The 57,671-nt window shown below is 62.1% G+C and carries 45 protein-coding genes and 2 pseudogenes (1 of these 47 running past the window's edge); 27 read left to right on the forward strand and 20 right to left on the reverse strand.

What is annotated here, in order from left to right:
- Positions 1-288 precede the first annotated feature (288 nt).
- Both ASE80_RS30875 and ASE80_RS23655 read left to right on the forward strand, forming a co-directional pair.
- On the forward strand, positions 289-450 hold the full coding sequence (locus tag ASE80_RS30875) for a cold-shock protein (protein WP_111452873.1): 162 nt from the start codon (positions 289-291) through the stop codon (positions 448-450).
- 392 nt (positions 451-842) lie between these two features.
- Positions 843-1,046: a cold-shock protein gene (locus ASE80_RS23655; protein ID WP_056861058.1), complete on the forward strand. Its 204-nt coding sequence runs from the start codon at positions 843-845 to the stop codon at positions 1,044-1,046.
- A gap of 134 nt (positions 1,047-1,180) precedes the next feature.
- Here the strand turns inward: ASE80_RS23655 and ASE80_RS23660 are convergent, their stop codons facing one another.
- A complete protein-coding gene (locus tag ASE80_RS23660) occupies positions 1,181-1,435 on the reverse strand; it encodes a DUF6124 family protein (protein WP_056861059.1) in 255 nt (84 codons plus the stop codon).
- Between the two features lie 486 nt (positions 1,436-1,921).
- Here ASE80_RS23660 and flhA point away from each other — a divergent pair, with 486 nt between their 5' ends.
- The 15 genes from flhA to ASE80_RS31040 all read left to right on the forward strand — a co-directional run bounded on the left by flhA (position 1,922) and on the right by ASE80_RS31040 (position 16,733).
- Positions 1,922-4,036, forward strand: a complete 2,115-nt coding sequence (gene flhA, locus ASE80_RS23665; protein ID WP_056861060.1) for a flagellar biosynthesis protein FlhA — start codon at positions 1,922-1,924, stop codon at positions 4,034-4,036.
- Positions 4,037-4,047: 11 nt separating this feature from the next.
- Positions 4,048-5,364, forward strand: coding sequence for a flagellar biosynthesis protein FlhF (gene flhF, locus ASE80_RS23670; RefSeq protein ID WP_056861061.1), 1,317 nt, complete (start codon positions 4,048-4,050; stop codon positions 5,362-5,364).
- Between the two features lie 105 nt (positions 5,365-5,469).
- On the forward strand, positions 5,470-6,303 hold the full coding sequence (fleN, locus tag ASE80_RS23675) for a flagellar synthesis regulator FleN (RefSeq protein WP_003192912.1): 834 nt from the start codon (positions 5,470-5,472) through the stop codon (positions 6,301-6,303).
- The gene (gene fliA / locus ASE80_RS23680) at positions 6,300-7,040 is read left to right on the forward strand and encodes an RNA polymerase sigma factor FliA (protein WP_016973417.1); all 741 of its coding nucleotides are present in this window, start codon (positions 6,300-6,302) and stop codon (positions 7,038-7,040) included. The genes fleN and fliA overlap by 4 nt, the downstream gene beginning before the upstream one ends.
- A 168-nt stretch (positions 7,041-7,208) precedes the next feature.
- On the forward strand, positions 7,209-7,583 hold the full coding sequence (locus ASE80_RS23685) for a chemotaxis response regulator CheY (RefSeq protein ID WP_003192908.1): 375 nt from the start codon (positions 7,209-7,211) through the stop codon (positions 7,581-7,583).
- Positions 7,584-7,601: 18 nt separating this feature from the next.
- Positions 7,602-8,390 (forward strand): protein phosphatase CheZ, encoded by a 789-nt coding sequence (locus ASE80_RS23690; protein ID WP_056861062.1) that lies wholly within the window; start codon positions 7,602-7,604, stop codon positions 8,388-8,390.
- A gap of 11 nt (positions 8,391-8,401) precedes the next feature.
- Positions 8,402-10,639 (forward strand): chemotaxis protein CheA, encoded by a 2,238-nt coding sequence (locus tag ASE80_RS23695; protein ID WP_056861063.1) that lies wholly within the window; start codon positions 8,402-8,404, stop codon positions 10,637-10,639.
- A 48-nt stretch (positions 10,640-10,687) separates the two neighbouring features.
- On the forward strand, positions 10,688-11,809 hold the full coding sequence (locus ASE80_RS23700) for a protein-glutamate methylesterase/protein-glutamine glutaminase (protein ID WP_056861064.1): 1,122 nt from the start codon (positions 10,688-10,690) through the stop codon (positions 11,807-11,809).
- Positions 11,809-12,549: a flagellar motor protein gene (locus ASE80_RS23705; protein ID WP_005790033.1), complete on the forward strand. Its 741-nt coding sequence runs from the start codon at positions 11,809-11,811 to the stop codon at positions 12,547-12,549. The genes ASE80_RS23700 and ASE80_RS23705 overlap by 1 nt, the downstream gene beginning before the upstream one ends.
- A 16-nt stretch (positions 12,550-12,565) precedes the next feature.
- Positions 12,566-13,453, forward strand: a complete 888-nt coding sequence (gene motD / locus ASE80_RS23710) for a flagellar motor protein MotD (protein ID WP_056861065.1) — start codon at positions 12,566-12,568, stop codon at positions 13,451-13,453.
- A gap of 51 nt (positions 13,454-13,504) precedes the next feature.
- Positions 13,505-14,293, forward strand: a complete 789-nt coding sequence (locus tag ASE80_RS23715) for a ParA family protein (protein WP_056861066.1) — start codon at positions 13,505-13,507, stop codon at positions 14,291-14,293.
- Entirely contained in the window at positions 14,293-15,108 is an 816-nt protein-coding gene (locus ASE80_RS23720) for a CheW domain-containing protein (RefSeq protein ID WP_056861067.1), read from the forward strand. Before ASE80_RS23715 ends, ASE80_RS23720 begins: the two co-directional genes overlap by 1 nt.
- A gap of 62 nt (positions 15,109-15,170) precedes the next feature.
- Entirely contained in the window at positions 15,171-15,653 is a 483-nt protein-coding gene (locus ASE80_RS23725; protein ID WP_056861068.1) for a chemotaxis protein CheW, read from the forward strand.
- Positions 15,654-16,046, forward strand: coding sequence for a DUF2802 domain-containing protein (locus ASE80_RS23730; protein WP_056861069.1), 393 nt, complete (start codon positions 15,654-15,656; stop codon positions 16,044-16,046).
- A gap of 543 nt (positions 16,047-16,589) precedes the next feature.
- Positions 16,590-16,733, forward strand: coding sequence for a hypothetical protein (locus tag ASE80_RS31040; protein ID WP_177336538.1), 144 nt, complete (start codon positions 16,590-16,592; stop codon positions 16,731-16,733).
- A 360-nt stretch (positions 16,734-17,093) separates the two neighbouring features.
- Here ASE80_RS31040 and ASE80_RS23735 read toward each other — a convergent pair whose 3' ends face one another.
- Together ASE80_RS23735 and soxC are read right to left on the reverse strand one after the other, a co-directional pair.
- Positions 17,094-17,678 carry a c-type cytochrome gene (locus ASE80_RS23735; RefSeq protein WP_056861070.1) on the reverse strand — a complete coding sequence of 195 codons (585 nt, stop codon included), beginning with the start codon at positions 17,676-17,678 and terminating at the stop codon, positions 17,094-17,096.
- On the reverse strand, positions 17,665-18,957 hold the full coding sequence (soxC, locus tag ASE80_RS23740; RefSeq protein WP_056861071.1) for a sulfite dehydrogenase: 1,293 nt from the start codon (positions 18,955-18,957) through the stop codon (positions 17,665-17,667). The genes ASE80_RS23735 and soxC overlap by 14 nt, the downstream gene beginning before the upstream one ends.
- A gap of 198 nt (positions 18,958-19,155) precedes the next feature.
- Between soxC and yegS the strand changes: the two genes are divergently transcribed.
- On the forward strand, positions 19,156-20,076 hold the full coding sequence (gene yegS, locus ASE80_RS23745) for a lipid kinase YegS (protein WP_056861072.1): 921 nt from the start codon (positions 19,156-19,158) through the stop codon (positions 20,074-20,076).
- Here yegS and ASE80_RS23750 read toward each other — a convergent pair.
- From ASE80_RS23750 to ASE80_RS23760, 3 genes are all read right to left on the reverse strand, one after another.
- On the reverse strand, positions 20,035-20,694 hold the full coding sequence (locus ASE80_RS23750) for a response regulator transcription factor (RefSeq protein WP_056861073.1): 660 nt from the start codon (positions 20,692-20,694) through the stop codon (positions 20,035-20,037). The genes yegS and ASE80_RS23750 overlap by 42 nt on opposite strands.
- Positions 20,691-21,584 (reverse strand): sensor histidine kinase, encoded by an 894-nt coding sequence (locus ASE80_RS23755; RefSeq protein ID WP_056861074.1) that lies wholly within the window; start codon positions 21,582-21,584, stop codon positions 20,691-20,693. The genes ASE80_RS23750 and ASE80_RS23755 overlap by 4 nt, the downstream gene beginning before the upstream one ends.
- Before the next feature lie 378 nt (positions 21,585-21,962).
- Positions 21,963-22,412 carry a hypothetical protein gene (locus ASE80_RS23760; protein WP_177336539.1) on the reverse strand — a complete coding sequence of 150 codons (450 nt, stop codon included), beginning with the start codon at positions 22,410-22,412 and terminating at the stop codon, positions 21,963-21,965.
- Positions 22,413-22,947: 535 nt separating this feature from the next.
- Here ASE80_RS23760 and ASE80_RS23765 point away from each other — a divergent pair.
- Both ASE80_RS23765 and ASE80_RS23770 read left to right on the forward strand, forming a co-directional pair.
- Positions 22,948-23,883 (forward strand): chemotaxis protein CheV, encoded by a 936-nt coding sequence (locus ASE80_RS23765; RefSeq protein ID WP_056861075.1) that lies wholly within the window; start codon positions 22,948-22,950, stop codon positions 23,881-23,883.
- A gap of 296 nt (positions 23,884-24,179) precedes the next feature.
- Positions 24,180-24,986: an MOSC domain-containing protein gene (locus tag ASE80_RS23770; RefSeq protein WP_056861076.1), complete on the forward strand. Its 807-nt coding sequence runs from the start codon at positions 24,180-24,182 to the stop codon at positions 24,984-24,986.
- A 49-nt stretch (positions 24,987-25,035) separates the two neighbouring features.
- Here ASE80_RS23770 and ppnP read toward each other — a convergent pair whose 3' ends face one another.
- The 8 genes from ppnP to ASE80_RS23810 form a co-directional block, all read right to left on the reverse strand.
- Entirely contained in the window at positions 25,036-25,320 is a 285-nt protein-coding gene (ppnP, locus tag ASE80_RS23775; protein ID WP_027603886.1) for a pyrimidine/purine nucleoside phosphorylase, read from the reverse strand.
- 63 nt (positions 25,321-25,383) lie between these two features.
- Positions 25,384-25,926 (reverse strand): exonuclease domain-containing protein, encoded by a 543-nt coding sequence (locus ASE80_RS23780; RefSeq protein WP_017134973.1) that lies wholly within the window; start codon positions 25,924-25,926, stop codon positions 25,384-25,386.
- Between the two features lie 74 nt (positions 25,927-26,000).
- Positions 26,001-27,917, reverse strand: coding sequence for an acetyl/propionyl/methylcrotonyl-CoA carboxylase subunit alpha (locus ASE80_RS23785; protein ID WP_056861077.1), 1,917 nt, complete (start codon positions 27,915-27,917; stop codon positions 26,001-26,003).
- Positions 27,918-28,033: 116 nt separating this feature from the next.
- Entirely contained in the window at positions 28,034-28,795 is a 762-nt protein-coding gene (locus ASE80_RS23790; protein WP_056861078.1) for an enoyl-CoA hydratase/isomerase family protein, read from the reverse strand.
- A complete protein-coding gene (atuD, locus tag ASE80_RS23795) occupies positions 28,792-29,949 on the reverse strand; it encodes a citronellyl-CoA dehydrogenase (protein WP_056861079.1) in 1,158 nt (385 codons plus the stop codon). Before atuD ends, ASE80_RS23790 begins: the two co-directional genes overlap by 4 nt.
- Before the next feature lie 65 nt (positions 29,950-30,014).
- Positions 30,015-31,628, reverse strand: coding sequence for a geranyl-CoA carboxylase subunit beta (atuC, locus tag ASE80_RS23800; protein ID WP_056861080.1), 1,614 nt, complete (start codon positions 31,626-31,628; stop codon positions 30,015-30,017).
- Between the two features lie 3 nt (positions 31,629-31,631).
- Complete coding sequence (locus ASE80_RS23805; protein WP_056861081.1) at positions 31,632-32,504, reverse strand: SDR family oxidoreductase; 873 nt, start codon at positions 32,502-32,504, stop codon at positions 31,632-31,634.
- A gap of 12 nt (positions 32,505-32,516) precedes the next feature.
- On the reverse strand, positions 32,517-34,295 hold the full coding sequence (locus ASE80_RS23810) for an acyclic terpene utilization AtuA family protein (protein ID WP_056861082.1): 1,779 nt from the start codon (positions 34,293-34,295) through the stop codon (positions 32,517-32,519).
- Positions 34,296-34,448: 153 nt separating this feature from the next.
- On the opposite strand from ASE80_RS23810, the gene ASE80_RS23815 reads away from it, so the two are divergent.
- Both ASE80_RS23815 and ASE80_RS23820 read left to right on the forward strand, forming a co-directional pair.
- A complete protein-coding gene (locus tag ASE80_RS23815) occupies positions 34,449-35,072 on the forward strand; it encodes a TetR/AcrR family transcriptional regulator (protein ID WP_056861083.1) in 624 nt (207 codons plus the stop codon).
- 93 nt (positions 35,073-35,165) lie between these two features.
- A complete protein-coding gene (locus ASE80_RS23820) occupies positions 35,166-35,954 on the forward strand; it encodes a substrate-binding periplasmic protein (protein WP_056861084.1) in 789 nt (262 codons plus the stop codon).
- A gap of 242 nt (positions 35,955-36,196) precedes the next feature.
- Here the strand turns inward: ASE80_RS23820 and ASE80_RS23825 are convergent, their stop codons facing one another.
- Positions 36,197-36,748, reverse strand: coding sequence for an RNA polymerase factor sigma-70 (locus ASE80_RS23825; RefSeq protein WP_005789991.1), 552 nt, complete (start codon positions 36,746-36,748; stop codon positions 36,197-36,199).
- A 300-nt stretch (positions 36,749-37,048) separates the two neighbouring features.
- Between ASE80_RS23825 and ASE80_RS23830 the strand changes: the two genes are divergently transcribed.
- Together ASE80_RS23830 and ASE80_RS23835 are read left to right on the forward strand one after the other, a co-directional pair.
- A complete protein-coding gene (locus ASE80_RS23830; RefSeq protein WP_056861085.1) occupies positions 37,049-37,801 on the forward strand; it encodes a thioesterase II family protein in 753 nt (250 codons plus the stop codon).
- Positions 37,802-37,852: 51 nt separating this feature from the next.
- Positions 37,853-50,743 (forward strand): non-ribosomal peptide synthetase, encoded by a 12,891-nt coding sequence (locus ASE80_RS23835; protein ID WP_056861086.1) that lies wholly within the window; start codon positions 37,853-37,855, stop codon positions 50,741-50,743.
- Positions 50,744-50,860: 117 nt separating this feature from the next.
- Here the strand turns inward: ASE80_RS23835 and ASE80_RS31205 are convergent.
- The 5 genes and pseudogenes from ASE80_RS31205 to dsbD all read right to left on the reverse strand — a co-directional run.
- Positions 50,861-50,974 (reverse strand): annotated as a pseudogene (locus ASE80_RS31205) (thiol:disulfide interchange protein DsbG); the annotation flags it as partial.
- Positions 50,975-51,093: 119 nt separating this feature from the next.
- Positions 51,094-51,201, reverse strand: a pseudogene (locus tag ASE80_RS30895) (thiol:disulfide interchange protein DsbG); the annotation flags it as partial.
- 197 nt (positions 51,202-51,398) lie between these two features.
- Positions 51,399-52,169, reverse strand: a complete 771-nt coding sequence (gene dsbG / locus ASE80_RS23840; RefSeq protein ID WP_056861087.1) for a thiol:disulfide interchange protein DsbG — start codon at positions 52,167-52,169, stop codon at positions 51,399-51,401.
- Positions 52,145-52,996 carry a TlpA disulfide reductase family protein gene (locus ASE80_RS23845; RefSeq protein ID WP_056861088.1) on the reverse strand — a complete coding sequence of 284 codons (852 nt, stop codon included), beginning with the start codon at positions 52,994-52,996 and terminating at the stop codon, positions 52,145-52,147. The genes dsbG and ASE80_RS23845 overlap by 25 nt, the downstream gene beginning before the upstream one ends.
- Positions 52,996-54,723 (reverse strand): protein-disulfide reductase DsbD, encoded by a 1,728-nt coding sequence (dsbD, locus tag ASE80_RS23850; RefSeq protein WP_056861089.1) that lies wholly within the window; start codon positions 54,721-54,723, stop codon positions 52,996-52,998. Before dsbD ends, ASE80_RS23845 begins: the two co-directional genes overlap by 1 nt.
- A gap of 163 nt (positions 54,724-54,886) precedes the next feature.
- Here dsbD and ASE80_RS23855 point away from each other — a divergent pair, with 163 nt between their 5' ends.
- From ASE80_RS23855 to ASE80_RS23865, 3 genes are all read left to right on the forward strand, one after another.
- Positions 54,887-55,567 carry a response regulator gene (locus ASE80_RS23855; RefSeq protein ID WP_017134987.1) on the forward strand — a complete coding sequence of 227 codons (681 nt, stop codon included), beginning with the start codon at positions 54,887-54,889 and terminating at the stop codon, positions 55,565-55,567.
- Positions 55,567-56,889, forward strand: a complete 1,323-nt coding sequence (locus ASE80_RS23860) for an ATP-binding protein (RefSeq protein WP_056861090.1) — start codon at positions 55,567-55,569, stop codon at positions 56,887-56,889. Before ASE80_RS23855 ends, ASE80_RS23860 begins: the two co-directional genes overlap by 1 nt.
- Positions 56,890-57,012: 123 nt before the next feature.
- Positions 57,013-57,671, forward strand: the 5' portion of a protein-coding gene (locus tag ASE80_RS23865; protein WP_056861091.1) for an N-acetylmuramoyl-L-alanine amidase. The gene runs 112 nt beyond the window's last position; the window shows 659 of its 771 coding nt (coding positions 1-659); it begins with the start codon at positions 57,013-57,015; its stop codon lies off the right edge, out of view.

Genomic DNA, 57,671 nt, shown 5'->3' on the forward strand with positions numbered 1-57,671 from the left:
TCGCCTGCATGCGGTCGCCTGCATGCGGATACTACTGATCAGACTAAATGCCATGCTGCGAGACGGTACAGAATGGCGCTGACGGACGGTAGGTTAAGACAGTTGCTCCCACCTTTAAGCACATCCCTGTGGGAGCCGGGCTTGCCCGCGATGACGGCATAACCGCCAGCGCCTGCCATCGGTCTAAGTGCTGCCTTACCTGTCAACTTTGACAGTATCCATCGCACCGCCTTCACTGTTTGATAGAGCGACGAGCCGCGCCTTCATGCGCGGCTCGGGAGAGCGGTGATGAACAGGGCTACGGTCAGGTGGTTTGACGCGGTCAAGGGCATTGGTTTTGTTGCCCGCGACCGCGAAGGCAATGCGGTACCCGTTCAGGCAACGGGCAATCCCGCCAGCGAAATCGATACGCCGCCCAAGGCGCGAAAACCCCGCAAGCGAAAAAAATAACCCTCTGGCTGCTCAGCCAAAAATCCTTACCACTGGTCGTTAATCCCCGTCTACCTGTCAACTCTGACAGTAGCCAGTTCTGCGTTCCCGCGGTTTTATGGTGCCAAGCACTGTGCGCAAGTAGTAACGAGATGCAGGGGAAGGGTGATGGAAGCGGTAACGGGGACGATCAAGGTTTATAACCGCAATACCCGTGAAGGGCTGATTGCGTTGGATGGCGATGATGAGCTGGTGTGTTTGGACCACTTGAGTTCGGCGTATACCCGATGGCGAGAAGGCCAGCGGGTACAGTTCGCCAGGATTCACCGGCCAAAGGGTGTGTTTGCGTTTCGTATCAGGCTTATCTAGGGAGCCTGGTGCGGATTTTTGAATGGGATGTCAGGAGAACGGCAATGGCAACGGGTACAGTGAAGTGGTTTAACGCGGAGAAGGGTTTTGGGTTTATCACCCAGGATGGTGGCGGACCTGATCTTTTTGTTCATTTTTCTGCGATTAAAGGTGATGGGTTCAAGACGCTTGAAGAAAACCAAAAGGTGGAGTTCGAGATAGGGCAGGGAGCAAAAGGACCTCAGGCTACGGAAGTGCGACCCGCGTGACGGCTCATTGATCGTTCCCACGCTCCCGCGTGGTAATGCCTCCCGTGACGCTCTGCGTCACCGTTGCGCAGGGCCTAAGTCGGGACGCGGAGCGTCCCAGGCTGCATTCCCACGCAGAGCGTGGGAACGATCACTCAAGCAGGTTCTGTCGCTGGTGACGGCGCTCTGTCATCCAGCAGTCGCTCAGCCAGCAATCGGCCGACCTCAAGCAGCTGCGCAATACCCAGCGCACCTTCTCGCTGTGTTCCCTCCAGGTCAAAGGCGAAATCGCAGGTCAGGGCGTGGGCGGATGCCAGGTTTTCGGTGAGGTTGACCAGCAGGTCTTCGGTGCTGATGCCGTCGATAAGGGTGAGGATCACGCTGGGGGCGTTTTGCGCGGGTTTGGGCATGGTGGCGCTCCGTAAAAAGAAAAAAGGGGCTCCTTGATATTGCGGGCCGCGACACCCGACCACTGCATTTGCAGCGGTGTACGCAGACTAGGGAGCTCGGTTCTTAGGGGCAACCCGAAAACCTTGTCGGAAATTTCCTCAGTAACAACAGGTACACACCCGTCCAACTGTGGGAGCTGGCTTGCCTGCGATGGCTGACTCATGGCTGGCCCTTCAGTGCCCTGAAGATCGTTCCCACGCTCCCGCGTGGGAATGCCTCCCGTGACGCTCTGCGTCACCGTTGCGCAGGGCTCAAGTCGGGACGCGGAGCGTCCCAGGCTGCATTCCCACGCGGGAGCGTGGGAACGATCATCGGTCACCACTCGACGATCGTCGCCCTGAAACCAAAGTTGGAAGGCTTCTTGCAATACCGCCTCCAGGACGCTCTCCAGCGTCAAAACTTTGCTTCAAGGAACACGAGGAATACCGGTGGTAGATCGCTCTCAAATGCTCAACACGGCCCGTGGCACCCTGACTGATTTGTCGCGGGGCAACCTGGGTGTGCCGTTGTTGTTGCTGGTGATGCTGGCAATGATGATGTTGCCGATGCCGCCGTTCCTGCTCGATGTGTTTTTTACCTTCAACATTGCGCTGTCGGTGGTGGTGCTGCTGGTCTGCGTGTATGCCCTGCGGCCGCTGGATTTCGCGGTATTCCCGACTATTTTGCTGATTGCGACCCTGCTGCGCCTGGCGCTCAACGTGGCGTCTACGCGGGTGGTGATGCTCCACGGTCAGGACGGCCACGCCGCCGCCGGTAAGGTGATCCAGGCCTTCGGTGAGGTGGTGATCGGCGGTAACTACGTGGTCGGTATCGTGGTGTTCGCGATCCTGATGATCATCAACTTCGTGGTGGTGACCAAGGGCGCCGGGCGGATTTCCGAGGTGAGCGCGCGGTTTACCCTCGACGCCATGCCCGGCAAGCAAATGGCGATCGATGCCGACCTCAACGCCGGCCTGATCGACCAGAACCAAGCCAAATCCCGCCGCTTGGAAGTCGCCCAGGAAGCCGAATTTTATGGCTCCATGGACGGCGCGAGTAAATTCGTGCGCGGTGACGCCATCGCCGGCCTGCTGATTCTGTTTATCAACCTGATCGGCGGCATGGCGGTCGGCATCTTCCAGCACGGCATGACCTTCGGTGATGCGGGCAAGGTGTACGCCTTGCTGACCATCGGTGACGGTTTAGTGGCGCAATTGCCATCACTGTTGTTATCCACAGCAGCAGCCATCATGGTTACCCGTGCTTCGGGCTCCGAAGACATGGGCAAGCAGATCAGCCGCCAGATGTTCGCCTCGCCCAAGGCGCTGGCCGTGGCCGCCGGCATCATGGCGATCATGGGCATCGTGCCGGGCATGCCGCACGTGTCGTTCCTGAGCATGGCGGCCATGGCCGCCGGGGGTGCCTACCTGTTCTGGCGCAAGCAAAATGCGGTCAAGGTCCAGGCCCAGCAGGAAATCGCCCGCCAGCAAGACTTGCTGCCATCGCCGGCCCGCGCCCAGGAAACCAAGGAGTTGGGCTGGGATGACGTGACCCCGATCGACATGATCGGCCTGGAAGTCGGCTACCGCCTGATTCCGCTGGTGGACCGCAACCAGGGTGGCCAACTGCTCGCGCGGATCAAGGGTGTGCGCAAGAAGCTGTCCCAGGACCTGGGTTTCTTGATGCCCACCGTACACATCCGCGACAACCTCGATTTGGCCCCCAGCGCCTACCGCCTGACCCTGATGGGCGTGATCCTGGCCGAAGCCGAGATCTACCCGGACCGTGAGTTGGCGATCAACCCCGGCCAGGTGTTCGGCACGCTCAACGGCATTACCGCCAAAGATCCGGCTTTTGGCCTGGAGGCGGTATGGATCGAAGTCAGCCAGCGCAGCCAGGCTCAATCGCTGGGTTACACCGTGGTGGACGCCAGCACCGTGGTCGCCACCCACCTCAACCAGATCCTGTACAAGCACTCCCACGAGTTGATCGGCCACGAGGAAGTCCAGCAATTGATGGGGTTGCTGGCCAAAGCCTCGCCAAAACTGGCCGAAGAACTGGTGCCCGGCGTGTTGTCGCTATCGCAGTTGCTCAAGGTGCTGCAAGCCTTGCTCGCCGAACAGGTGCCGGTGCGCGACATTCGCAGCATTGCCGAGGCCATCGCCAACAATGCCGCCAAGAGTCAAGATACTGCCGCTTTGGTGGCTGCGGTGCGTGTCGGGTTGTCCCGCGCCATCGTGCAAAGCATTGTAGGCATTGAGTCTGAGCTGCCTGTGATCACCTTGGAACCAAGGTTGGAACAAATATTGCTCAATAGTATTCAGAAGGCCGGACTTGGCCAGGAAGAGGGCGTTCTGCTGGAGCCAAGCATGGCTGAGAAACTGCAGCGTTCGTTGATCGAAGCCGCCCAGCGTCAGGAAATGGCGGGCCACCCGGTGATTCTGCTGGTGGCAGGCCCGGTTCGAGCGATGTTGTCGCGGTTTGGTCGCCTGGCAGTTCCGAATTTGCACGTTTTGGCTTATCAGGAAATTCCTGACAATAAGCAAGTGACTATCGTCGCGACAGTAGGGCCCAACGGCTGAGGTAGTGGGTTATGCAAGTTAAGCGTTTTTTCGCCGCCGATATGCGTCAGGCCATGAAACTGGTACGTGATGAGCTGGGCGCCGATGCCGCGATTATTGGAAACCGTCGCATTGCCGGCGGTGTCGAGCTGACGGCTGCCCTGGATTACACCCCATCGGCGCTGGCGCCGCGCGTGCCGAACATGGAACTCGAAGACGAGTTGCGCAAGACCGCTTCGCGCATTGTTTCGGCCCAGGCTGAATTGAGCATGCGTGGCGACAGCGATGCCAGCACCAATCGCCAATTGTTCGCCGGCTTGCCGCTGACCGCCGCCGAGCCGTTGGTAGAACCGACCTTCAAAGAACCGCCACGCCCTGCAGCGCCAGCCCCGGCCGCCGCTGTCGACCAGCGCGCGCTCGACTCGATGCGTTTTGAACTCAATGGCCTGCGTGAGCTGCTCGAAGTGCAGCTGGGCTCGTTGGCGTGGACGCAGCTGCAAGGCAGCAAACCGCAACAGGCCAACCTGTGGCGCCGCCTGCAACGCATCGGCCTGTCCGGCCCGTTGTCGCGCGATTTGCTCGCACTGACGGCTGAAGTCGAAGAACCACGCCAAGCCTGGCGCATGTTGCTGGCGCACTTGGCGCGCATGATCGTCACCCCGGAAATCGAACCGCTGGAAGAGGGCGGTGTGATTGCCATGGTCGGCCCCGCCGGCATGGGCAAGACCACCACCCTGGCCAAGCTGGCCGCCCGTTATGTGCTCAAGTACGGCGCGCAGAACATCGCGCTGGTGAGCATGGACAGCTACCGCATCGGCGCCCAGGAGCAGCTCAAGACCCTGGGCCGCATCCTCAATGTGACAGTGACCCACGTCGACCCGGGCCAGTCCCTGGCCAATGCGCTCGACCCGCTGCTGCGCAAGCGCGTGGTGTTGATCGACACGGCCGGCCTGCAAGCCAGCGACCCGGCACTGCGCATGCAGCTCGAAAGCCTGGCCGGGCGTGGCATCAAGTCGAAAAATTACCTGGTGCTTGCAACCACCAGCCAGAAACAGGTTCTTACCGCTGCGTACCACAGTTACAAACGCTGCGGCCTGGCCGGTTGCATCCTCACCAAGCTCGACGAAACGGCGAGCCTGGGCGAGGTGTTGAGCCTGGCGATCAGTCATGAGTTACCGGTTGCTTACCTGACCGACGGGCCGCGGATCCCGGATGATTTACATCTGCCGCGCCGTCATCAGTTGGTCAGCCGTGCTGTCAGCGTGCAAATGCAAGAAGAGCCTAGCGAGGAAGCGATGGCCGACATGTTCGCCGACCTTTACCACAACCCGGCTAAGCGGGTGGGGTGAGGCAGGATGAACACCGTGAAATGTATCTACATCGATGGTCTGCAAGCGATTCACGCGGCCAAGCCATGTAGCCTGCGTCTAAGCAAGACAAGGTAAAGAAATAAAATGGGCAGCATGCATCCCGTACAGGTGATCGCGGTGACCGGCGGCAAAGGTGGCGTCGGGAAAACTAACGTGTCAGTGAATTTGTCCCTGGCCCTGGCAGAGCTTGGCCGTCGCGTCATGCTGCTGGATGCTGACCTGGGCCTGGCGAATGTGGACGTTCTGCTGGGGCTGACACCCAAACACACCCTTGCCGATGTGATCGAAGGCCGTTGTGAGCTGCGCGATGTGCTGCTGCAGGGCCCCGGTGGCATTCGCATCGTGCCGGCCGCCTCAGGCACCCAGAGCATGGTGCACCTGAGCCCGGCGCAGCATGCCGGCCTGATCCAGGCGTTCAGCGACATCGGCGACAACCTCGACGTGCTGGTGATCGACACCGCCGCCGGCATCGGCGAGTCGGTGGTCAGCTTCGTGCGCGCAGCCCAGGAAGTGCTGCTGGTGGTGTGCGACGAACCCACCTCCATCACCGACGCCTATGCCCTGATCAAACTGCTGAACCGTGACTACGGCATGAACCGCTTCCGTGTGCTGGCCAACATGGCCCAAAGCCCGCAGGAAGGGCGGAATCTGTTCGCCAAGTTGACCAAGGTCACGGATCGCTTTCTCGATGTCGCCTTACAATACGTGGGCGCAGTTCCCTATGACGAGTGTGTGCGCAAGGCTGTGCAAAAGCAGCGTGCAGTCTATGAAGCGTTCCCTCGTTCGAAGTGCGCACTGGCGTTCAAGGCTATTGCCCAGAAGGTCGATACTTGGCCGTTGCCTGCCAACCCTCGGGGGCATCTGGAGTTTTTCGTCGAGCGATTGGTGCATCAGACGAGCGCGGGACCTGTGCTATGACATCCAGCGGCTACAACCTTTACAAAAAGTCGGCACGTGACAGCCAGGGCGAACTGATCGAGCGCTATGCGCCCTTGGTCAAGCGCATTGCCTATCACTTGCTGGCACGCCTGCCTGCCAGTGTGCAGGTTGAGGACTTGATCCAGGCCGGCATGATCGGCCTGCTTGAAGTGTCGACCAAATACGACGCGAGCAAGGGCGCAAGTTTCGAGACGTATGCGGGTATCCGCATTCGAGGGGCGATGCTCGATGAAGTGCGTAAAGGGGATTGGGCGCCGCGTTCGGTACACCGCAATACGCGCATGGTCAGTGACGCAATTCGCGCAATTGAAGCAAAAACCGGTCGTGACGCTAAAGATCACGAAGTTGCGGCCGAACTCCAATTGAGTCTCGACGATTACTACGGGATTTTGAACGATACCTTGGGCAGCCGCCTGTTCAGTTTCGACGACCTTTTGCAGGACGGCGAACACGAAGGGCTGCACGAGGACGGCGCGAGTGCACATCTCGAACCGTCGCGCGACCTGGAAGACGAACGTTTCCAGGGCGCGTTGGCGGAGGCGATTGCCAATTTGCCGGAGCGTGAGCGACTGGTGTTGGCGCTGTACTACGACGAAGAGCTGAACCTCAAGGAAATCGGTGAGGTCCTGGGGGTCAGCGAATCGCGTGTCAGCCAGCTGCATAGCCAGTGCGCAGCCCGCTTGCGGGGGCGATTGGGAGAGTGGCGCGCGCGCTGACAGGCAGTGTGGGGACACTGCAGACGCAACCGCGAAGGCTTCACGCTTTCGCGGGTTCGTGCCGTGGTGCCCTGGGCAGTCCTTTTTGTGTAACGCCTGTTGATTGAAATGGCGCGTCCAGGTGCTGGGCGCGTTTAAGACTGCTTGGAGGTCGAATTGGACAAGAACATGAAAATCCTCATCGTTGATGACTTCTCAACGATGCGGCGGATCATAAAAAACCTGTTGCGTGACCTTGGGTTCACCAACACGGTCGAGGCGGATGACGGCCTGACGGCGATTCCGATCCTCAACAGCGGGAGCATCGACTTTCTGGTAACCGACTGGAACATGCCGGGCATGACCGGCATCGACTTGCTGCGTCACGTGCGCGCCGATGAAAAACTGCGCAGCTTGCCTGTGTTGATGGTGACCGCCGAAGCCAAGCGTGAACAGATCATCGAAGCCGCCCAGGCCGGGGTTAACGGTTACGTGGTCAAGCCATTCACGGCGTTGGCCTTGAAAGAGAAGATCGAAAAAATCTTCGAACGCATCCACGGCTGATATCACCACGGGGGAGCTATGGAGCATAAAGAAACGTCACAGGGCGATTTTGAATCGACCCTGAAAAAGCATGCTCACCAGTTGGTCGACAGCCTTGAAAAAGGCCAGTTCGGCGACGCGGTGCAGTTGATCCATGAGCTTAACCAGACCCGTGACCGCGGCCTGTATCAGGAAGTGGGCAAGCTCACACGCGAGCTGCACAGTGCAATCGTCAATTTTCAGATTGACCCGCACATGCCCCAGGCCGAAGAAATCTCGCAGATCACTGACGCCACCGAACGCCTGTCCTATGTGGTCAGGCTGACCGAGGCCGCGGCCAACCGCACCATGGACCTGGTGGAAAACGCCACGCCGTTGGTCAATGGCATGACCACCGAAGCACAAGCGCTCAGCGTTGACTGGGGCCGCTTCATGCGCCGCGAAGTGGGGGCTGAGGAGTTTCGTGAGTTGGCGCGTCGGGTCGAGGCTTTTCTGTCGCGCAGCGAACAGGAAAACCGCACGGTGGCCAGCAACCTCAATGACATTCTGCTGGCCCAGGATTACCAGGACCTCACAGGTCAGGTGATCAAGCGCGTGACCCAACTGGTCACCGAAGTGGAAAGCAACCTGCTCAAATTGGTGCTCATGGCCGGCCAGGTCGACCGTTTTGCCGGCATCGAACATGACCGCGCAGCGATCCTCTCGGAAAAAGATCCACAAAAACATCTCGCCAAGGGTGAAGGTCCGCAGATTCATGCCGATAAACGTGAAGACGTCGTATCCGGTCAAGATGACGTAGACGATTTGCTGTCCAGTTTAGGCTTCTAAGGAGCACCCACATGAGCTTCGGCGCCGATGAAGAAATCCTTCAGGATTTCCTTGTAGAGGCCGGCGAAATTTTAGAGCAACTGTCCGAACAACTGGTCGAGCTGGAAAGCCGACCGGATGATGCGAACCTGCTCAATGCAATTTTTCGCGGTTTTCACACTGTAAAAGGGGGCGCCGGCTTCCTCCAGCTCCATGAGCTGGTGGAGTGCTGTCACATCGCCGAGAACGTGTTCGATATCCTGCGCAAGGGTGAGCGTCACGTCGACTCGGAACTGATGGACGTGATTCTCGAAGCATTGGATGCGGTTAACGGCATGTTCAGCGAGGTGCGCGAACGTGCGCCGATCACGGCCGCCACGCCGGAACTGCTGGCTGCGCTGGCACGCCTGGCCGAACCTGCTGATACCGCAGTTGCGCCGGTAGCCGCGCCTGAGCCTGTGGTTGAAGCCGAGCCGGATGTGACCGACAGCGAGTTCGAACAGCTGCTCAACTCCCTGAGCGCGGTGAAGGCCGAAGCTGAAGCACCGCAAGCGCCGACTGCGCCGACTGCGCCGACTGCGCCTGCCGTGCCGACCAGCGAAGACATTACCGACGCAGAATTCGAATCGCTGCTCGACCAGTTGCACGGTAAAGGCCAGTTCGCGCCGGACGCTGTGGCACCTGCCGCAGAATCGGCAGCGCCTGCCGCGCCTGCAAGCACCGACATTACCGACGACGAATTCGAAGCGCTGCTCGACCAACTGCATGGCAAGGGCACGTTTGCCGCCGAAGCCTTGCCGGAAGTCGCCGCCATCGCGGCCGCACCTGCGGCCAGTGCCGCGCCTGCCAGCGTTGAGCCTGCCGCTGATGGCCTGATCTCCGATCACGAATTCGAAGCGCTGCTGGACGAGTTGCACGGCAAGGGCAAGTTCTCCGAAGTGGCCCCGGCCGCCGCGGCGACGGCCACGCCGGTAGCCGCCAAGCCTGAGCCTGCCAAAGCTGCCGCGCCAGTGGCTGCCAAGCCTGCACCGGCACCGGCACCGGCTGCCGCACCTGCGCGTGCCGCAGCGGCGCCGGTGGCGGAAAAACCTGCCAGTGAAGCCGAAACCACCGTGCGGGTTGATACCGCGCGCCTGGACGACATCATGAACATGGTCGGCGAACTGGTGCTGGTGCGTAACCGCCTGGTGCGCCTGGGCTTGAACAGCGGCGACGAAGCCATGCAAAAGGCCGTGTCGAACCTCGACGTGGTCACCGCAGACTTGCAGACCGCCGTAATGAAAACGCGCATGCAGCCGATCAAGAAAGTCTTTGGCCGCTTCCCGCGTCTGGTTCGCGACCTGGCGCGCCAGCTCAAGAAAGAAATCAACCTGGAACTGGTGGGTGAAGAAACCGACCTCGACAAAAACCTTGTCGAGGCCCTGGCCGACCCGCTGGTCCACTTGGTGCGCAACGCCGTCGACCACGGTGTGGAAACCCCGGAAGAGCGCGAAGCCTCGGGCAAGTCGCGCAACGGCAAGGTGATTCTGGCGGCCGAACAGGAAGGCGACCATATCCTGCTGTCGATCACCGATGACGGCAAAGGCATGGACCCGGCGATTCTGCGCAATATCGCGGTCAAGCGCGGGGTGATGGACAAGGACGCCGCCGACCGCCTGACCGACACCGAGTGCTACAACCTGATCTTCGCCCCGGGCTTCTCGACCAAGACCGAGATTTCCGACGTGTCCGGCCGTGGCGTGGGCATGGACGTGGTGAAGACCAAGATCAGCCAGCTCAACGGCTCGATCAACATTTACTCGACCAAGGGCCAGGGCTCCAAGATCGTGATCAAGGTGCCGTTGACCTTGGCGATCATGCCCACCCTGATGGTGATGCTGGGCAACCAGGCGTTCGCTTTCCCGTTGGTCAACGTCAACGAGATCTTCCACCTCGACCTGTCGCGCACCAACGTGGTGGACGGCCAGGAAGTGGTGATCGTGCGCGACAAGGCGTTGCCGCTGTTCTACCTCAAGCGCTGGCTGGTGGCTTCGGCCAAGCATGAAGAGCAGCGCGAGGGCCATGTGGTGATTCTGTCCGTGGGCACCCAGCGTATCGGCTTTGTGGTCGATCAACTGGTGGGCCAGGAAGAAGTGGTCATCAAGCCTTTGGGCAAAATGCTGCAGGGAACCCCGGGCATGTCGGGTGCGACCATCACCGGTGACGGTCGGATCGCGCTGATTCTTGATGTTCCGAGCATGCTCAAGCGTTACGCCGCTCGGCGTATTTGATTCTGGTGGGGCAGGGCGGTAGTGCCCGCCCCGCCTAACGGAGTGTTTATGGCAGTCAAGGTCCTGGTGGTGGACGATTCGGGTTTCTTCCGCCGCCGCGTCTCGGAAATTCTTTCCGCCGATCCAACCATCCAGGTGGTCGGCACGGCCACCAACGGTAAAGAGGCGATTGATCAAGCCATTGCGTTGAAACCGGACGTGATCACCATGGACTACGAGATGCCGATGATGGATGGCATCACCGCAGTCCGACACATCATGCAGCGCTGCCCGACCCCGGTGTTGATGTTCTCCTCGCTGACCCACGAAGGCGCCCGGGTGACCCTGGATGCGCTGGACGCGGGTGCGGTGGACTTTCTGCCGAAGAATTTCGAAGACATTTCGCGCAACCCCGACAAGGTCAAGCAGATGCTGTGCGAGAAGGTGCACAGCATTTCGCGCAGCAACCGTCGCAGCCTGTTCAGTGCACCGGCGCCCGCGCCGGTAGCCGCGTCGACGCCGACCACCTCGACGTTTGCTCGCCCGGCACCGGCACCGATCGCCCGGCCTGCGGTGGCGCCAGTGCGTGCCCCGGCAGCGAGCGCGCATTCGCCTGCGCCCAAGCGCAAAGCCTACAAGCTGGTCGCCATTGGTACGTCTACCGGCGGCCCGGTGGCCTTGCAGCGGGTGCTGACCCAACTGCCGGCCAACTTCCCGGCGCCGATTGTGTTGATCCAGCACATGCCCGCCGCCTTTACCAAGGCCTTCGCCGAGCGCCTGGACAAGCTGTGCCGCATCAGCGTCAAGGAAGCCGAGGATGGCGACATCCTGCGTCCTGGCCTGGCGTTGCTGGCACCGGGCGGTAAGCAGATGATGGTCGACGGCCGTGGCGCGATCAAAATCCTGCCGGGCGACGAGCGCCTGAACTACAAGCCGTGTGTGGATATCACCTTCGGTTCGGCGGCCAAGTCCTACGGCGACAAAGTTCTGGCGGTGGTCCTCACCGGCATGGGCGCCGACGGCCGTGAAGGCGCACGCCTGCTTAAGCAGGGCGGCAGCGCGATCTGGGCCCAGGACGAAGCCAGCTGCGTGATCTATGGCATGCCCATGGCCATCGTCAAGGCGGACCTGGCTGACGCGGTTTATAGCCTGGACGACATCGGCAAACATCTGGTGGAGGCCTGCCTCTGATGGATGTCTTGAGCCTGATTGGCATCACCATGGCGTTTGTCGCGATTATCGGCGGCAACTACCTGGAAGGCGGCCACCTCGGCGCCTTGGCCAATGGCCCGGCGGCGTTGATCGTGATTGGCGGCACCGTGGGCGCGGCGCTGTTGCAGTCGCCGCTGAGTTCCTTCAAGCGCGCCATGCAGATTCTGGTGTGGATCATCTTCCCGCCACGCGTGGACTTGCCGGGCGGCATTGACCGTGTCGTCAACTGGAGCCTCACCGCGCGCAAGGAAGGCCTGCTGGGCCTGGAAGGCGTGGCCGATGCCGAGCCCGACAGCTATGCGCGCAAAGGCCTGCAACTGCTGGTTGATGGCGCCGAACCCGAGGCGATTCGCAGCATTCTGGAAGTGGATTTCTACACCCAGGAAAGCCGCGATATCAACGCCGCCAAAGTCTTTGAAAGCATGGGCGGCTATGCGCCGACCATCGGCATCATCGGTGCGGTGATGGGCCTTATCCACGTGATGGGCAACCTGGCCGACCCGTCGCAGCTGGGCAGCGGCATTGCCGTGGCCTTTGTCGCGACCATCTACGGCGTGGCGAGTGCCAACCTGGTGTTGTTGCCGGTGGCCAGCAAGCTCAAGTCGATCGCCATGCGCCAGTCGCGTTACCGCGAAATGCTGTTGGAAGGCATTTTGTCGATTGCCGAGGGTGAGAACCCGCGCTCCATCGAATTGAAGCTCCAGGGCTTCATGGATTGATGGGAGGGAGTCGATTGTGAGCCGTCGCCGCCGCGAGCCTGAAGAGCACGTCAACCATGAACGCTGGCTGGTGTCCTACGCCGACTTCATCACCTTGCTGTTCGCGTTTTTTGTGGTGATGTACTCCATCTCGTCGATCAACGAAGGCAAGTACAAGATTATTTCCCAGGCGCTGGTGGGCGTATTCAACGACACCGACCGCTCGCTCAAGCCGATCCCGATTGGCGAGGAGCGGCCCAAGACCGTGACGCCGGCCAAGCCGCTGGTCAATGACAGCGACGAAACCGCCGCCGGCATCGGTGGCACCAGCGACCCGCTCAAAAGCATCGCCGATGACATCAGCGCAGCGTTTGGCGACTTGATCAAATCCAACCAGATGACCGTGCGCGGCAACGAGTTGTGGGTGGAGATCGAGCTTAATTCCAGCCTGCTGTTCGCCAGCGCCGATGCGTTGCCGAGCGACCAGGCGTTTACCATCATCGACAAGGTGGCGGCGATTCTCAAACCGTTTGAGAACCCGATCCACGTCGAAGGCTTTACCGACAACTTCCCGATCAGCACCGCGCAGTACCCGACCAATTGGGAGCTGTCCTCGGCACGGGCCTCAAGCATCGTGCGCATGCTCGCGATGCAGGGCATTAACCCTGGGCGCCTGGCGTCGGTGGGCTACGGGGAGTTCCAGCCGGTGGCCAATAACGCCACCGCCGAAGGCCGCGCGCGCAACCGCCGGGTGGTGCTGGTGGTGTCACGTAATCTGGATGTACGCCGCAGCCTGACCGGCACCGGTACTGCCAATGCAACACCAGATGCGGCCTTGAAGCGGGCTGGCACACAAACTGCACCGCCAACCGTTAAGCCGCCGGTTCGTCAGAGCGCCGTCAATTCTCCGTCGCCGGCTCAATAATGTTATGTAATGTCTCGGTCGCGCCTTAGCCTACCGGGAGGAACCAACTGAATGAGAGTCTGGGCAGTTGCCAATCAAAAGGGTGGAGTCGGCAAGACCACCACGTCCATCGCCCTGGCCGGCTTGCTGGCCGAGGCGGGCAAGCGTGTGGTCGTGGTCGACCTGGACCCGCACGGCTCGATGACCAGTTATTTCGGCTATGACCCGGATGCGCTGGAGCACAGCTGCTACGACCTGTTCCTGCACAAGGGCAGCGTACCGGCAGATTTGCCGGGGCAATTGCTGCTGCCTACCAGCAACGAGAGCATCTCGCTGTTGCCGTCGAGCACCGCGCTGGCGACCCTTGAGCGCCAATCGCCAGGGCAAAGCGGCCTGGGCCTGGTGATCGCCAAGACCCTGGCGCAACTGTGGCAGGACTTCGACTACGCAATTATCGACAGCCCGCCGTTGCTGGGTGTGCTGATGGTCAACGCCTTGGCGGCCAGCCAGCAGCTGGTGATCCCGGTGCAGACCGAACACCTGGCGGTCAAAGGCCTGGAGCGCATGGTCAGCACCCTGGCGATGATCAACCGTTCACGCAAACAGCCGCTGCCGTACAGCATCGTGCCCACCCTGTTTGACCGCCGTACCCAAGCGTCGCTGGGCACCTTGCGGGTGTTGCGCGATGCGTACCCGGAAACCATCTGGAACGGCTACATTCCGGTGGACACGCGGCTGCGTGACGCCAGCCGAGCCGGGCTCACACCGTCGCAGTTCGACGGCAAGAGCCGTGGCGTACTGGCCTACCGTGCGTTGCTCAAGCATTTGCTGTCCCAGCAACTTGTGGCGCAGGTGGCGTGATGAACCGTCCCGTTGAGCTTAAGACCCGGCCGCAACTGGCACTGGAATCCTACCTGGACGCCTTGTTGCAGGAAGCGACGGCCGAGGAATTGCCGGAACCGATTCTGGTACTTGAACCTGCCGTCATTGAACCTGCTGCGCTTGAACCTGCTGCCCTTGAATCCGAAAGCACCCTGGATGAATTCCAACTGGCGGTGCTGGAAGAGCAGGCGCGTGATGCCCACGTGGTGGTGCCGATTGTGCCTGTGCCCGTGGTGGTTGCGCCTGTGGTGGTTGAACCGGTGGTGGAAGTGCACCTGCCGCCGAGCATCACGCCGCCGCCGGTCACGGGTGATGGTCGCCCGGCGTGGGCGGCCGAGCCGTTCGAGTGCCTGCTGTTCGACGTCGCCGGGTTGACCCTGGCGGTGCCGCTGGTGTGCCTGGGGTCGATTTACTCGCTGGAAGGCCAGGAGTTGACGCCGCTGTTCGGGCAACCGGAGTGGTTCCTCGGCATCCTGCCCAGCCAGGCCGGCAACCTCAAGGTGCTGGACACAGCGCGCTGGGTGATGCCCGACCGCTACCGCGATGACTTTCGCCAGGGCTTGCAATACGTGATCTCGGTGCAGGGCTACGAATGGGGGCTGGCGGTGCATCAAGTCAGCCGCTCGTTGCGCCTGGACCCGAATGAAATCAAGTGGCGCAGCCAACGGGGCCAACGGCCCTGGCTGGCAGGCACCGTGATTGAACATATGTGCGCATTGCTCGACGTCGCCGAACTGGCCGAGTTGATCGCCAGTGGTGCGGTCAAGACCATGCCACAGAACAAACGCAGTTGATTGAACAATAAGGGCCGTGCGGTTGCGCGGTCGAAGAAGCACACACTGAAGGGGTCAGGGGTATGAACAAGTCAGCGTCCGCACAAGGTTTGGATGATCCGATCCTGCAATGGGTTACCTTCAAACTGGACAATGAAACCTACGGCATTAACGTGATGCGCGTGCAGGAAGTGCTGCGCTACACCGAGATCGCTCCGGTGCCGGGTGCGCCGAGCTACGTGCTGGGCATTATCAACTTGCGCGGCAACGTGGTGACGGTGATCGACACCCGCCAGCGTTTTGGCCTGGTGCCGACCGAGGTCAACGACAACACGCGTATCGTGATCATCGAAGCCGACAAGCAAGTGGTCGGGATCATGGTCGACAGCGTGGCTGAAGTGGTTTACCTGCGTCAGTCGGAAGTCGAGACCGCGCCGAACGTGGGCAATGAAGAATCGGCCAAGTTTATCCAGGGCGTGTGCAACAAGAACGGCGAACTGCTGATTCTGGTTGAGCTGGACAAGATGATGAGCGAAGAAGAATGGTCGGATCTGGAGAACATCTGATTGTTTCTTGATGCGGTGGTGATTGTCCTGGCCCTGCTGTGGGCCGGGACCTTGGCATTCCTGCTGCGCTATATGCGCCAGCAACGGGAGTTGGCTGTGCAACAGGCCGAGCGCGATGCGGTGCGTGACCGGCGGATTCTGGATCTGGTCAAGCGTGTGGATCACTTCCAGCAGACGGCGGTGAAGGTTGGGGATGAGGTGCATGAACTGCGCGCGATTCTTGGGCCATTGCCGGATAAGTTGGCGCAGATTGAGCAGCGTGATCCTTCAAGCCTGTCGTTTGCCCAGGCGGCTAAATTGGTCGGCATGGGCGCGACGGTGGATGAACTGACGCAGTCGTGTGGGTTGACCCAGGCTGAGGCGCAGTTGATGAGCAAGTTGCACAAGGGCTGATTGGCCTGATCCATTGAGACATCTCTGTCCAAATGTGGGAGCTGGCTTGCCTGCGATGGCGGTTTGTCGGTGTACATATCCGTTGCTGCGGTAACGGCGGCTTAGGGTTCCGCCCTGACGGCGGGTCACTTTTGTAAAGACACAAAAGTAACCAAAAAGTCTTCGCCCCACCACTTGGCACCTCGCTAATGCTCGGTGTGCCCTCACTCCGGCTTGAATCCGTGGGCCGCCGCGATGGGCCATCCTTGGCCCAGCGCGGCTAACCCGGCGTCCTGCCGGGTTACCCACGGATTCAAGCCTGCGTTCGGCCATCGTGGTTCACGGGGCGACTCTCAGATCAAAAACAGATCAAGATCAAAAGCAGAGCACGGCGGCCTGAAAGCCGACCTGAGTGGTTAGATCAAAAGCGAAAAGCGGATTTGCATACACCTGGGATCTGCTTTTCTGTGGGAGCTGGCTTGCCTGCGATGCAGACACCTCGGTACATCAGGCACACAGAGTTGATGCCATCGCAGGCAAGCCAGCTCCCACCTTTGACCGAGTATGGCTCTGCTGTTGCTATTGCTGTTGCTGTTGCTGTTGCTGTTGCTGTTGCTGTTGCTGTTGCTGTTGCTGTTGCTGTTGCTGTTGCTGTTGCTGTTGCTGTTGCTATTGCTGTTGCTCTGGCTCTTACATCCTTTTCGATGACGAAGTCAGCGGTCTTTTGATCTGCGCTTTTGATCTTGATCTGAAATCGCCCCGTCAAACACGATGGCCGGAATCTGACAGTGATTTGGGGGGTAAACCGGCAGGGATGCCGGTTTAGCCGCGCTGGGCCAAGGATGGCCCATCGCGGCGGCCCCCCAAATCACTGTCGGATTGCGGGCATGCCGAGCCACAGCGAGGCACCGAGTGTTGGGGCGAAGACCTTTTGCTTACTTTTGGCTGGGCCGGCATTCCGGTCTTTCCAAAAGTGAGCCGCCGTCAGGGCGGAACCCTAAGCCGCCGTTACCGCAGCAACGGATATGCACACCACTCAACCTGCACAGTACCAAGCCCGAAAGCACATCAACGTGCTTTCGGGCTACCAAGACAATCCTTATAGCAAGGCTCCACACGCACATCCGGCCTGTCGTCGACGTAGAACCCATCGCGATTGGGCATCTTCAGATGAGTGAGGGCAGCAGCATCCACCGTGGCGTTCGCTTCCACTATCTGGTTTTTGTTGAGGATATAACCCACCACGGCGTACACCTGATCATTGCTCAACGACTGTGGTTGCTGAAAGGGCATGGTGCGCCTGACATAGTCGAACAGGGTGGTTGCGTAGGGCCAGTAACTGCCGACGGTTTTTACCGGTTTGGGCGTGGGCAGCGAGCCGGCACCGCCGACCAAGGCCGGGCCTGTGCCGCCTTCGAGGTGCGCGCCGTGGCAGCCAAGGCAGGCGGTTTGATAGACCTTTTCGCCTTCCATGACCGTGCCTTGCCCGGCGGGCAGGTTCTTGCCGTCGGGGGCGACGTCGATGCTCCAGCGGGCGATGTAGTGCTCTGTCACCGGCTGCCCCAAGCCGGGTTTCGGAGCCGTCGATGCGCACGAAACCGCGCCCATGCTCAGTAGCCCCACTGCCATGGCGGTAAGGTTATGCACGGCCATTGGTCACCTCCCCATTGGCATTGATGCGCCAGGGCTGGATGGCATTGTTGTGGTAGAACGAAAAGTCCCCGCGCACGGCTTTCAGCTGTTCCAGGCTGGGTTGCACGTAGCCGGTCTCGTCGATGGCGCGGCTCATGATGAGCATTGCTTTGCCCTGCCATTCGAAGGGCGCGCGAAATACCGTGAGGCATTTGTTCAGCACCGGCGCCTGCAGCGTGGCCGCATACCAGTTGTTCCCGCCGTCGACGGACACGTCCACGCGGGTGATTTTGCCGTTGCCGCTCCAGGCGATTCCGCGTATTTCATGCGGGCCTTTGCGGGTGAGTGTCTGGGTGCCGGACGGTGCCGTGATGAGTGATTTGCACTCCATCACGAAGGAGAACTTCCTCGCGCGCCCATCCGGCATCAAGTCGGTGTATTTGGCCGTTTCCTCACGGCTGTACGCCGGGGCATCGGTGACATGCAGGCGGCGCAGCCACTTGATATGGGTATTGCCTTCGTAACCCGGCACGATAAGGCGCAGGGGGTAACCCTGTTCGGGGCGCAGCCTTTCGCCGTTCTGGCTGTAGGCCACCAACACGTCATCCAGGCATTTGTCGAGTGGCAGGCTGCGGGTCATGGCCGCGCCATCGGCACCCTCTGCCACAACCCATTTCGCCTCTGGCTTGAGGCCGGCCGCGTGCAGCAAGGTTTTCAGCGGCACGCCGACCCATTCGGCGCAACTGACCAGGCCTGCGACTTCAGCGGCGGTTTTGCCCCAGGGCGGCAGGAATGAAGGGTTGCCCGAGCATTCGATGAAGTGGATACGCGAGACGGCGGGAAACTGGCGCAGCTCATCGAGGGTGAACAGCAGGGCAGTGTCAGTCAGCCCATGAATCACCAGGAAGTGCCTGGCCGGGTCAATCGCGGGCACACCGGCGTGATGGCGTTCAAAAAACAGCCCGTTGGGCGTGATGATGCCGTCCAGTTCCTGCAGGGGCGACGTGCTGTAGGCCGACATGCGTTCGGTAAGCCCGGGGTAAAGAGTACGCATCGCACCTGTCTCAAACCCGGACGGCGTGCCGTAGGGCACCCCGGTAGGGCCGCCCAGGGTTTTTGTCCAGGCCGGCACTTCCAGTTGGGCATCGGTTGAAGTGGGCGATTGTGCCGCGCGTGCCAGCGGCCCAAACGTAGCCCCGAGTGCGGCGCTGCCCACCAGCAGGCCGGTTTTACCGAGAAAGTCCCGACGGGCCAAAGGGGCGGTAATTGCAGGTTTATTGTCTGTTGAGTCGTCCTTCATTCCGGCTCTCCTGAGCAAAAATTTTGGCGACTCACCAGCGCTTCACGCTGCACCCTGGGTTTTAATGTAGTCGGGTTTTAATCACAGGCGCAGAAATTGGCGTAACCGGCGGCAAATTAATTTTCAAGCGAATGACTTTTTTCTCCTCGGCAAAGGTCCACATCCTTCAGGAACCCTTGAACCCAGGAGAATGACCCCATGACCACCCCCAAAGCACTGTTGATCCTGCACGGCAAGCAAGCCCTCAATGAGGACGTGCGCGCTGCCGTGCAGGCCCGGCGCGAGCAGGGTTGGGAGCTGGCGGTACGGGTAACGTGGGAGGGCGGCGATGCCCAGCGCCTGGTCAATGAAGCCTTGGCCGATGGCTATACCCACTTGATCGCCGGTGGCGGCGACGGCACCTTGCGCGACGTGGCCGAGGCCATGGCCCTGGCCAAGACCGACGCCAGCCTGGTGTTGATGCCGCTGGGCACCGCCAATGACTTTGCCCGCGCCGCCGGTGTGCCGCTGGAGCCTGAACGCGCGCTGGCGCTGCTGGATGTGCCGCCCAGGGCCATCGACCTCGGCCAGGCCGGTGGGCAGATGTTCCTCAATATGGCCACCGGCGGCTTTGGCAGCCAGGTCACCGCCAATACCTCCGAAGACCTGAAAAAAGTGCTGGGCGGCGCGGCGTATCTGTTCACCGGGCTGTCGCGTTTCAGCGAGTTGAAGGCGGCGTATGGCGAGCTGGAAGGGCCGGGCTTTCACTGGAAAGGCGACTTGCTTGCGCTGGGTATCGGCAACGGCCGCCAGGCGGGCGGCGGACATGTGCTGTGCCCCGGCGCGCTGGCCGATGATGGCTTGCTTGATATCAGTATTTTGCCGGCGCCCCAGGAAGTGGTCGGCACGCTGATGACCCTGATGAGTGACGGCTGGGGCCTGGACAATATGTTTGTCCGTGCGCGCCTGCCCTGGGTCGAGATCAAGGTGGCCGAAGGGCTGTATATCAACCTTGATGGCGAGCCATTGAAAGGCGATGACCTGCGGTTTTCCGCGCTGCCCAAGGCCCTGCGCGTGCATTTGCCGCTGGGTTCGCCGTTAGTCGTCCAGGCTGATGATCTGCTCGCGAACGGCGAATAACACCAGGCCCGCCACGTCGAAGATCTGCAGGCGTTTCATGATCTGCGAGCGGTGCGCTTCCACCGTTTTGATACTCAAGCCCAGGCCCTGGGCGATTTCCCGCGTGGACTTGCCGCGCACGATCAAACGCAGGATCTCCAGCTGGCGCGCCGTGAGGTTGTGGCTGTCGGCGGCGGGGGAGATCGGCCCCTGGCTGCGGATCAGCGCCTGGTTGATCACCGTGTGGGCAATCGCAGGGCTCAGGTAGCGCTCGTTGTTACGCAAGGCCAGCAGGGCGTGTTCCAGCTCGCTGGCGGTGGTGTCCTTGAGCAGGTAGCCATGGGCGCCGGACTCCAGCGCGCGCATGATCAGCTCCGGGTCGGTGTGCATCGACAGGATCAGCACCTTGCTTTTGGGGTAGGCCGCCTTGAGTTGCTGCAGCGCGTCAAGGCCGCCGGTGTATTTCATCGACAGGTCGAGCAGCACGATATCCGGCTGCAGGGCGCTGAATGTCTCCAGCAATTGCGCGCCATCGCTGGCCTCGCCGATCACGCTGTAGCCTGGGATGTCCTGGATCAGCGCGCGTACGCCGGCCCGGATCAGTGCGTGGTCATCCACCAGGAGTAAGTTGCAAGTCACTCGAGAACCTTAGGGGAATTGGCCCGTTCGAGGGCGCGGGGCGCCCAGGGGAAAAGCGCTTCGATGCGCGTGCCTTTGCCTGGCTGGCTGCTGACAGACAACGCACCGCCCAGTTGGTCGATGCGCTCGCGCATGCCGGCCATGCCCCGTTGGCCTTCCAGGCTGGGGTTGAGCGCCGGTGAAAAGCCCAGGCCATCATCGCAGATCATCAGCGACAGGCCTTCGGGCAGGCGTTGCAGGCGTACCAGCAGATTCTGCGCCTGGGCATGGCGCAGCATATTGGTCACCGCTTCCTGGGTGATGCGAAAGGCTGCCACGGCCATTTCTTCCGGGATGCCGGTCAGGCGCTGCTGGCATTCCAGGCTCCAGTGCACCGAGGTGTTTTCCAGGGTCTTGAGCAAGTGCGCGCGCAGGCTTGCCTCAAGGCCCAGGCTGGCCAACTGGCGGGGGTTGAGGATGGCGGACACGTCGCGCACTTTGGCCAGGGTTTCGTTCAAGGTGTTGCATAACACTGTGCATTGGCTTTGCAGGTCGTCGGGCAGGCGTCGCTTGAGCCATTCGCTTTGCAGTTTGGCGGCGGTCAGCAGTTGGCCGATATCGTCATGCAATTCGCGGCTGAGGCGGTGGCGTTCGTTTTCCTGGACTTGCAGCAGGCGGTCGGCCAGTTCCTGCGGCTGGAACTTGATCGATTTGCGCGAGTGCCACTGCTGCAGCCCCACCACCATCAAGGTGGCCAGGTTGAGCAGCACGATCAGCAAAGGCAGGGGAGCTGAGCGTGTATAGGCCCACAGACTGACCAACAGCGAGCAAAGGCACAGGGCGAGGACCAGGCGGCGGGCATTGCTGCGGGACACGGACCTTGCGATGAGTGACTTTAGGCTGGCGTACATAGCGGATGGAGCCACTGAAGGTTCGCTGCGGGAAGACCGGTCATGGCGGCTGACAGGGCTCTGTGTGGAATGCGGTGCTGGAACGTTTGTTTATACATGATGAAGTTGAGTCACTTCGAGCGGGGCATAGTACCACCACTATTACCGTTGGTCGCCTGGCGCCTTACCCGGTGCGGTTTAATCTGCGCCAAACGCCGAGGAACCTGACTCTGTAGTTAAAAGAGTCAGCCGTTTACCCAGGGTAATTATATTATTTGGGTTTGTTTGTATCGATATTGCGGCGATGGCTAATTGATATATAGCCCGCGCATCATTGTCGACCGCTTAATGTACGGTCGTTTTTAGATAACTCGACGATCAAGTACGACCTGCCGGCACTCAGGACGCGTGATGTACGCGCTGTTGTGGTTTATGCGTGAAGTCTTTCTGTGGGATCTGCAAGGTGACGGTCGCGATCAGTGTGGTTTGTTCGCTGTCGTCCAGCGTCAGTTCGCCCGTACGAATGTCGATCAGTTCCAGTTGCCAGGCCAGTAACGTCATGCAGTCATGCAGGGCAGTCAGCGCCTGGTCATGCAGCTCCAAGGGGCTGGCGGCGTTGGCGATCAGGCATTGGATATGTCGGGAAAACTCGCTGATTGCCCGCAGGGCCAGGCCTTCGGCCTTTTCCGCGAGCTTGGCCAGGCTGGTTTTCATGCAGTCGATGGCATCGCTGTCATTGCGAATCAGATGTAAATGGTGCAAGCACTCTTCTGACTTGGCCAAGAGCTTTTCGGCTTCGAGCAGAAACTCGGGAAGTGCAGTTTGCCATTCGTTTGCGCTATTCATCATACAAGTCTCCGCAACATAAGGTCGGGTGATGAGATGCCGCACCGGGTGAATGGCGTAAAACTACCGCTGAAATATGACTGAGATCTGTAGCCTGCTTCTGAAATTCCAGTAGGACCGTTACTTGAATGATCAGAGTAGCCGTGGAAGGCCCTGGGCATTCGGGTCATTTGCACAACTTTGGTTGCCGCCACGTATAAGTCTGGAAGACCCGTGGGCCGAGGGCTTGGTATGGCAAACAAAAGCCTGACTCCATTCATGCAATGAGAATGGCGTCACATTAATGGCTATTAGATATCGCGAATATCAGGTCGGGCCTGATTGTGCATAGGGGAATCCCTTACGCAGCGGAACCCTGCGTCGATTTAAATGTCGCGCAAGGTCGCTGTACTGCCGTCTGGAAAGCAGATTGCAGTAAACCATGATGTCAGTGTGACATCAATGAATTTACATGGCATTTTACCAGGGTCAAGGTATGGCGCTTGCCGCCGATAACAAGCCTTAAGTGAGCTGCACAATCCCACATCAGGAGCTTTTAATGGCCGGCATTCTCGACACGGTAGATCAACGCACGCAATTGGTGGGTGAGAATCGCCTGGAGATCCTCATGTTTCGCCTGGCCGGGCGGCAACTGTTTGCGATTAACGTGTTCAAGGTTCAGGAAGTCCTGCAACTGCCCAAGTTGACCCTGATGCCCCAGCGTCACCCGTTTGTATGCGGCGTGGTCAACCTGCGGGGCCAGACCCTGCCGGTGATCGACCTGTCCCAGGCCATCGGCATGCGCCCGCTGGTACCGGGGCCGAACAGCACGATTATCGTCACCGAGTACAACCGTTCGGTGCAGGCCTTCCTGGTGGGCGGTGTGGACCGCATCGTCAACATGAACTGGGAAGCCATCCTGCCGCCACCGGCCAGCGCCGGGCGCCAGCATTACCTCACGGCCATCAGCAAGGTCGATGACCAGCTGGTGGAAATCATCGACGTGGAAAAAGTCCTCGCCGAAATCGTGCCGTACAACGCCAAAGTCTCGCGGGAAAAACTTGAAGACCCGGTGCTGGAACGTGCCCGTGGCCGCGAAGTGCTGCTGGTGGACGATTCCAATGTGGCCCTCTCGCAACTGCGCGACACCCTGGGGCAACTCGGTGTGAAGATGCACATTGCCAGCGACGGCCTCAAGGCCCTGAACATGCTCAAGGGCTGGGCCGACAGCGGCCAGGTCATGACCGACAAATTGCTGATGATCTTCACCGACGCGGAAATGCCCGAGATGGACGGCTACCGCCTGACCACTGAAATTCGCAACGACCCGCGCCTGCGTGGCCTTTACGTGGTGCTGCACACCTCGCTGTCGGGCAGCTTCAACGACTCGATGGTCAAGAAGGTCGGCTGCGACAACTTCCTGTCCAAATTCCAGCCCGATAAGCTGGTGGATGTGGTGCGCCAGCGCTTGATGTTGGACGAAGTGCCCGCCTGAGCAGGGAGCCTGTTGTGGCAGGCAGGCTTGTTATGGCAAGCAGCCCTGTTGTGGCTAGCAGGTTTGTTGTGGCGAGCAGGCTTGCCCTGCGTTGGGCTGCGAAGCAGCCCCAATAAAGGCGCCGCGTACTTCCAGGCAAAACCAAAGCGCCTGGTTTCAGGGCCGCTTCGCGCCCCAACGCAGGGCAAGCCTGCTCGCCACAGTGAGCTTACCGGTCACAAGAGCTCCAGCGACCTTTGATTCTGGAAGTCCCGTCCTATAGGGTGGCGCTTTGTCCCCCTCAGGAATGCAGGCCCATGCTTCGTCTCAGCGCGCTGTACCGTTACCCCTTGAAGTCCGGCAAGGCCGAAACCTTGCAGCACATCGGCCTGGATAAACTCGGGCTGGACGGGGATCGACGCTGGATGCTGGTGGACGAAGCCAGCGGCCGATTCCTCACCCAGCGGGCAGTGGCGAAGATGAGCCAGTTGTCGGCGTTGTGGAACAGCGCCGGTGGCCTGACCCTGAATTCACCTGGCTTTGCCGCGCTGGACGTGGCGCTGCCGGGCAGCGATGCGGAGTTGCGCGGCGTCACTATTTGGCGCGACACCCTGCGTGTGCCGGATGCCGGCGATGCGGCGGCGGCCTGGGTCAGTGACTTTATCGGCAAGCCCACGCGGCTGGTGCAGGTGCCGCTGGCACGCGCACGTACCACTGAAGCGGGTTATGGCAAGGACGACGATCAGGTCGGTTTTGCCGATGGTTTCCCGCTGCTGCTGATCGGCCAGGCCTCGTTGGACGACTTGTCCCAGCGCATCGGTCGCCCGATGGAGATGTTGCGTTTCCGTCCCAATCTAGTGATTGAAGGCAGCGAGGCCTTCGCCGAAGACGGTTGGAAACGCCTGCGTATCGGCGCTGTGGAGTTTCGCGTGGTCAAGTCGTGCTCGCGCTGCATCCTCACCACCATCGACCCGGCCAGCGGCGAGCGCAGCGACGACCGTGAGCCGCTGGCGACCCTCAAGACCTACCGTGAGCAGGACGGTAACGTCCTGTTCGGCCAGAACCTGGTCAACGATGGCAGCGGTGAACTAGCCGTCGGCATGCCCGTGACGATCCTGGAATAAAAAAATGCCCGTCTCCTGCGAGACGGGCATTTTTTTTGCGCTGTAACCCTTAGCCGCGGTATTCGCACAGGTAAGCGGTGTCTACGGCGACCTTCAGCTGGAACTTGCTGTTGGCCGGCACATTGAACTGGCTGCCGGCGGCGAAGGTTTCCCAGTCATTGGCGTCTGGCAGCTTGACGGACAGGGCGCCGGACACCACGTGCATGATTTCACGCTGGGCGGTGCCGAATTCGTATTCACCCGGGGCCATCACGCCGATGGTCGCAGGGCCCTCTGCGGTGCCGAAAGCGATCGACTTGACGGTGCCGTCGAAGTACTCGTTGACTTTGAACATGGGTGAATCCTCGGAAAAGGGTCTGTAAAGGTCGGCCAGTATGCCCAAGGCCAGGGGAGCTGCCTAGACCGGCAAAATCAACGGCAGCAGGCGTGCGGTGTTGCGCGCGTCTTCGAGTGCCCGATGTTGCTGGCCATGGAACTGCATCCCCGCCAATTGCAGCGCGCCGTTTAGCCCCAGGGGCTTGTCCAGGCGCCGGGCCTTGGCGAAACGCTGCTTGAGGTTCACATGCGCGGTCTGGGCGAGCGCGCTGGTCAGGCCATGGCGTTGCCACTCAAGTTCAAGCTGCGCGCGGTCGTAGTCGCCCCAGCTGGCCCAGCCTTCCAGGCGCGCTTGATGCTGGCCCAGCCAACGCTCGAACAACGGCCACACCTCGGTGATCGGCGCCGCCGCGTCGATGTTGGCCTGGGTGATATGCGTGAGTTGGCGACAGAACGGCGTCAGCAAGGGGCGGCGCAGCGGCCGCACGAAGCGCTGGAAGTGATCCAGCTCGCGGCCCTGGCGGTTCACCAGGCTGGCGCCGATCTCGATGACTTCCATCTCCGTCACGGGCCAGCCGCCTTCATCCGTTGTGGCTTCAAGGTCAATAATCAGCCAATGGGGCATCGTGCAGGTTCCCGTACTCGTCCTTTCCTGATGGGGATAGAGCGTAGCTGGGCCGTGTAGTTCCGCCTAGGGGGTTATTCGATCTCCAGCAAAACCTGGCGATTGCGCACTTGATCACCTGCGACGACCTGCACACCCTTGATCACACCGTCGATGCCGGCCGTCAGCGGATGCTCCATTTTCATGGCTTCGAGCACCAGCAGCAGTTGGCCTTTGCTGACGCGTTCACCGGCGCTCACGCGTATATCGACAATCGCACCGTCCATCGGCGCCTTGACGACGCCGGTGCTGGCGTCGGCCTGGCGGCTGGCGACCTGTTGGGTGCGGTTGATGATCTTCACGCCCGGCAGCCAGAGTTGAGTGTCGTCCAGGTGATAGGGCAGGCGCCGGCGAATGCCGTCGATCACAAGCGTGGCCCAGCGGCCGTCGGTGGTCAGGTCGCGGACCTCGATGCCGTTGGCTTGCAGGTGGTTGCCCTCCAGTACACTGACGTCGAGGTCGTGCACCTTGTCGTTCACCGCCAGGCGATAGCGCCAGGGCGCATTGTTGCGCCATCCCGACAAGCCTTGGCGGTGGGCGCTGGCACTGTGTTGGTAAAACAGCGCGGCGGCCAGGGCAAGCTGCTCCTCTGTCGCGGCGTGACGTGGAATGTGATGGAAGTGCTCGGCGATAAACCCGGTGCTGAACTCGCCCGCGATAAAGTCCGCGTGCCTGAGCAGGTCCACCAGCAAACCCTGGTTGGTGGTGACGCCCAGCAACACGGTGTCTTGCACTGCGCGCAGCAATTTGCGCCGGGCCTCTTCGCGGGTGGCGCCATGGGCGATGATTTTGCCCAGCATGGCGTCATAGAACGGGCTGATACGTTGGCCTTCCAGCACGCCGTGGTCGATGCGTACGCCGCCAGCCGGTTCCCAGCGCAGCACATCGCCGGTTTGCGGTAAAAAGCCCTGGGCCGGATCTTCAGCGTACAGGCGCACTTCCATGGCGTGGCCGGTCAGGGTCACGTCGGCCTGTTGCAACGGCAGCGCTTCGCCGGCGGCGATGTTCAGTTGCAACTCAACCAGGTCCAACCCCGTGATCAGTTCGGTGACCGGGTGCTCCACTTGCAGGCGGGTGTTCATTTCCAGGAAGTAGAAGTGGCCGTTTCGGTCGAGCAGGAACTCCACCGTGCCTGCACCGACGTAATTGACCGCGCGCCCAGCCTTCAGCGCCGCGTCGCCCATGGCTTGGCGCAGCGCGGGCGTCATCACCGGGCAGGGCGCTTCTTCGATGACTTTTTGGTGGCGGCGCTGGATCGAGCAGTCGCGTTCGCCCAGGTAGATGAGGTGGCCGTGGCTGTCGCCGAACAGTTGGATTTCAACGTGGCGCGGGTCGATCAGGGCTTGTTCGAGGATCAGTTCGTCGCTGCCAAACGCGTTGAGGGCTTCTGAGCGTGCGGTGCGCAGTTGGTCGAGCAGCTGGCTGACGTCGTGGACCAGGCGCATGCCACGCCCGCCACCGCCGGCACTGGCTTTGATCATCAACGGGTAGCCGATGCGCTCAGCCTCTTGCTGCAAGGTCGCGTCATCCTGGGCAGTGCCTTGATAACCGGCGATGCACGGCACACCCGCGTCGAGCATGGCGAGTTTGGACTGGCGTTTGCTGCCCATCAGCTCGATGGCGGCCACGCTGGGGCCGATGAAGGTGAGGCCGGCGTCCAGGCAGGCTTGGGCGAATCCAGTGTTTTCGGAGAGGAAACCGTAGCCGGGGTGGATGGCGTCGGCGCCGGTGCGTCTGGCGGCGTCGAGGATGGCCGCGATGTTGAGGTACGACTGGTTGACGGGTGCGGGGCCGACAGGGACGGCTTCGTCGGCCATTTGCACGTGCAGGGCCTGGGCGTCGGCGTCGCTGTAGATGGCGACGGTTCCGTAACCCAGGGCCTGGGCGGTGCGCTGGATGCGGCAGGCGATTTCGCCGCGGTTGGCGATCAGGATTTTGGTGAATGCAGGCATGGGGTTATCCCTTGGATGATGGGGTGTTCGTGCTGGCCTCTTCGGGAGCAAGCCCCCTCCCACATTTGAAGGGGTTCACACATCAAAATGTGGGAGCGGGCTTGCTCGCGAAAGCGTCATTTGCACCACCCAGGCTTACGCTTCTGCACAAACGCCTGCGTCCCCTCAATCCCTTCCTCACTCGTCACCGCCTCAGCAAACCATTCTGCGGCCTGATCCAACAGTGCTCCCACCGGCTGTTCCACACTGGCGAGCAACAGCGCTTTAGTCCGCGCATTCGCCCCCGGCGCACAGCGCAACACCTGCCCCAGCACTTCATCCAGCCGCTCTGCCAAGGCTTGTGCATCGCGCTCGACGTAATGCACCACGCCCAATCGCTGCGCCTCAACCCCATCAAACCGCGCCGCCGTCAGCGCCAGCCGCCGCGACTGGGTCAAGCCAATGCGCTTGACCACAAACGGCGCAATCTGCGCCGGCAACAAGCCCAGGCTGGTCTCCGGCAGGCCGAACTGCGCCTGGTGGTCGGCAATCGCGATATCACTGACGCACGCCAGCCCAAAGCCACCGCCCAGCACGGCGCCTTGCAGCACCACGATCACCACTTGCGGCACGGCTTCGACGGCTTGCAGCAGGGTGCCGAAGGCGCGGTTCAGTGCCTGCAACTGCCCGCCCGCCATGACCATGTCTTTCACATCCGCCCCGGCACAGAAGTGCCCGCCGGCGCCGCTGATCACCACGGCGCGCACCTGGCTGTCCAATTGTGCCAAGACCGCCTGCAGTTCGTTGACCATCTCCAGGCTCATCGCATTGCGGCTGGCGGGGCGGTTGAGGGTGATGTGCAGCACGCCGTTGTGTGGTTCGAGCAGCAGGGTGTTCATGATTTTTTCCCGGGCAGGGTGCCCATCAATTTGCAGATGATGCCCAGCATGATTTCGTCGGCGCCGCCGCCAATCGACACCAGCCGCACGTCACGGTAGGCGCGGGCCACCGGGTTGTCCCACATAAAGCCCATGCCGCCCCAGTATTGCAGGCAGCTGTCGCTGACTTCACGGCCCAGGCGCCCGGCCTTGAGTTTGGCCATGGAGGCCAGGCGGGTCACATCCTGGCCTTTGATGTATTGCTCGGTGGCCTGGTAGACCAGCGCGCGCAGGCATTCGATTTCGGTGGACAACTCGGCCAGGCGAAAGTGGATGACCTGGTTGTCGATCAGCGCCTTGCCGAAGGTCTGGCGCTCTTTGCAGTATTCGATGGTGCTGTCGATGCAGTGCTCCAGGCCCTTGATCATATTGGCCGCGCCAAACAGGCGTTCTTCCTGGAACTGCAGCATTTGCATCATGAACCCCGCGCCTTCGTGGCCGATGCGGTTGCGTTGCGGCACGCGCACGCCGTCGAAAAACACCTGGGCGGTCTCGGAGCTGTGCATGCCGAGCTTTTCCAGCGGCGGGCTGACGCTGATGCCTGGGGTGGTCATTGGCACCATGATCAGTGATTTGTTGATATGCGGCTTGTCGTCGGAGGTGTTGGCCAGCAGGCAGATAAAGTCGGCGCTGGGCGAGTTGGTGATCCACATTTTGCTGCCGTTGATCACGTAGTCGTCGCCGTCCTTGCGCGCGTGGGTTTTAAGCCCCGCCACGTCGGAGCCGGCGCCGGTTTCCGAGACGCCGATGCAACCCACTTGCTCGCCGCTGATGGCCGGGCGCAGGAATTCATCGCGCAGCTCATCGGAGCCGAAGCGGGCGAGGGCGGGCGTGCACATGTCGGTCTGCACGCCGATGGACATGGGGATGCCGCCGCAGCGGATGGTGCCGAACTCTTCGGCGGCGACGATGGAGTAGCTGTAGTCCAGGCCCATGCCGCCAAATTGTTCCGGCTTGGAAATGCCCAGCAGGCCGAGGTCGCCGGCCTTGCGGAAGATCTCGTGAATGGGGAAGCGCCCGGCTTTTTCCCACTCGTCCACGTGCGGGTTGATCTCGCGGTCGACGAAGGCGCGCACGGTGCGGCGCAGTTCCTGGTGTTCCTGGGTGAAGATCATGGTTGTTCTCCTTGTTGGGACGCGAAGCGTCCTTGGCAGCGTTACCACGCGGAGCGTGGGAACGATCAGCGCGCTACACCAAAACTGTTCGGCTGCAACTGCCGCACCTCGGCCTCGTGGCAGATATCCAGCAAGAACCCCAATAGCGTGCGGGTATCGCGTGGATCAATCAGCCCGTCATCCCACAGGTTGGCGCTGCCATAGAGGGCGGTGGACTGGCTGTCGAGTTTCTGCGCGGTGACCTGTTCGAGCATGTCCAGCACCTTGGGGTCGGGCACCAGACCGTCCTTCAATTGCTTGGCCTCAGTCACGATGCGCAGCACCTTGCCCGCCTGTGCGCCGCCCATTACCGCGGTGCGGCTGTTGGGCCAGGCGAAGATAAACCGTGGGTCCAGGCCGCGGCCGCACATCGCATAGTTGCCCGCGCCATAAGAGCCGCCGACCACTACCGTGAGTTTAGGCACCCGCGCATTGGCCACCGCCTGGATCATCTTCGCGCCGTGCTTGATCACGCCTTGTTGCTCCGATTCGGTGCCGACCATAAAGCCGGTGGTGTTGTGCAGGAACAGCAACGGCGTGCGGCTCTGGTCGCACAGTTGGATAAATTGCGCCGCCTTGCTCGCGCCCTTGGGCGTAATGGGGCCGTTGTTGCCGATCACACCGACGGCGCGGCCCTGGATGTGCAAGTGGCCGCAGACGGTGTGGGCATCGAACTCGCCTTTGAACTCCAGAAAGTGCGAGCCGTCGGCCAGGCGTGCAAGGATTTCGCGCACGTCGTAGGGCTTTTTCGGGTCATCGGGGATCAACCCCAGCAACTCGTCTATAGGATACAGCGGCTCCTTGTAAGCCCGTTGTGGAGCGGGTGGCAGGCGATCATCCCAAGGCAGCAGGCCGACGATTTCGCGCACGATGCGCACGCCATCGGCATCGTTTTCCGCCAGGTATTCGGCGGTGCCGGCGGTTTGCGCGTGCATCTCGGCGCCGCCCAGCTCTTCATCAGTCGCCACTTCGCCAGTGGCGGCCTTGAGCAGCGGCGGCCCGGCCAAAAACAGCTTGGCCTTGCCACGCACCACCACCACGTAATCCGACAGCCCCGGCTGATACGCCCCGCCTGCCGTGGCCGAGCCGTGCACCACGGTGATCTGCGGCAAGCCCATGGCCGACATGCGCGCCTGGTTGGCGAAGCTGCGTGCGCCTTCGACGAAAATCTCCGCCGCGTAATTGAGGTTGGCCCCGCCGCTTTCGGCCAGGGTCACCACCGGCAGTTTGTTTTCCATGGCGACCTGTTGCAGGCGCAGGGATTTTTTCAGGCCGGACGGCGAAATGGTGCCGCCCTTGATCGCGCTGTTGTTGGCCACCACCAGCATGCGCACACCGCTGACGTAGCCGATACCGGCGATCAAGCCGCCTCCGGCCGCGCTGCCGTCTTTGTCATCGTGGAGTTTGTAGCCGGCCAGGCTGGCCAATTCCAGAAACGGCGCGCCGGGGTCCAGCAGCAGGTTGAGGCGCTCGCGGGGCAACAACTGGCCGCGTTTGTCGAACTTGGGTTTGGCTTCCTGGGCCTTGGCGAGCAGGTTGTGCTCCAGTTGGCGCAACTGTTGGATGCTTGCCAGCATGGCTTCACGGTTGTGCGCGAACTGTGGGCTGTGGGCGTCGATCAGGCTTTCAATCACCGGCATGGTTCAGTGCTCCGTCTTCAGCACATCGGGCAAGTACGCACGGTGGAAACCATTGAACGGCTCGCTCGGCGGCTGCGCTTTGTGCAGCGGCCAGGCGCGGCTGCCCAGGCTGGCGGCGCCGTCGATGCGCAAGGTGCTGCCGCTGATAAAGGCGGCGGCGGGGCTGAGCAAAAACACGATGGCCGCGCTGACTTCCGATTCGGTGCCGATGCGTTTGAGCGGCACGTGTTCGCGCAGGGTGGGGATCACCGCCTTGAACGCGCCTTCGTAGGTGTCCATGCCGCTGGACGCGATCCAGCCCGGCGCCACGGCGTTGACGCGCACACCGGCGTAACCCCATTCGAAGGCGGCGGTCTTGGTGAAGTTGTCCATGCCTGAGCGTGCTGCACCCGAGTGGCCCATGCCGGGCATGCCGCCCCACATGTCGGCGAGCATGTTGACGATGGCGCCGCCGTGCTTGCTCATCGACTGGTTGAACACTTCACGGGCCATCAGGAAACCGCCGACCAGGTTGGTGCGCAGCACGGTTTCAAAGCCTTTTTGATTGATCGACGCCAGTGGCGACGGGTATTGGCCGCCAGCGTTGTTGACCAACCCATGGATCGGCCCGTGCTCGCGGAGGATCTGCGTGACCAGCGCTTTCACCGCTTCTTCATCGCGAATATCGCAGGCCTGCCAGTGCGCGGTGCCGCCGTCTTCGGCGATTTCGGCCGCGACGGTTTGCAGCTTTTGCGGCTTGCGCCCCACCAGCATCACGCTGGCGCCAAGGGCCGCCAGTTCATGGGCGGTGCAGCGGCCAATGCCACTGCCGCCGCCGGTGACTATCACGGTTTGCCCCTGGAACAGGTCGGCTTTGAAGATCGAGTCGAAGGCCACGGCGACGGTCCTTTAGGAAAGTTGATCGGCTAGGTGTTGCGGCACGGCGATGGGGATTTCCAGCAACTGCTGGGCGAAGGCCTTGCCTTGCGGGTCGATGCGCAGGCTGGCGATGCCGCCGCCACCCAAAGCGTTTTCGAGCAGGAAATTCAAGCTGTGGCTGCCGGGCAAGTACCAGCGCTCGACACGGCCGTGAAGTGGGTCGAGCACGTGGCTCATCCAGTCGACGATCACCTCCGGCGTGAGTGCTTCGGCAATCCAGGGCAGGTAGTCGGGGTGGCGGGCGATCACGCCGATATTGCTGTGGTTGCCCTTGTCGCCGGAGCGCGCCACGGCCAGTTTCACCAGGGGCACACTGGCATCGGCGCGGCCTTGCGGCTTGGGCGGATCAATCGGCGCGGCGGGTGTGCGCATCGGGGCTGATGAAGGCAACGCAACGGCGTGACGCTCGCCTTGGAAGTCGACCAGCGGCGCACAGGATGACTTGTCGATCAGGAATGAAAACAGCCGAATCAGCGGGTACACCGTCGGCCGCCCGCCGACAATGCCGGTCAAGCCGGGCGCCATGCCGGTCGCCGCCTGAGCGATCTCGCGGGCGAACAGCACCAAGGCCTGCTTGCTCGGGTGGCGTACCGCCAATTTCACCACCACCTCGCGGCAATCCTGGCGCTGGGCGTGGGCGCCGTAGGTGGCTTCGCTGCCAAGCAATTCGATATTGACCTCGGTGTAAGGCGCCCACCCGCGTTGACTGAACAGCTCCGAGGTTTTGTTGATGATTGCCTGGCCGACCCGTTCCGCCTTGGCCACCGCGTCGATCCCGGCGATCAGGCAACTGGCGGTGCAGCGGAAACCGTCGGGGTAAGTGGCGCTGACCTTGTACTGGTCGGTGGGCGGCAAACCCTTGGCGCCGTGCAGGCGCACGCAATTTTTGCCTTGCTGCTGCAGGTTGACCTGGCTGAAATCGCAGATTACATCGGGCAGTAAATACGCACGCGGGTCGCCGATTTCATACAGCAACTGTTCGGCCACGCTGAGTTCGCTGATCAGCCCGCCGGTGCCGGCGACTTTATTCACGCTGAATTGGCCGTTGGCGCTGACCTCGACGATGGGAAAACCGATGTGCTCGTAGTCCGGTACATCACGCCAATCGGTGAAGTTACCGCCGCAGCACTGCGCGCCACATTCGATGATATGCCCGGCGAGCGCGGCTTGAGCGAGGCGGTCGTAGTCCTGCCACGACCAGTTGAATTCATGCACCAGCGCGGCGCTGACCACGGCGCTGTCGACCACGCGGCCGGTAATCACAATATCGGCGCCCAGCGTCAGTGCCTGGGCAATCCCGGGTGCACCGAGGTAGGCGTTGGCCGAGACGCACACTGGCGGCAGGGGCGCGCCATTGAACATATCGGTGATGTTGTGCAGTTGCTTGAGTTGAGGTTGCAGGTCATCGCCCAGCAGCACGGCGATTTTCAGCGGCACACTGGCCTTGTCGCAGGCCGCTTGCAGGGCGGCGGCGCAGGCGTGGGGGTGGATGCCGCCGGCGTTGCTGATCACGCGGATGCCCTGGCGCTGGATATCGCCGAGCAACGGCGTGAGCACCTCGACAAAATCCGTGGCGTAACCGGCCTGGGGATCTTTCATCCGCGCACCCGCAAGAATCGACATGGTGACTTCCGCCAGGTAGTCGAACACCAGGTAATCCAGGGCGCCGCCGTGCACCAGTTGGGCGGCAGCCGTGCAGGTGTCGCCCCAGAAGGCGCTGGCGCAGCCGATACGAACCGTCTTGCTCATGAGAAATCCTTCCTCCGATGGCTGGTGTCGAGACTACCAAGCAAGCGCTTGGTTTGTAAACGGTTGACATAAGTTTTGCCCAAGCGCTTGCTTGGCTGGCGGCCACGGCCTAAATTGCCGCCCAAGACGTCAGTAGAGAGGAAGGAGAGCAGCATGGATGAGCACAAAGCCCTGCGGGTGATGCGCACCATGGTCGACGGCGGCCAGTTGACCGACCCCGACAGTGCCCGGGGCAAGTTGCTGCAAACCGCGGCTCACCTGTTTCGCAACAAGGGTTTCGAGCGCACCACCGTGCGTGACCTGGCCAGTGCCGTGGGCATTCAGTCCGGCAGTATCTTTCATCACTTCAAGAGCAAGGACGAGATCCTGCGTGCCGTGATGGAGGAAACCATCCACTACAACACCGCGATGATGCGCGCTTCACTTGAAGAGGCCAGCAACGTGCGCGAACGTGTGCTGGCGCTGATCCGCTGCGAGTTGCAGTCGATCATGGGCGGCAGTGGTGAGGCCATGGCGGTGTTGGTCTACGAGTGGCGTTCGCTGTCGGCCGAGGGCCAGGCCCAGGTGCTGGCGTTGCGCGATGTGTATGAGGATATCTGGCTGCAGGTGCTGGGCGAGGCCAAGGCGGCGGGTTACATCCGTGGCGATGTGTTTATCACTCGGCGCTTCCTGACCGGCGCCTTGTCCTGGACCACCACCTGGTTTCGCGCCGAAGGCAGCCTGACCCTCGAGCAGTTGGCCGAGGAGGCGTTGTTGATGGTGCTTAAAGCCGATTGAGGCGCAAGCTATTAATTTGCCGACGGAAAGTTGTCTCACCTGACAAAAACGCCTAGCTTATTGCCATCAGAGTGTTAAACGGTGTGTGCCTCAATGTTTTCGCCATGGCGGCTGGCTGCAGGACTGACTATATGGGCACTCGGCACCGCGTGGTGGCTGCCGGCGTCGGCCGCGCAATTGGTCAGGATCGGCGCCGCACACTTCCCGCCCTACACCGTTCGGCCCGAGCAGGGCGCCGACACCGGTTTATTGCCGCAATTGATAGAAGCCCTGAACGCTGCGCAAACCGACTACCAGTTTGTGCTGGTGCCTACGTCGATTCCACGGCGCTTTCGTGATTTCGAGCAAGGCCGGGTCGACATGGCCATCTTCGAAAACCCCGACTGGGGTTGGCAGGGTATTCCCCACACCAGTGTCGACATGGGCCTGGAAGATGCAGAAATCTTCGTCGCCCAACGTAAACCCGGCCGCGACCAAGGCTATTTCACCGACCTTGCCGGAAAGCGCCTGGCGGTGTTCAGCGGTTATCACTACGCCTTTGCCGGTTTCAACCCCGACCCCAAGAACATGGCCGAACACTTCAACGCCACGTTGACCTACTCCCATGACAGCAACCTGCTGATGGTGGCGCGCGGGCGTGCCGATATTGCGCTGGTCACGCGTTCGTACCTGAGCGATTTCATGGTGCGTAACGCGGACATGGCCGGGCAGTTCCTGGTCTCGGAGCGGATTGACCAGGTGTATCACCACTACGCGTTGGTACGGCCCAAAGCGCCTATCACCGGCGCGGCATTCGCCGAGCTGCTCAAGCACCTGCGCGAGAGCGGGGAGATGTTGAAGATCTTCGAGCCGTATCGCATTGATGTGATGCCGGTGCCCTGATTATCTGGGTTGAGCAGGCCTGTTGTGGCCACCTGGCTTGTTGTGGCAAGCAGGCTTGCTGTGGCGAGCAGGCTTGCCCTGCGTTGGGCTGCGAAGCGGCCCTAAAACCGGACACTCGGTACTAATTGGAAGAACGCGGTGGCCTTATTGGGGCCGCTTCGCGCCCCAGCGCAGGGCAAGCCTGCTCGCCACAACAAGTCTGTTCGCCACAACAAGCCAGGTGGCCACATATCCCTACAGCTTCACACCCTGCGCGCAAACGTATCGCTATGGCTGCCCGACACCTTGCGGCAATGCACCAGCGCATCACGAATCATGAAGTTCACCAGGGTCGGCGATACGCCCAACTCCTTGGCGATGTCCTTTTGCGGCACGCCATGCAAACGGTACATCTCGAATGCATAGCGGGTGCGCTGGGGCAGCTCCGTCAGGGCGTCGGCGATGTTTTCCAGGGTGTTGAAGTTGATATGCGAGGTTTCCGGTGAAGCGCCGTGAATAACCACATTCAAGCCTTCCTCTTCCGTCCCCGAATACTTGAGCTCCAGGGCCTGCTTGCGGTAGTGATCGATGGCCAGGTTGCGCACGATCTGGAACAGATAACTCAATTGCGCCTTGAACGACGAGGTGATGGTCGGCGCTGATTGCAGTCGAAAGTAGGCGTCCTGCACGACGTCTTCGGCACGCGAGCGGCAGCCGGTAATCCGGGCGGCGATCTTCACCAAAATAAGACGATTGTCGACGAATGCCTGCAAAAGGGGTGAGTCGCACCTGCCTGTGGATACTTGTTCCGTCATGGAAATCACCTTGTCGCGAAAGAGTTGGGGGAGGGCGTCCTGGCTGAGGCCTCCTACACATCGGGCAACAAATTATGCTGAATGATAATGATTGTCAAATGAGAAGACGAACTAATCGTATGCTTTCTTGTTGGGTGTGAACCACGTCTCGCTCGCCCTCGGCGACTAATTATTTGCCGGGGCCGTCCGTTCTTCTGGGTGACAGGTCCGTTAGCGAACGGCCAAGGATCAGCACCCGCAGGAGGGCGAAATGGGTTTTTATCGTGCAGGCAGCGTGTTTCAGCTTGGAGGCCGCGACCAATGAGCGTTTCCACGCGATTGCGCCTGTTCTGCCTGCCCTACTCGGGTGCCAGCGCGATGGTCTATGTGCGCTGGCGCCGGGCGCTGCCTGACTGGTTGCAGGTGTGCCCGCTGGAATTGCCGGGTCGCGGCATGCGCATGGATGAGCCATTGCAGCGCGATATCAAAACCTTGGCGGCGCAGCTTGCCGACGAGATCGGTCGTGACCTGAGCAGCCCCTATGCCTTGTTTGGCCACAGCCTGGGCGGCTTGCTGGCATTTGAACTGGCGCATGCGCTGAAGGCGCGCAATCTGCCTGCGCCGCTGGCGTTATTTGCCTCCGGTACGGCCGGCCCGGCCCGCCGCGATGTGAGCGAATACGCCATCGAAAAAACCGATGAGCAACTGATCGCCCGCCTGCGCGAACTGCAGGGCACCGCCGAAGAGGCCCTGGCCAACCCGGAATTGATGCAGTTGATGCTGCCGATTCTGCGCGCCGACTTCCTGCTGTGCGGCAGCTTCACCTATGGCGAGCGCGCGCCACTGGGCATGCCGATCCACGTATTTGGCGGCAAGCAGGACAGCGTACGCGCCGACCAGTTGCTCGACTGGCAGCTTGATGCCGCCAGCGGCTTTTCCCTCGACATGTTCGACGGTCACCACTTCTTCCTCGTGCAGCACGAGAGCGCGGTGCTGCGCTGCCTGCGCCGCTATGCCGATGAGCACCTGGCCCGCTGGCGCAATGATGCGGCGCGTCAACTGGCTGCCGTTTAGCACGGCCCTAATTCCCGATTTTCCCGTAAGCCGATTTCAGGCAGGAACCCCATGATGGACGCCTTCGAACTTCCCCGCACCCTGGTCCAGTCCCTTCAACACCGCGCCGCGCAGACCCCGGACCAGGTGGCCCTGCGCTTCCTGGCCGAATCCGCCGCCGACAGCGTTGTGCTCAGTTACCGCGACCTCGACCAGCGCGCCCGCACCATCGCCGCCGCCTTGCAGGCCAACGCGGCGTTGGGCGACCGTGCGGTGCTGTTGTTCCCCAGCGGCCCGGATTACGTCGCGGCGTTCTTTGGTTGCCTGTACGCCGGGGTTATCGCGGTGCCGGCGTATCCGCCGGAGTCGACCAAGCGCCATCATCAGGAGCGGCTGCTGTCGATCATCAGCGATGCCGAGCCGCGCCTGCTGCTGACCATCGCCAGCCTCGCCGACGGCCTGGCGCAGATCGAGAACGCGCCGCCGGTGTTGAGCGTCGATACGCTCGAAAACGCCGGCAATTGGGTCGAACCCGAGCTGCAAGCGCACGACATCGCCTTCCTGCAATACACCTCCGGCTCCACCGCACTGCCTAAGGGCGTGCAAGTCAGCCACGACAACCTGGTGGCCAACGAAGTGCTGATCCGTCGCGGCTTCGGCATTGATCTGCACCCGGATGATGTGATCGTCAGCTGGCTGCCGCTGTACCACGACATGGGCCTGATCGGCGGCTTGCTGCAACCGATCTTCAGTGGCGTGCCCTGTGTGTTGATGTCGCCGGCGTACTTCCTCGGCCGGCCATTGCGCTGGCTCGAAGCGATCAGCGAATACGGCGGCACCATCAGCGGCGGGCCGGATTTCGCCTATCGGCTGTGCAGTGAGCGGGTCAGTGAAACCGCGCTGGAACGTCTGGATTTGAGCAAGTGGCGCGTGGCGTATTCGGGTTCCGAGCCGATCCGCCTCGACACCCTGGAACGCTTCGCCGAAAAGTTCGCGGTCTGTGGTTTCACGCCGAACAATTTCTTCGCCTCCTACGGGCTGGCCGAGGCGACCTTGTTCGTCGCCGGTGGCTCCCGTGGTCAAGGCATCCCCGCGTTGCGTGTGGATGAGCAGGCGCTGGCCGCCAACCGTGCCGAACCGGGGCAGGGCAGCGCGATCATGAGCTGCGGCACAAGCCAACCGGAGCATGCGGTGCTGATCGTCGATCCGCACACCCTCACCGAATTGCCCGACAACCGTGTCGGCGAACTCTGGGCCGCCGGCCCCAGCATCGCCCAAGGCTACTGGCGCAACCCCGAGGCCAGCGCCAAAACCTTCGTACAACACGCGGGCCGCACCTGGCTGCGCACCGGCGACCTGGGCTTTATCCGCGACGGCGAGGTGTACATCACCGGCCGCCTCAAAGACCTGCTGATCGTGCGCGGCCACAACCTGTATCCGCAGGACATCGAGCAGACCGTCGAGCGTGAAGTCGAAGTGGTGCGCAAGGGCCGGGTAGCGGCGTTTGCCGTGAATCACCAAGGCCTGGAAGGCATCGGCATCGCCGCAGAAATCAGCCGCAGCGTGCAGAAAATCCTGCCGCCCGAGGCCTTGATCAAGGCGATTCGCCAAGCGGTGGCCGAGGCGTATCAAGAAGCCCCGAGCGTGGTGGTACTGCTCAACCCCGGCGCCTTGCCCAAAACTTCCAGCGGCAAGGTGCAGCGTTCGGCCTGCGCGCTTCGTCATGCCGACGGCAGCCTCGACAGCTACGCGCAGTTCCCGAATCTGCAAGCCCAGGCCAGTGAATCGCGGCTTGAATCCGAGCTGCAAAAGCAGATTGCCGCGATCTGGTGCGAGCAGTTGCAGGTCGCAACGGTCGCGGCCGATGACCATTTCTTCCTGCTTGGCGGTAATTCCATCACCGCCACCCAAGTGGTTGCGCGCCTGCGTGAAACCCTGGGCCTGGAGCTGAACCTGCGCCTGCTGTTCGAAGCGCCGACGCTCTCGGCGTTCGCCGCCCATGTGGCGCAGTTGCAGCAAGACGGCGGCATTGCCCAGGGCGCGATCCAGGCCTTGTCACGCCAGGACGAGTTGCCGCAATCCCTGGCACAGAACCGCCTGTGGATCACCTGGCAACTGGACCCGCACAGCAGCGCCTACACCATTCCCGGCGCCCTGCGTTTGCGCGGCGAGCTGGACGAAGATGCGGTGCGCGCCAGCTTCCAGCAATTGATCCAGCGCCACGAAGCCCTGCGCACGCGCTTCTATGAGCGCGATGGCCAAGCCTTTCAGCGCGTCGAGGCCAACACGGGTTTCGAGCTGCAAGTGATCGACCTCAGCGACCTGCCAAGCGCCGAACGCGAAGCCCGCGCGCAGCAGATCCGCGAAGAGGAAGCGCGCACCCGGTTCGACCTGGAAAAAGGCCCGCTGCTGTGGGTGACGCTGGTGCGCCTGGACGATGAAGATCACCAACTGCTGGTGACCTTGCATCACATCATCGCCGACGGTTGGTCGCTGAACATTCTGATCGACGAATTCTCGCGCCTTTATGCCGCCGCGACCCAGGGCCAAAGCCTGGAACTGCCGCCACTGGCCCTGCAATACGCCGACTACGGCAGCTGGCAGCGCCAATGGCTGGCCGAAGGCGAAGGCCAGCAGCAATTGGCCTATTGGCAGGCGCAATTGGGTGATGAGCACCCGGCCCTGAGCCTGGTCACCGACCATCCACGCGCTGCGCAGCGCATCAACAGCGCCTCGCGCCATAGCCTGCGCTTGAACGCAGCGCTCAGCGAGGCCATTCGCCAGGTGGCTCAAGCCCATGAGTCCACCCCGTTCATGTTGTTGCTGGCGGCGTTCCAGAGCCTGCTCTACCGCTACAGCGGCCAGCGCGATATCCGTATCGGCGTGCCCAATGCCAACCGTCCGCGCCAGGAAACCCAAGGCCTGATTGGCTTCTTCATCAACACCTTGGTGCTGCGCGTTGAGCTGGACGGGCGCCTGCCATTCAATCAGCTGTTGGCTGCCACGCGCCAGGCTGCACTGGGCGCCCAGGCCCACCAGGACCTGCCCTTCGAACAACTGCTGGAAGCCTTCCCCCAGGCCCGCGAACAAGGCCTGTTCCAGGTCATGTTCAACCACCAGCAGCGCGACTTGAGCGCCTTGCGCCGCTTGCCGGGCATGCTTGCCGAAGAGCTGCCATGGCATAGCCGCGAAGCCAAGTTCGACCTGCAACTGCACTCTGAAGAAGACCGCAACGGGCGCCTGAGCCTGGCGTTCGACTACGCCGATGAACTGTTCGACGGCGCGACCATTCAGCGCCTGGCCGAGCATTTCGTCAGCCTGCTGCAAGCGGTGTGCGAGCAGCCGGAGCAAGCCATCGGCGACCTCAAACTGATGCACACAGACGAGCAGCAGCCATGGAGCGAAGCTCCGTGTGCCCCGGCCCGGCAGTGGCTGCCCGAACTGCTCGGCCAACAGACTTCGGACAGCACCGCGCTGGTCTGGCAAGACGGCAGCCTGACCTTCGCCCAACTGCACACCCAGGCCAATCGCCTGGCCCACTACCTGCGTGACAAGGGCGTCGGCCCGGATGTGTGCGTGGCCATCGCCGCCGAGCGTTCGCCGCAGCTGCTGATTGGCCTGTTGGCAATCATTAAGGCCGGTGGCGCCTATGTGCCGCTCGACCCGGATTACCCCGCCGAGCGCCTGGCCTACATGCTCAAGGACAGCGGCGTGCACCTGCTGCTGACCCAAACCGCACTGCTTGAACTGCTGCCGGCCACCGAAGGCGTGTGCGTGATCGCCATGGACAGCCTGCACCTGGACAGCTGGCCGACCCAGGCGCCGGGCCTGCATTTGAATGGCGACAACCTCGCCTACGTCATCTACACCTCCGGCTCCACCGGCCAGCCCAAAGGCGTGGGCAATACCCATGCGGCGCTGGCCGAGCGCTTGCAGTGGATGCAGGCCACCTATCAACTCAACCACACCGATGTGCTGATGCAAAAGGCGCCGATCAGCTTTGACGTGTCGGTGTGGGAATGCTTCTGGCCGCTGATCACCGGCTGCCGCCTGGTGCTGGCCGGCCCTGGCGAACATCGCGACCCGCACCGCATTGCGCAGCTGGTACAGGAACACGGCGTCACCACGCTGCACTTTGTGCCGCCGCTGTTGCAGCTGTTTATCGATGAGCCGTTGGTGGCCGAGTGCACCAGGCTGCGGCGTCTGTTCTCCGGCGGTGAGGCCTTGCCTGCCGAGCTGCGTAACCGCGTGCTGGCGCAGTTGCCGGCGGTGCAACTGCACAACCGTTATGGCCCGACCGAAACCGCGATCAACGTGACCCACTGGCATTGTCACGCCGAGGACGGCGAGCGCTCGCCCATCGGCCGTCCGCTGGGCAATGTGATCTGCCGCGTGTTGGATGAGCAGCTCAACCCGTTGCCGGCCGGTGTGCCGGGCGAACTGTGCATCGGCGGCATCGGCCTGGCGCGCGGTTACCTGGGCCGCGCCGGGCTGACCGCCGAGCGTTTTGTCGCCGACCCGTTGGGCGAACCCGGCACACGCCTGTATCGCACCGGTGACCGCGTGCGTTGGAGCGCCGATGGCGTGCTCGAGTACCTGGGCCGCCTCGATCAACAAGTCAAATTGCGTGGCTTTCGTGTAGAACCCGAAGAAATCGAAGCCCGGATGCTGGCGCTGGACGGCATCGCACAAGCCGTGGTGCTGGTGCGTGATGCACAACTGATCGGCTACTACACCGCGCATGCGCAGCTTACCGAGCAAGCGGTAAAAACCGCCCTGGCCGCCGAGTTGCCGGAGTACATGGTGCCCGCATTACTGATGCGCCTGGACGCCATGCCCCTGAGCCCCAGCGGCAAACTCGATCGCCGGGCCTTGCCCGAACCGGTGTGGCAAACCCGCGAACACATCGAGCCGGCAACGCCGCTGCAACAGCAGATTGCCGCGATCTGGCGCGAAGTGCTGGGCTTGCCACGTATCGGCCTGCGCGACGACTTTTTCGCCCTCGGTGGCCATTCGTTGCTGGCCACGCAAATCATCTCGCGCACCCGTCAGGCCTGTGACGTCGAATTGCCGTTGCGCACCTTGTTCGAAGCCAGTGAGCTGGGCACATTTGCCGAGCAGGTCGGCTTGATCCAGGCCTCTGGCCAACGCAATCAGCAAACCGCTATTGCCAGGGTCGACCGCAGCGCGCCGGTGCCGCTCTCCTATTCCCAACAGCGCATGTGGTTCCTCTGGCAGATGGAACCCGACAGCCCGGCCTACAACGTCGGCGGCATGGCGCGCCTGCGCGGCGTGCTGGACGTGGGGCGTTTTGAGGCCGCATTGCAGGCGCTGATCATGCGCCACGAAACCCTGCGCACCACCTTCCCGAGCATCGATGGCGTGGCGTACCAAAAGGTCGCCGCGCAAACCGGCATGCGCATGGCTTGGCAGGATTTCTCCGCGCTCACCGAGGCTGAGCGTCAGCAGCGCCTGCAAGATTTCGCCGATCAGGAAGCCCACACGCCGTTCAACCTGGAAACCGGGCCGCTGTTGCGAGCCTGCGTGGTCAAGGCCGGCGAGCAGGAGCACTACTTCGTGCTGACCCTGCACCATATCGTCACCGAAGGCTGGGCCATGGACATCTTCGCCCGTGAACTCGGCGCGCTGTACGAGGCGTTTATCGACGAGCGCGACTCGCCGCTGGCGCCACTGGCGGTGCAATACCTCGACTACAGCGTGTGGCAGCGCCAGTGGCTGGAGGCTGGCGAGCGCCAACGCCAACTGGACTACTGGACCGCACAGCTGGGCCACGAGCATCCGTTGCTTGAACTGCCCGCCGACCGCCCACGGCCACCGGTGCAAAGCCATCAGGGCGGGCTGTACCGCTTTGACCTGAGCGATGACTTGGCGGCTCGCGTGCGCGCCTTTAACGCCGAACGCGGCCTGACCCTGTTCATGACCATGACCGCCACCCTGGCGGTGCTGCTCTACCGCTACAGCGGCCAGACCGACCTGCGCATCGGCGCGCCGGTCGCCAACCGCATTCGCCCGGAAAGCGAAGGGCTGATCGGCGCGTTCCTCAACACCCAGGTGCTGCGTTGCCAGCTCAATGGGCAGATGAATGTGGCCGAGTTGTTCGAGCAGGTGCGCCATACCGTGATCGAAGGCCAGTCGCACCAGGACCTGCCATTCGATCATCTGGTGGAAGCCCTGCAGCCACCACGCAGCGCGGCGTATAACCCGCTGTTCCAGGTAATGTGCAACGTGCAGCGTTGGGAGTTTCAGCAGAGCCGCCAACTGGCGGGCATGACCGTCGAATACCTGGTCAACGATGCGCGGGCGACCAAGTTCGACCTCAACCTGGAAGTCACCGACCTCGACCATCGCCTGGGTTGCTGCCTGACCTACAGCACCGACTTGTTCGACGAGCCGCGTATTGCGCGGACGGCCGCACATTGGCAAAACCTGTTGGAAGCGTTGATCGCCAACCCGCAACAGCGACTGAGCGAGTTGCCCTTGCTGACCGCCACCGAGCAGCGCGCCTTGCACAGCAGCCTGGGTATCGAGGCGGGTGAACACCGCCTGGATCAGTGCCTTCACCCGCTGTTCAGCCAACAAGTTTTGGCCCGCCCCGATGCACCGGCGTTGACCTTTGCCGGGGTGACGCTCAGCTATCGCGAACTGGATGAGCGCGCCAACCGCCTGGCCTGGATGCTGCGCGAGCGCGGCGTTGGCCCGCAGGTGCGGGTCGGCCTGGCGCTGCCGCGCTCGCTGGAAATGGTCATCGGCCTGCTGGCGATCCTCAAGGCCGGCGGTGCTTATGTGCCGCTGGACCCGGAATACCCGCTCGACCGCCTGCACTACATGATCGAAGACAGCGGCATCGGCCTGCTGCTCAGCGATGCGGCGATGTTCGAAGCCCTTGGCGAATTGCCGGCGACGGTCGCGTGCTGGTGCCTGGAAGATGACTTGCCGGTGTTGGCCAATTACCCTGCCGACGAGCCGCCCTTTATCAGCCTGCCGCAACATCAGGCGTACCTGATCTACACCTCCGGCTCCACCGGTAAACCCAAAGGCGTGGTGGTGTCCCACGGTGAAATCGCCATGCATTGCCAGGCCGTGATCGAGCGCTTTGGCATGCGCCCGGATGATTGCGAGCTGCACTTCTACTCCATCAACTTCGACGCCGCCACCGAGCGTCTACTGGTGCCGCTGCTCAGCGGTGCGCAGGTGGTGTTGCGCGCCCAAGGCCAGTGGGATGCCGAAGAAATCTGCGCGCTGATCCGCGCCCATGGCATCAATATCCTTGGCTTCACGCCCAGCTACGGCAGCCAGTTGGCGCAATGGCTGGCGACCCAGCAACAGACTCTGCCGGTGCGCATGTGCATCACCGGCGGCGAGGCACTGACCGGCGAGCACTTGCAGCGGATTCGTGCGGCGTTCCAGCCCGAGCTATTTTTTAATGCCTATGGCCCGACCGAAACCGTGGTGATGCCGCTGGCCAGCCTGGCGCCGGAGGTATTGGAAGAGGGCGCCGCCAGCGTGCCGATCGGCAGCATCATCGGTGCTCGCGTGGCCTATATCCTCGATGCCAACCTGGCGCTGGTGCCACAAGGCGCGACCGGTGAGTTGTATGTAGGCGGCGCCGGTCTGGCCCAGGGTTATCACGAACGCCCTGGCATGACGGCCGAGCGGTTTGTCGCCGATCCGTTTGCTGCCGATGGCGGCCGTTTGTACCGCACCGGCGACCTGGTGCGCCAACGCGCCGACGGCCTGGTGGAGTACCTGGGCCGTATCGACCATCAAGTGAAGATTCGCGGTTTCCGTATCGAACTGGGCGAGATTGAAACGCGCCTGCTGGAGCACGCAGCCGTGCGCGAAGCCGTGGTGCTGGCGCTGGATTCAGCCAGTGGTAAACAGCTGGCGGCCTATCTGGTCAGCGACGCCGACCCTGCCACCTTGCGCGAAGCGCTGAAGGCGCACCTCAAGGCGCAGCTGCCGGACTACATGGTGCCCGCGCACCTGATCGTGCTCGACAGCATGCCGCTGACCGCCAACGGCAAGCTCGACCGCCGCGCCTTGCCGCAGCCCGATCCTGAGGCCAATCGCCAAACCTACGTGGCGCCACGCAATGAGCTGGAGCAAAGCCTGGCGGCCATTTGGTGCGCGGTGTTGAAGGTGCAGCAAGTCGGCCTGGACGATAACTTCTTTGAACTGGGCGGCGACTCGATCCTGTCGATCCAGGTGGTCAGCCGTGCGCGGCAGGCCGGGATTCATTTCAGCCCACGGGATTTGTTCCAGCACCAGACCGTGCAAACCCTGGCCGCTGTGGCCACGCGTAGCGAACAGGTGACCGCCGAGCAAGGCCTGCTCACCGGCAGCTCGGGCCTGACGCCGATCCAGCACTGGTTCTTTGATACCGAGATCCCCCACCGTCAGCACTGGAACCAGGCATTGCTGCTCAAGCCGCTGCAATTGCTGGAGCCCCATCGCCTGGAGCAAGCGCTGCTGGCGGTGCTGGAGCATCACGACGCCTTGCGCCTGAGTTTCTCCAAGCGCGATGCGCAGTGGCATGCCGAGCACTTGGCCGTGCCCCAAGGCGGCGTGCTGATGCAGGCGCAAGTGCGCGACATGCAGGATTGCACCGCGCTGTTCACTGACACTCAACGCAGCCTCGACCTTGAGCATGGCCCGCTGTTACGCGCCTTGCTGGTGGACGGCCCGCAAGGCCAGCAACGCCTGCTGATCGCGATTCATCACTTGGTGGTGGACGGCGTGTCGTGGCGCGTGCTGCTGGAGGACCTGCAAACGGTTTACCGCCAGTTGAGCGACGGCCAGTCCGTCAGCCTGCCGGCCAAGACCAGCGCATTGCGCGATTGGGCTGCGCGCTTGCGCGCTTATGCCGGCAGCGAGTCCCTGCGTGAAGAGTTGAGCCTGTGGCAAGAGCAACTGGCCGGTCCTGCGGTGGAGCTGCCAGTGGCGCGTCCACAGGGTTCGCTGCGCAACCGCGAGGCTGAAACCGTCAGCGTGCGCCTGGGTGTCGAACACACCCGCCAGTTGTTGCAACAAGCGCCGAGCGCATATCGCACCCAAGTCAACGACCTGCTGCTGACCGCCTTGGCCCGCGTGCTGTGCCGCTGGACGGGGCACGCCTCGACCTTGATTCAACTGGAAGGCCATGGCCGTGAAACTCTGTTCGATGAAATCGACCTGACCCGCAGCGTCGGCTGGTTCACCAGTGCTTACCCGCTGCGCCTGACACCACACGCCGGGCAGGGCGACTCGATCAAGGCCATCAAGGAACAACTGCGCGGCGTGCCGCACAAAGGCCTGGGTTATGGCGTGCTGCGTTACCTGGCGGACGATCAGTGCAAGCAGGCCATGGCCGCGCTGCCAACGGCGCAGATCACCTTCAACTACCTCGGCCAGTTCGACCAGAGCTTCGGCGCCGATGCACTGTTCCACCCGCTGGATGAGTCGGCGGGCCTGGCCCACGACCCGGATGCGCCGCTGCCCAATGAGCTGAGTGTCGACAGCCAGGTGTATGGCGGAGAGTTGCTGCTGCGCTGGACCTTCAGCCGTGAGCGCCATGACCCGCAGACCATCCGTGAACTGGCGGATGGGTACTTGAGCGAGCTGCAAAGCCTGATCGCGCATTGCCTCAACGACGAGGCGGGTGGCCTGACGCCGTCCGACTTCCCGCTGGCGCACCTGACTCAAGCACAGCTCGACAGCCTGCCGGTGCCGGCAAACGTCATCGAAGACGTCTACCCGCTGACGCCAATGCAGGAAGGCCTGCTGCTGCACACCTTGCTGGAGCCGGGCACCGGCCTCTACTACATGCAGGACCGCTACCGCATCAACAGCGCTCTGGACCCCGAGCGTTTCGCCCAGGCCTGGCAGGCGGTGATCGCCCGGCATGAAGCCTTGCGTGCGTCGTTCTGCTGGAACGTCGGCGAGGACATGCTGCAAGTGATCCACAAGCCGGGCAGCACACCGATCGAGTACCTGGACTGGAGCCATGAGCCCGAAGCCGAGCAGGAGCCGCGTCTGCAAGCCTTGCTCAAGGCCGAGCGCGAGGCCGGGTTTGATCTGCTCAACCAGGCGCCGTTCCACCTGCGCCTGATCCGCGTGGGCGAGGCGCGCTACTGGTTCATGATGAGCAACCACCACATCCTGATCGATGCCTGGTGCCGCTCGTTGCTGATGAATGATTTCTTCGACATCTACATGGCCTTGGGCGAGGGCCGCGATGCACAATTGGCCACGCCGCCACGCTACCGCGATTACATCGCCTGGCTGCAACGCCAGAACCTCAATGAAGCACGCCAGTGGTGGCAGCAGAACCTGCAGGGCTTCGAGCGCACCACGCCGATCCCGAGCGACCGCCCGTTCCTGCGTGAACACGCAGGCCACAGCGGCGGCATGGTGGTGGGCGATTGCTACACCCGCCTGGATGCCCGCGACGGTGCGCAATTGCGCGAACTGGCCCAGGCCCATCAACTCACCGTCAACACCTTCGCCCAGGCGGCGTGGGCCTTGGTGCTGCGGCGATTGAGCGGTGAGCGAGACGTGTTGTTCGGCGTCACGGTGGCCGGGCGCCCCGTGGCAATGCCCGAGATGCAACGCACCGTCGGCCTGTTCATCAACAGCATCGCGCTGCGGGTGAAACTGCCGGAAGACGACCAGCCTTGCAGCGTGCGCCAGTGGCTGAGCGGCCTGCTCGACAGCAATATGCAACTGCGCGAATACGAATACCTGCCGCTGGTGACTATCCAGGAACACAGCGAATTGCCTAAAGGCCAGCCGCTGTTCGACAGCCTGTTCGTGTTTGAAAACGCACCGGTGGAAGTCTCGGTGCTGGACCGTGCGCAAAGCCTGAATGCCACCTCGGATTCCGGCCGCACCCACACCAACTTCCCGCTGACGGCCGTGTGTTATCCGGGCGATGACCTGGGGCTGCACCTGTCCTACGACCAGCGTTATTTCGATGCAACCACCGTGCAAGGCATGCTCGGCGAGTTCAAGCGCTTGCTGCTGGCGTTGGTGCAGGGCTTCCATGGCGACATGGCGGACTTGCCGCTGATCGGTGAGCAGGAGCGGGCGTTTCTGGTCGACGGCTGCAACCAGAGCGAGCACGACTACCCGCTGGAGCGCAGTTACATCGAGTTGTTCGAAGCGCAGGTGACGCAACATCCGCAGCGCATCGCCGCCAGTTGCCTGGACCAGCAATGGACCTACGATGAATTGAACCGCCGCAGCAACGGCCTGGGCTACGCGCTGATCGAGGCCGGTGTTGGGCTGGATCAGCCGGTGGCGTTGCTGGGCGAGCGTAACCTGGATTTGCTCGGCATGATCATCGGCAGTTTCAAGGCCGGTGCCGGTTACCTGCCGCTGGACCCTGGCCTGCCAAGCCAGCGCTTGAGCCGCATCATCGACCTGAGCCGCACGCCGTTGCTGGTGTGCACCGAGGCGTGCCGCGAGCAGGCGATTGAATTGCTGGACGGCACCGACTGCCAGCTGCTGGTCTGGGAAGAAGTGCCTGGCCGTGGGCAAAACCCGGGCGTCTACAGCGCGTCGGATAACCTCGCCTATGTGATCTACACCTCCGGCTCCACGGGGTTGCCCAAAGGCGTGATGGTGGAACAGCGCGGCATGCTCAATAACCAGTTGAGCAAGGTGCCGTATCTGCAACTGAGCGAGACAGATGTTATCGCGCAGACCGCTTCGCAGAGCTTCGATATTTCTGTGTGGCAGTTCCTCGCCGCGTCGCTGTTTGGCGCGCGGGTGGATATTGTGCCGAACAGCATCGCCCATGATCCGCAGGGTTTGCTGGCGCATGTGCAGGCCCAAGGTATTACCGTGCTGGAGAGTGTGCCGTCGCTGATCCAGGGCATGCTCGCTCAAGAACGCATGAGCCTGGACGGCTTGCGCTGGATGCTGCCGACGGGTGAAGCCATGCCGCCGGAGCTGGCGCACCAGTGGTTGCTGCGTTACCCCGAGATCGGCTTGGTCAACGCTTATGGCCCGGCGGAGTGCTCGGATGATGTGGCGTTCTTCCGCGTTGACCTGGCGTCGACCCGTGGCACGTACCTGCCGATTGGCACGCCAACCGACAACAACCGCTTGTACCTGCTCGATGGCGCGCTGGAGCTGGTGCCGCAAGGTGCGGTGGGCGAGTTGTGTGTGGCAGGCACGGGCGTGGGGCGTGGTTATGTCAGCGACCCGTTGCGCACCGCTCAGGTGTTTGTGCCGAACCCGTTCGGTGCGCCGGGCGAACGGCTGTACCGCACCGGCGACCTGGCGCGACGCCGCAGCGATGGCGTGCTGGAATATGTCGGGCGTATCGACCATCAGGTGAAGATTCGTGGTTACCGCATCGAACTCGGTGAAATCGAAGCGCGCCTGCATGAACAGCCAGAAGTGCGGGATGCGGCAGTCGGCGTGCAGGAAGGCGTCAACGGCAAGCATTTGGTGGGTTACCTGGTGGCGGCCGATGAAGCCTTGAACCCAGCTGAACGCATGGACCGTATCAAGCAACGCCTGCGCGCTGAATTGCCGGAATACATGGTGCCGCTGCACTGGTTATGGCTCGACCGCTTGCCGCTGAACGCCAATGGCAAGCTGGACCGCAACGCTCTGCCGGCCCTGGAGATAGGCCAACTGCACAGCCAGGATTACCTGGCGCCGCGCAACGAACTGGAAGCGACCTTGGCGGCGATTTGGGCCGAGGTGCTCAAGGTCGACAGGGTGGGCGTGCAGGACAACTTCTTCGAGCTGGGCGGGCATTCATTGCTGGCCACGCAGATTGCCTCGCGGGTGCAGAAAACCCTGCAACGGGATGTGCCGCTGCGGGCGATGTTCGAATGCAGCACGGTGGCGGAGTTGGCCGAGTATATCGACGGGCTGGCAGCCAATGAGATCAGTGCGGAGAAGGTCGATCGGTTGAGTGATTTGATGGCGGAGTTGGAAGGCTTGTAACTGATCGTTCCCACGCTCTGCGTGGGAATGCAGCCCAGGACGCTCCGCGTCCCAAAGCGTGACGCAGAGCGTCACCTGAGGCATTCCCACGCAGAGCGTGGGGAACGATCTGATGGGCTATTTCGGGCCGAGAATCTTCACCAGCTTGTCCGGCGACGGCGCGCCTTGCTGTTGCTGCAAACCGCCCTTGTCATCCCGATAAAAAATCGCAGGCGTTGCCGACAGAGCTATCACTGATCGTTCCCACGCTCTGCGTGGGAATGCAGCCCAGGACGCTCTGCGTCCCAAAGCGTGACGCAGAGCGTCACTTGAGGCATTCCCACGCAGAGCGTGGGGAACGATCTGATGAGCTATTTCGGCCCGAGAATCTTCACCAGCTTGTCCGGCGACGGCGCGCCTTGCTGTTGCTGCAAACCGCCCTTGTCATCCCGATAAAAAATCGCAGGCGTTGCCGACAGAGCTTCACTGATCGTTCCCACGCTCTGCGTGGGAATGCAGCCCAGGACGCTCCGCGTCCCAAAGCTTGACGCAGAGCGTCACTTGAGGCATTCCCACGCAGAGCGTGGGGAACGATCTTATGGGCTATTTCGGCCCGAGAATCTTCACCAGCTTGTCCGGCGACGGCGCGCCTTGCTGTTGCTGCAAACCGCCCTTGTCATCCCGATAGAAAATTGCCGGTGTTGCCGACAGTTCCAGCCGGCGACGGCGCGCCTTGCTGTTGCTGCAAACCGCCCTTGTCATCCCGATAGAAAATTGCCGGTGTTGCCGACAGTTCCAGCTCTTCCATCAACTTCATATTGGCATCGAGCTTGGCTTCGATATCTGCCGGGATCTTGTCCAGCGCCTGCAATTTGCTGCCCTTGCCGGCGGCTTCGTGTGCTTCCAGGGCTTTTTGCGGGTCTTTGGCAGCCAGCAGCGCGGCGGATTTGCCTGGGCTGTCTTCGCGAATGATACCGACCATGATGTGGCGCAATTGCACCTTGCCGGCCTTGACCCACGGGCGTGCCTGTTCCCAGAACATGTTGCAGTACGGGCAGTTGGGGTCACTGAACAGGTAGACGATGCGCGGCGCGTTTTTGTCGCCGTCCTGGATCCAGTTGCTGTGTTCCATCTTGGCCCAGACTTCCTTGGCCATCGGCGCGTACACCAGTTTTTCCAGTGGCGCGCTGCTCAGGTCATTGCCCTGGGCGTCGTACAGGTTACCGGCCAGCACACTTTTACCGTCGGCGGTCAGGTACAGGGCCATGCCACGGTTCTGGTATTGCGCGGCGTAGCCGGTGAGGCCGCTGGGCGCGTCGAACTTGCCGAGGATCTTGGCACCCTTGGCTTCGATCTGTTTGATCGGCGCCGGCCAGTCTTCGGCCTGGGCCAGTGTGGCCGCAAGCGTCAGCGGCAGCAGGGTCAGCAGGTGGCGGAGTCTTGGCATGTCGGTTTCCTTGTGGCGGCAGGGGCAGTGTCGAAGGGTTCCATGGCACGGGCCAGGCTGGCCGGAGACAGCTCGCCCAGGTGGCTGTTGATCAGGCGCCCATCGGCTTGGTAGAACAACGTTGTCGGCAGGGCCATGGAACCCACAGCCTGGCCGAGGCGGCCGCTGGCATCAAACAGCACGTTGTCGAGGGTCAGGCCTTGGGTGGCGAGAAAGGTGCTGACGCTTTGCATGCTTTCGGCCTGGTTGACGAACAGGAAGGTCACGTCCGGGCGTTGGTGTTGCGCACGCTCCAGCACCGGCATCTCGCGGCGGCACGGCGGGCACCAGGTGGCCCAGAGGTTGATCACCAGCGGGCCGCCTTTGTAGTCGGCCAGTTGCACCACGTCGCCATTGGCATTGCGCAAGGTGATGTCCGGCAGTTGTGCGCCCTTGTCGTACAGGCTCAGGGACACGCTGGTCAGGCCCCAGAACACCAGCCCGGTGACCACCCCGGCACTCAGCGGCGTGCGCATGGCCGGGCGGCGCCAGCCGTAGAACACGGCGCCCAGCACCAGTGCGATCACGCCGGGCCAGGCCAGGAAGCCGCCGTCGCGCAGGTCGACCATTTGCAGTGGGTCGTGGCTGTAGTCGCTCCAGTACATCAGTACAAAGCTTAAGCGTGCCACCAGCATGCCCAGCAAAAACAGGCTGAACAGCACCGATTCGGGGTTTTCACCGCCACGCTTGGCCACGCGCCAACCCACCAGCGTGGCGAGTATCAGCGCGCTGATCAGCAGGATGTGATTCAGGGCGATGGCGAACGTACCGATGGTCAGGGTCAGCATCAGCGCGCGTCTCGGGTTTGCGTCCAGCGTTGCAGGAAGGCGGCGGCATCCACTTCGCCGGTGATGCGTTGGGCGCGACGTTCTTCACCGTCCGGGCCGATCCACACGAAGCTCGGTGGCCCCGGCACTTTATAGCGCCCGAGCAGCTCGCGGCTGGCGGCGTTGTCGGCGGTGACGTCCAGGCGCAACAGGCGCACGTCTTTAAGCGCGTCCATCACCTGGGGTTGGCCGAAGACTTGTTTTTCCATGATCTTGCATGACACGCACCAGTCGGCGTAGTAGTCCACCAGCACCCATTGGCCCTGGGCCTTGGCGCTGTCGAGCTGGCTTTGCAGCACGGCCGGGTCGTTGATGGTCATGAAGGCGTCGTGGGCGCTGGGTGCAGCGCCAACCTTGGAGCCGCTGTAAACCTTCAACGGTTGCCACAGGTCGTCACTGCCACCGGCCGCTCCGACTACCAACAGCGCGCCCCACAGGCCCAGCACCAGGGAACCGGCGCCGAATACCTTGGCCGCCAGGCCGTATTCGCGGGCCAGGGTCCAGCCGCAGTAGGCCATCACCAGCGCCAAGACGCCCCACAGGCCGAGCCACAGGCTTTCGCCGACTACCGGGCGAATCATCAGCACGGCGGTGCCGAGGAACAGGAAGCCGAAGATGCCCTTGAGCACGTTCATCCAGGTGCCTGGCTTGGGCAGGAAACGGTTGCCTACGGTCACCAGCAGCAACAGCGGAATACCGATGCCGATGCCCATGGCGAACAGGATCAAACCGCCGTGCAACGCGTTGCCACTTTGGGCGATATACAGCAGGGCACCCGCCAGCGGCGCGGTCATGCACGGGCCGACCAACAGGCCGGACAGCGCGCCGAGAATCCCGGCGCCGACCAGGCTGCCGCCGCTTTGCTGGCGGCTGACGTTATCCAGGCGGTCACGCAGGAAGGCCGGCAGTTGCAGTTCAAAGAAGCCGAACATCGGCAAGGCCAGAATCACAAACAGGGCGGCAAAACTGCCAAGGATCCACGGCGTTTGCAGCAGGGCGGCAAGGTTGCCGCCCAGCAGCGCGGCCAGTACGCCGAGCGCCGCATACACCAGCGCCATGCACACCACATAGCTGCTGGCCAGGGCAAAACCACGACGCGGGCTGGCACCGCTGCCGACCACCAAGCCTGCGAGGATCGGCAGCATCGGCAGCGAGCACGGGGCAAATGCCAGCAGCAGGCCCAGGCCAAAGAACACCAGCAGGCTCCAGCCCAGGCTGCGCTGTTGCAGGCCGCTGGCCAGGCTTTGGTCCTGGGCTTGCGCGGTGGCCGCTACGGCCGGGTTGCCGCCCAGGTCCACGGTGATCGACTGCGGCGGGTAGCACAGGCCCGCATCGGCGCAGCCCTGCCAGCCCAGCTTGACCTGCCCGGTGGCACCGGCCGGGATCTTCACTTCGAGGCCCTGGCGGTACACTTGCTGCTCGCCGAAGAACTCATCGCTATGGGCTTCGCCTTGCGGCAGCACGGGCTTTTCGGCCAGGCCGTCGAACTTCATGCGCTGCTGGTAAAGGTAATATCCGTCGGCAATCTGCCAATACAGCTGGGTTTCGCCGCTTTCAAGACGTTCGGAGGTAAAGGTGAACGCTTTGCCCACCGGCAAAAAATCGGGTTTGGTCTCGAATGGATTGCCCGGCGCGGCCTGGGCGAACCCTGCGAATAACACCAGCAGAAAGGTAAACAGATACCGCATGGTCAAGCCTTAGTTCGATGCAAGTTAGGCACACAATGTGTGGTGTTGATTAACCGATGATTAACCGGGCGCTATTCTAAACTGAGCCTGTCGGTTTTCACGGCATAATCGGCGCTTAATCCGCCCAACCTTTAATTCCCCCATCTTTCATGAAGGGTTAACCATGCACGTACTGGTCTGTGAAGACGACGAACTGATCGCCAGCGGCATTGTGGCCGGGCTTGGCGCCCAGGGTTTTACCGTCGAGCGCGTGGCCTCGGCCGCCGCCGCACGCGCGATGCTCAAGGCCGCCACGTTCGACATCATGGTGCTCGACCTGGGCTTGCCCGATGAAGACGGCCTCAAGTTGCTGCAACAACAGCGCAGCCAGGGCCTGGAAATTCCGGTGCTGATCCTCACCGCCCGCGACTCGGTCACCAACCGTGTCGACGGCCTGCAAGCCGGTGCCGACGACTACCTGCTCAAGCCCTTCGACCTGCGTGAACTTGCCGCACGCCTGCAAACCCTGCTGCGTCGGGTGGCGGGGCGCCGGGTCAACCTGATCGAACATGGCCAACTGGCCTACGACCCCAGCAGCCGCGAGACCTTCCTGGCCGGCCAGCCGGTCGACCTGTCGCGTCGCGAGCAAGCCTTGTTGCAGGCCCTGTTGCATAACAAGGGCCGCGTGCTGTCCAGCGAACAACTCAAAGACAGCGTCTACGGCTTCAACGACGAACTGGAAAGCAACGCCCTCAACGTGCACATCCACCACCTGCGGCGCAAATTGGGTAACGGCATCGTCGAAACCGTGCGCGGCCTGGGTTATCGCCTGGGCACGGCGGATGGGGGAGAGGACGCGTCGTGATGAGTTTGCGCCTGCGCCTGACGTTCAAGTTGGGCGCTGCTTTTGTGTTGATCTGGGTCCTGGCAGCCGCCTGGATGCTCAACGATCTGCGCAACCAGATGATGTTTTCCCTCGACCAGCGCCTGGTGGCATCGGCGCGCATGGTGGCCGGGCTGACCGAGCAGATGCCGGGCCTGGCCAGTGTGAGCGGCGCGCCTACGCATTTGCGCACAGAACAACTCAACGTGCCAGGCGGCATGGCCTGCCAGGTCAGCTCCCTGCGCGGGGAAATCCTGGCGCGCAGCCACATGACCCCGGATGAAGGCCTGGAGTCGCGCAAAAGCGGCTTTCGCGACCAGATGATTGACGGTGTGGGCTGGCGCAGCTTCACCTTGTCCCGTGGCGACCTGCTGATTACCACCGCCGACCGCCAGGTGGAGCGCGAAGCCTTGAACCTGTCGATCCTGCTGGCGGCCTCGGTGCCGGTGGGCGTGGCCCTGCTGGGTTGCCTGTGCCTGTTGTGGCTGGGCATCGGCCAAAGCCTGCTGCCCCTTAACCGCATGCGCGACGCCCTGATGCGCCGCAGTGCCGATTCCCTCGAACCGCTGCAGATTCACCCACTGCCCAGCGAATTGAAGCCGCTGCTCGACACCCAGAACCAGCTGTTGCAGCGCATCGCCAAGACCATTGAGCGCGAGCGCCGCCTGACCGGCGATGCCGCCCACGAACTGCGCAGCCCGCTGACGGCAATCAAAACCCACCTGCAAGTGGCCCGCATGACCGACGGCGCGGCCCGCGACCAGTCCCTGGCCCACGCCGAAGAAGGCGCCGACCGCTTGCATCGCACCCTGGAGCAATTGCTGCTGCTGGCGCGGGTCGAGGGCAGCCTGTCGTTTGACGATGGCTTGCAATCGAGCGCTGAACAAGTGGCGCGCCTGGCGATTCAGGATGCCAATGCGGGCGATAACCGCCGTATCGACCTGATCCTGGCGCAAGACCTCACACAATCCCCGGTGGAAATGCCGGTGGCGCTGGCGGTAGCGGCCCTGCGTAACCTGTTGGATAACGCGCTGCGCCATACGCCGGGTGACACTCGCGTGGAGCTGAGCGTGTTCACCCGCGCCGACACCGTGGTGTTTCGCGTGCGCGACCATGGCAAGCAGATTTCTGCCGAAGACCTGCAATACCTGACCCAACGCTTCTGGCGCAATGGCAGCAGTGAAGGCTGTGGCTTGGGGTTGGCGATTGTGCAGGCCATTGTGCAGCGCTGCTCCTGCTCGCTGAAATTCGACAGCCAGGCCGATGGCCTGCGGGTCGATCTGGGGATGCCGCTGCGACGCTGAGGACTTTTCTTCAAGCACTAAATAATTACCGCCAGCCTGAAATCGATCCCTTCAGGATGGCGGTAATTTTTTTGCGTTTGAACGGGCTGAATGACTCAGCCTGTATTGAAAAGGATGGTTCTTATGTTGGTGATCGACAGCAGTTTCCCCGCTAAAGATTTTAATCAACGCAATGGCGAGGCTGTGCGGCAGGTGATCCTGCATTACACCGCGGCGCCCTTTGCGTCGTCTTTGCGTACGCTGACCCAGGGTGGCGTCAGCGCTCACTATTTGCTTCCTGACCCTGATGAGCCCAGCTATGGCGCTGCCGGTTATGACGAACTGCGGGTGTTTCGCCTGGTGGACGAGGACAAACGGGCCTGGCATGCCGGGGTGAGCCACTGGGGCGGGCTGGATAACCTCAACAACCGTGCGATCGGCATCGAGATCGTCAATTTGGCGCGCGATGATGCCGGGGTCTTTACCTTCCCCGAATATGGCCGGGAGCAGGTTGATACGTTGATCGCGTTGGTTCGCGACATGCTTGGGCGGTACCCGCAGGTGGGGCCTCTGGATGTGCTCGGGCATTCGGATGTGGCGTATTGGCGCAAGAGTGATCCGGGGCCTCGGTTGCCTTGGCGGTGCTTGTTCGAGGCCGGAATCGGCGCCTGGTTTGATGACACTACGCGCAGGATGTACCAGCGACGGTTTTGTCTTGGGTTGCCACCGGAAGTAGAGGTGGAGCGGGCATTTCAGCGGTGCGGGTATAAACCGGCCTGGAATCGACAGGCGTTTGAATGGAG

The organism is Pseudomonas sp. Leaf15, assembly GCF_001421425.1.
GTDB classification, from domain to species: Bacteria; Pseudomonadota; Gammaproteobacteria; order Pseudomonadales; family Pseudomonadaceae; genus Aquipseudomonas; species Aquipseudomonas salomonii.

Coding starts and splice junctions, on each gene's coding strand:
- ASE80_RS23770 (WP_056861076.1), top strand. CDS start 24,180: ATGCTTCGTCTCAGCGCGCTGTACCGTTACCCCTTGAAGTCCGGCAAG.
- ASE80_RS23790 (WP_056861078.1), bottom strand. CDS start 28,795: ATGAACACCCTGCTGCTCGAACCACACAACGGCGTGCTGCACATCACC.
- fleN (WP_003192912.1), top strand. CDS start 5,470: ATGGGCAGCATGCATCCCGTACAGGTGATCGCGGTGACCGGCGGCAAA.
- atuD (WP_056861079.1), bottom strand. CDS start 29,949: ATGATCTTCACCCAGGAACACCAGGAACTGCGCCGCACCGTGCGCGCC.
- dsbD (WP_056861089.1), bottom strand. CDS start 54,723: ATGCGGTATCTGTTTACCTTTCTGCTGGTGTTATTCGCAGGGTTCGCC.
- ASE80_RS23700 (WP_056861064.1), top strand. CDS start 10,688: ATGGCAGTCAAGGTCCTGGTGGTGGACGATTCGGGTTTCTTCCGCCGC.
- ASE80_RS23825 (WP_005789991.1), bottom strand. CDS start 36,748: ATGACGGAACAAGTATCCACAGGCAGGTGCGACTCACCCCTTTTGCAG.
- ASE80_RS23860 (WP_056861090.1), top strand. CDS start 55,567: ATGAGTTTGCGCCTGCGCCTGACGTTCAAGTTGGGCGCTGCTTTTGTG.
- ASE80_RS23820 (WP_056861084.1), top strand. CDS start 35,166: ATGTTTTCGCCATGGCGGCTGGCTGCAGGACTGACTATATGGGCACTC.
- ASE80_RS23695 (WP_056861063.1), top strand. CDS start 8,402: ATGAGCTTCGGCGCCGATGAAGAAATCCTTCAGGATTTCCTTGTAGAG.
- dsbG (WP_056861087.1), bottom strand. CDS start 52,169: ATGCCAAGACTCCGCCACCTGCTGACCCTGCTGCCGCTGACGCTTGCG.
- flhF (WP_056861061.1), top strand. CDS start 4,048: ATGCAAGTTAAGCGTTTTTTCGCCGCCGATATGCGTCAGGCCATGAAA.
- atuC (WP_056861080.1), bottom strand. CDS start 31,628: ATGCCGGTGATTGAAAGCCTGATCGACGCCCACAGCCCACAGTTCGCG.
- ASE80_RS23755 (WP_056861074.1), bottom strand. CDS start 21,584: ATGTACGCCAGCCTAAAGTCACTCATCGCAAGGTCCGTGTCCCGCAGC.
- ASE80_RS30875 (WP_111452873.1), top strand. CDS start 289: ATGAACAGGGCTACGGTCAGGTGGTTTGACGCGGTCAAGGGCATTGGT.
- ASE80_RS23815 (WP_056861083.1), top strand. CDS start 34,449: ATGGATGAGCACAAAGCCCTGCGGGTGATGCGCACCATGGTCGACGGC.
- soxC (WP_056861071.1), bottom strand. CDS start 18,957: ATGAAGGACGACTCAACAGACAATAAACCTGCAATTACCGCCCCTTTG.
- ASE80_RS23735 (WP_056861070.1), bottom strand. CDS start 17,678: ATGGCCGTGCATAACCTTACCGCCATGGCAGTGGGGCTACTGAGCATG.
- ASE80_RS23685 (WP_003192908.1), top strand. CDS start 7,209: ATGAAAATCCTCATCGTTGATGACTTCTCAACGATGCGGCGGATCATA.
- ASE80_RS23660 (WP_056861059.1), bottom strand. CDS start 1,435: ATGCCCAAACCCGCGCAAAACGCCCCCAGCGTGATCCTCACCCTTATC.
- ASE80_RS23760 (WP_177336539.1), bottom strand. CDS start 22,412: ATGATGAATAGCGCAAACGAATGGCAAACTGCACTTCCCGAGTTTCTG.
- ASE80_RS23705 (WP_005790033.1), top strand. CDS start 11,809: ATGGATGTCTTGAGCCTGATTGGCATCACCATGGCGTTTGTCGCGATT.
- ASE80_RS23835 (WP_056861086.1), top strand. CDS start 37,853: ATGATGGACGCCTTCGAACTTCCCCGCACCCTGGTCCAGTCCCTTCAA.
- ASE80_RS23690 (WP_056861062.1), top strand. CDS start 7,602: ATGGAGCATAAAGAAACGTCACAGGGCGATTTTGAATCGACCCTGAAA.
- flhA (WP_056861060.1), top strand. CDS start 1,922: ATGCTCAACACGGCCCGTGGCACCCTGACTGATTTGTCGCGGGGCAAC.
- ASE80_RS23655 (WP_056861058.1), top strand. CDS start 843: ATGGCAACGGGTACAGTGAAGTGGTTTAACGCGGAGAAGGGTTTTGGG.
- ASE80_RS23720 (WP_056861067.1), top strand. CDS start 14,293: ATGAACCGTCCCGTTGAGCTTAAGACCCGGCCGCAACTGGCACTGGAA.
- ASE80_RS23855 (WP_017134987.1), top strand. CDS start 54,887: ATGCACGTACTGGTCTGTGAAGACGACGAACTGATCGCCAGCGGCATT.
- ASE80_RS23830 (WP_056861085.1), top strand. CDS start 37,049: ATGAGCGTTTCCACGCGATTGCGCCTGTTCTGCCTGCCCTACTCGGGT.
- ASE80_RS23785 (WP_056861077.1), bottom strand. CDS start 27,917: ATGCCTGCATTCACCAAAATCCTGATCGCCAACCGCGGCGAAATCGCC.
- ASE80_RS23765 (WP_056861075.1), top strand. CDS start 22,948: ATGGCCGGCATTCTCGACACGGTAGATCAACGCACGCAATTGGTGGGT.
- yegS (WP_056861072.1), top strand. CDS start 19,156: ATGACCACCCCCAAAGCACTGTTGATCCTGCACGGCAAGCAAGCCCTC.
- ASE80_RS23780 (WP_017134973.1), bottom strand. CDS start 25,926: ATGCCCCATTGGCTGATTATTGACCTTGAAGCCACAACGGATGAAGGC.
- ASE80_RS23715 (WP_056861066.1), top strand. CDS start 13,505: ATGAGAGTCTGGGCAGTTGCCAATCAAAAGGGTGGAGTCGGCAAGACC.
- ASE80_RS23845 (WP_056861088.1), bottom strand. CDS start 52,996: ATGCTGACCCTGACCATCGGTACGTTCGCCATCGCCCTGAATCACATC.
- ASE80_RS23725 (WP_056861068.1), top strand. CDS start 15,171: ATGAACAAGTCAGCGTCCGCACAAGGTTTGGATGATCCGATCCTGCAA.
- ppnP (WP_027603886.1), bottom strand. CDS start 25,320: ATGTTCAAAGTCAACGAGTACTTCGACGGCACCGTCAAGTCGATCGCT.
- ASE80_RS31040 (WP_177336538.1), top strand. CDS start 16,590: ATGGCTCTGCTGTTGCTATTGCTGTTGCTGTTGCTGTTGCTGTTGCTG.
- fliA (WP_016973417.1), top strand. CDS start 6,300: ATGACATCCAGCGGCTACAACCTTTACAAAAAGTCGGCACGTGACAGC.
- ASE80_RS23810 (WP_056861082.1), bottom strand. CDS start 34,295: ATGAGCAAGACGGTTCGTATCGGCTGCGCCAGCGCCTTCTGGGGCGAC.